Origin of the sequence: Pelagimonas phthalicica, assembly GCF_004364805.1 — a bacterium.
In the GTDB taxonomy this organism is placed as follows: domain Bacteria; phylum Pseudomonadota; class Alphaproteobacteria; order Rhodobacterales; family Rhodobacteraceae; genus Pelagimonas; species Pelagimonas phthalicica.
This window is the reverse complement of the sequence record NZ_SOAP01000001.1, coordinates 563726-621396: the sequence shown is the minus strand read 5'-3', so window position 1 is coordinate 621396 and position 57671 is coordinate 563726. Positions and strand designations below refer to the sequence as shown.

Here is a 57671-nt window from a genome sequence, read left to right as displayed (position 1 = left end):
TTCAGACATCAGGCGCAACGCCGTTAAACAGGGTGGAATTGCCTCATCACGCATATTGGGCAGGTCATCGCATAGGTAAATCACGCGCGAAAAGGCCTGTTGCATCACCGGTTTGATCGCCAAGCCGTTAGGCAAGGACAGCGGCCCGCGCGAGGCTTCGATGCTATGCAAGTCGATCATAGCACGGGCCGTGCCGGGAAAATCGGCAGAGCGATTGATGGCGCTGGCAATTTCGGCCAGAAAACTGTCCAACTCGTCACTGAGCCCGGCCAAGAGGCCCTTTTTGAACAGGGCGATCAGGCTGGGCAGATCGTCAGCCCGGCCATTTTCGGCCAGGGCGGCACGCTCGGCTTGCAATTTGCCCAAACAGGCGCTGGGCAGGGAGTCGCCGTGAATGGCAGCCTCGATCAACTGCCCTTCGACATGCGGGGACCACGCGTACTCCCAATGCTCAAAAAGCAAACCGGTCTGAAGGCCGTTCACAAAATCCGGCCCGCCATTGCGGGTGGCAAAGCCGGTGTCTAGCAGGGCCAAGGCATGGGCAAAGCGAGAGGCGGCCAGATGGGTCGGCTTGCGGCGCAGGTCGAGACTGCGCTCGCGCCTTTGGCCATCGGTGACCGTGAACCGAAGACGTGCGGCCCGCGCCCGCGCATCGGCGACAATGGGCGGTTGCCCGGCACCGTCACTGACATCCCCCAGCGCCGTGCCACGCAGAAACTGGACAAAGCGATCGCGCCAGACATCGGACCCGCTGGACTCCCCCTTGAGCAGGGATGAGGTCAGCCCGTCAAACAGATCATGGCGCAAGGCGCCGGGGCGGCCGCGCAACTGCGCCAAAGTCTCGGCGCTGCGCAGCAATTCGACTTGCGCTGGGACAGGAATAGCATGGCCGTTTCTGCGCATTTCGGCGGCAAATCCTGCCACCAGATCCTGTGCCAGTTCTGGCCAGCTTGGCGCGGTCTCGCGCGCCTCGACATGGTCCCACAGCGCTTGGTAATAGGCGGGCTGCGGCAGGCCCGCGCCATATCCCATCAGCGCGTCCATGTCCTTGTATCCATAGCGGATCAGGTAGGAGGACGCCTCTGAGCGGCCACCAGCCTGAACATCCCCGGCAGTTGCCTCTGGCGTCAATAGGGGCCAGGCGTGAAAGCCGCCGATCACGCAAATCACCGGACCTTCCGAGGTGCCCTGGGCCAGCGCATCACGTATGCAGGCCGCCATATGCGCTTCGCGTTTCGGGTCGTCGCCCTGTTGGATCTGATCCTCGGGTGTCGAGGCGCGCAGGGCAGCGCAATAGGTTCCGACATCGCCCAGAAACCGGCGCCAATCGCCATCACCAATCCGGGTTTCAAACAGGTGATCCCAAAGCTCAAACCCGTCGCGGCATCCCAGCCTCTCGCACAGGGCGCGCACGTAGTCGCCGCTGTCAAACCCATGCTCGCGCACCAGTGCTTGTGGTCCGGTTTCCTTAGGGTCGCTGGCTTTCATCTTGGCGTCCGAGCCCAGATCGACAAAGCGCAGTTCCGCGCCAATAGCCGCCCCTTCGCGCAGCGCCACCCATTCCGGCGAATGGCTGCAAAACGGGTAATAGGCCGCCAGGCGCGGGCCGGATTTCTGGTCAAGCAAGCTGGCCATTGCCACGGGCGGCACGGTGTCAGGGGCCAGCAAATGCGGGATCAAATGCGACAGGTCATGCGGGGCCTCAATGAGAATACGCGCGGGTTTCAAGTCACGGATCATGGCCTGCACCGCCCAGGCGCAGGCGGGCGAATGGTGGCGGATCGGCGCGAGATAAAACCCGGCCTCGGGCTGGAACAGCCGCCCGCGGACATCGTGGATCACAGCTTCGCCTTGCATGATCAGCCTATTTCTTTCCTGATCCTAGCATTCGTCCTTGGCCGTCTTGTGGAAAATGGCCCAGGTGCGGCTGGTTCTGCCGCGGGCGCGGGCAATCGTGTCCACATAGGCGCGCAATTTGCGGGCATCATCGGCATCATCCTTAAAGACCACCCCGCGCAATTGCCGCGCAATATGGGCCCCGGTCGGAGCTTCTCCGGACAGAAAGCTCGCATCCAGCAAGGCCCCATGCGCCACATTCACCGCCTCGGCGGTGGACATCACGGATTTGGGTTGCGCCACGACGGCACCATCTTGGGCGCGCCCGGTGCGCAGGTCGCGAAACACCGACACCACAACGTCCAGTACATCCTCGGGCAATTCGGTTGCGATGTCATATTCCGCCATCCGTTCGCCGACCTGGCGGGCGATCAACTCCTTTTCAAACGCCGCATCGGCGATTGGGGCGACGGTTTCGAAATTGAACCGCCGTTTCAGAGCGCTGGACATTTCATTGACGCCAAGGTCGCGCAAGTTGGCGGTGGCAATCACGTTGAACCCCCGTTCCGCCCGCACCTCGCGACCCGCGCCAAGCTCTGGCATGGCCACGGTTTTTTCCGAGAGGAGCGAGATCATCGCATCCTGAACTTCGGGGGCGCAGCGGGTCAGCTCTTCGATGCGGGCGATTTTGCCCTCCTGCATCGCGGTCAGAACCGGCGACGGAACCAGCGCGCGTTCGCTTGGGCCTTCGGCAAGCAACAGGGCGTAGTTCCAGCCATAGCGCAGGTGATCTTCGATCACCCCGGCGCAGCCTTGCACCACCAGACGCGAATTGCCGCTAACCGCGGCGGATAGCAGCTCGGAAAGCAAAGATTTCGCCGTACCCGGCTCGCCCACCAGCATCAGGCCCTGATGCCCCATCAGCGCGACGATGCAGCGATCCACCAGCGGGTCATCGCCATAGAATTTGCGGCTGACCTGCACCGCTTTGTCCCCCAGAATAAACCGGCGCACAGCGCGTGGCGACAAGGCCCATCCGGCAGGCTTGGGATCTTGATCCGCTGCGCGCAGCCGGTCCAATTCATCCTGATAGCGCTGCTCGGCAGGCAGTTTCTGGGCGGTTTCCGGCCTTACATCCATGGCATTTTCTTTTCCCAATCGGGATCGAACGCGCCTTTGGCGACCATGTCCCGGTAATCGTTCCAGCATTCCGACAACAGCACGGGTGGCACATCTGACAGTGGCATGGCGCGTCCGCGTCGGTTGTTGCCAAGCAGTTTGACAAATTCCAGGCTGATCTGGGCGGCGGCGACGTTTTCCTCGGGCAGGCAATTGCCCGAGAATTCGATCACTGCGCACAGCCCTGCGCTGCGGAAGGTTTTGACATATTCGTTGAAATAGCCGCCATCCAACGCCTCGCCGCGCTCATATCCCAGTTTCGAGCTGGCTCCGCGGAAACTGAACGTGTCGGTTACCCAGCCCTTGCGGTCCTCGATCTGCGTGGCCTTGCCCATCTCGCCCTCAAGCGCCAGGAGCGGGCGACCGAATTGCGCAAAGAGCGGTTTGACCTCGTAATCGGCCAAATGGCTTTCCCAGGCCTGCGCCTCGGTCTCTGACAGCAAGGCCCCATGCGCCAGTCGGATTGCGCTGAATTGCAGCGGATCGACCTCGTTATCATCCGCATCGACATAATCGCCCTCTGCCGTCGGGCGGAAGGCTGAAACGACCTGCCCCTGCGCGTCTTCACCCAGCCAGATCACCCGCTCGGTCAAGCGGCCCATCAGCGGATGTTGGCGAAAATCGCGTATCCAGTCATCGATCTGCCAGCGCCGTTCGGCACAGAGCGCTTCGTAGAGGCGTTCACCCTGCAGAGTGATGACCTGTTTCAATTCACGCTTGGCCGCCGATAGCTGTTTCTTGCTGGCCTTTGTGTTGTCGTCGTCACCGGCGGGCAGGGCTTTGATCGCCTTGCCATCGGGGTTCAACACCACAAGCTTAAAGGCGTCATCCATGCGCGCGGAATAGGGTTTCGCCTCTTCCCCAATGGGCAATTCCAGAATACCGTCATCATTCAGCCCGGCGGTGGGGATGGTCCGGTCGGTCAATTCATCCATGGACCAGCCACGGGTCTCGGCCACCGCTTCGACCAGCTTGCCCGCATGGGCCTGAACACCTTTCTGTTTCAGCCGCGTGGCCGCCGAAATCACGATCTGCAACGAGACCGGATCACCCTTGGCGGCCAGCAGGTCCAAAAGCGCTGACGCCTGCGACGTGCGCGAGCCGTGCTGTTTGAGATAGGTGCGAATGGTGGCCGCCGCGTGGGCCGGGTCCACCTGTTTGGTCAGGGCCAATATACCTTTGCTTGCGGCACCGGAATTCAAATATTGGCTTTTGAACTCGTTATGCAGGTCTCGGAAGGCCTGTTCGCGGGTGTAATCCTTGATCCAGCGCTTCATGCTTTGCCAATTGCGATCGGCATGTTGTTCCGCATGGGCATTGGCCTCGTCGTCGCTGGGGCGCACCGTGTCATAGTTGATCCAGGCATCAAAGATCCAGGTGGACAGGGTGCGCGCGCTTTCCGGGGCCAGTTGCGCCAGATAGATGTCAAACAGCGCATTGCCGCCGGGTTGTTTCAGCTTGTTGGCAAGGAAAACCCAGGCCTTGATCACCTCGGGTGGCACCTTTTGCCCACCCTTGTATTTCAATGCCGGAAGATGATCGCCAACCAGCCAATCGAGCTTGTCAAACTTGGCTTTTTTCAACAGCTTTTCAGCCTCAAGTAACAGCGCCTTGGGGCCGACATAGTCAGAGAGATCAACGTCCAACCGTGACAAGGCTGTTAGAATAGCCGCCTTGGCGAGATCGGATTTTTCCTTTTTCAGGCGGGCTTTAAGTGGTTTGACCGCCTCTTTGGCTCCGAGATCAGCCAACCATTCAGCCGCCCCGGCACGGGCGTCCTGGCGGGTGTCGTCAAGCAAGGCCACGGCGCGATCAACCAGGCCGGGCGCACCTTGCAGCATGGCCCTTGCCTCGGCCCGTCCGGTTTTGGTGGCCCCCGTCGCGATCTCTAACAAAGGACCATAATAGCGTTGTGGGGTTTTGGGGAGCAGGCGCAAGAACGCGATAGCCCGGATTTTGCGCGGCACGGGCTCACCCGCAGGGCGTAAACCAAAGGCCTCGTCGAACACGTCAAAGCTTTCGGCCAGGAAGGGCCATATCGCCTCGCGGTTCAGGTCCATCACATCATAATCGGCCCATTCCCGGCCAATTTCGGCACGCAACAGATCACCGGGTTCGGCCTTGCGCGTTTTTCGATTGCTCCAAGGCCCAATGTCGATTTCACCCATCTCTACATTGAGGGCTTCGAGGTTGCGATAATCCGCATCACTGCCGGTCACATAGCGAACGAGATAGCTTTGCATGGCCCCCCATTCATGCAGGTGAAACGCCACATCGAAATCGCGTCTGGCGGAGGCGGCAAATCTCAGCGCGCGATCCTGAGACATGCGCGTCAGTGCATCCACGGTCCATGTGTCGCGCGCGGTGTAATTCAGGAAGCGCCACAGGCTGGTGTGGTCTCCCTTTGCAATATCCTCGACCGGCCCGTTCAGAACCTTTAGCACCTGTTTAGCAAACGAGGTTTTCAGCCGGGGCACGACATTTCTCATCTTGGCTTTTCGCACTGCATTGCGCTGGTCAATCTCTTGGTTTTCCTTGGCAATGATCTGTTCAAGTATCTTTTGGTCCTCGGCTCCAAACTGGACATTCGGCTCTTTGGACAGGGGGCGTCGCGGTGGAATGTCGACCCGGCTGCCATCCAAGGCCAGATAGCTGGTGCCGTCAAAATCCACGGTGTCATCGGCCTCTGTGACCTCTTTGACGCTCAGCGCGCTTTCAATGGCGGCCTTGATACGGGCGGTTTTTTCCGTTTTCAGATGGTCCCGCAAAAGGGCAAACCCCGTGTCCGATCTAAGCCCGGTCAACAACTCGACAATGGCCCCGCGAAGGCTGACATTCCCTGTTGCGAGCTTGTCTTTGGCAATGGCGAGCGTCTGATCCTCGGGCAATGTCATCATTGCTTGGATGGCTTCCTGCCGTACGGATTTGGCCCCATCCGCCAGCATATCGACAAGATAGGCGTTCACTTCGGGAAGGGTAAGCATGTTCCAGTCGCGCAACTGTTTGATCAGCGCCACCCGCCCGCTGGCCCCCATGCGGCGACCGGCAATCAACAGGTCGCTGACATGGCTGCGCGCGGTGGGCGCGAAATCAAATATGTCTGTCAGCCCCCTGATATCTTCGCTTATGCCCCAGCGCCCCTCATCATTGTAAAGAATGTCAAACAGATCCGCCGCGCTGCCACCGCAGGCATTACATATGGTGAGGCAAAACTCGGGCGCCAGGACGCATGATTTCGCATCAATAAATTTGCGCGGCCATGTTCGCGTCGATGCGACCAGACCCATTCCAGCCTTGGTGAACAAAACCCGCAGGCTCAGCGGCACATGTTTTGACCCGACCAGATAGTCCTTTTCACCGCCCATTGCAGCGGCCAGCACCTCGCCATAGCGCGCCAGCAGGCTTGCATCTTTGGCCTCTCGGGCAAGGTAGAGACGTCGCGCCCTGTCTCCCGGCTCATCCGAGTAGTTGTTTTCAAGGCCCAGGGCACTGGCCGCGTCCACATTTGCAAGCGTCGAAAGAACCGATCCTTCGGTGCCTTTGCAGACATAGGTCAGGGCTTTGTTGGCCAGCCCTTTCTGTATGGAATCAAGGCGTTGAAGGTCTTTGACCAAGGGGGAGGGAAAAGCGTTCAGGTTCAAAAAATTGGAGATAATATTGCGCACCGTGCTGTCCTTCAAATCACTACCGGGTCAGAATTGATAATTACCTGCGCAGGTGCAAGCCAAATAGGGGCAAGGCCTGATCGCAGTGTTGCGAATTTGGCCGAGACTTGCGACAAAACTTGCGGACAAACGCAACACAGTGGGGCGCGATGGACGGCAAGCTGACCAAGACCTTTATGCAGGTCTGCAATGAAGGCTCCATTCGCGCGGTCGCCATCGCTTTGGGGCAGGAGCCGTCGACCATCAGCCGTCGGTTGACCGCGCTTGAGACCGAACTGGGCATCCAATTGCTGGAGCGGCGCAAAAAGGGTGTTACGCCGACCGAAGCGGGCATGCTGCTTCTCAAGCATCTGCGCGGGCAAGAAGCGGAGTTTGAGGCCCTGACCGCCGAATTTGACGCCCTGCGCGGGCTGCAACGGGGGACGGTGTCGTTGGCAGTCGGCGAAGGATTTATCAGTGATCTGATGAAAAACGCGCTGCCCGGATTCAAGGCCGCCTTTCCCGGGATCACCTTTGCCATGCGCAGCGGGTCTACCGAAACAGTGATGCAAGACATCCAGAATGACACGGCGCATCTGGGGTTTGTCTTTAACGCGCAGCCCAATCGGGATTGCAAAATTCTGGCCAGCACGATCCAACCCCTGGAATTGCTGGCCAGCCCGCGTTCCGAATGGGCAGACCACAAAACCCCGGTCTCGATCAACGCGCTGGCGGCGATGCCGGCAGCTTTGTTGATGCCGGGCACCGGGATCGGGGCCATGGTGCATAAGGTCGAAACGATTTACGGCGTTCACATGACCGCTGCCTTGCGCGCGAATTCCCTGGCTTCCATCCGCAATTTCGTCCGCGAGGGGCTGGGTGTCAGCGTGCTGCCAAGCTTTGTGGTGGCCCGGGAAATCGCCGATGGCACCATTGTGACCCTGCCGCTGGATGTGCCGGAATTTGCCCGGGGCGAAGTGGCCTTGATCGCGCGTAACGGGCGCAGGCTGCCCGAGGCCGCCATGCGTCTGGCCAACCATGTGATGCGGTCCATGCAGGCGTTCAAGACGTTGGCCTAGTTCTAATTGTTGCGCCTAACGCAACGAATTTCCTCACTCGGCGCAATTCCCGCACGCATCGTCCCCGTCTACGCTGCCTCCAAACTTGGAGGTTCACATGATCGGACTTATTGGACTGGGCGCGATGGGCGGCGGGTATGCAACGCGCCTGATGGAGCAGAATTGCGAGGTCTTGTGTTTTGACACCATGCCCGAAGCGCGCGCGCGGGTGCAGGGCAAGGGGGCATCGGTTGCGGCCTCATTGGAGGTCCTCGGCCTTACCTGCAAAACCATCATTCTGTCCCTGCCCAAAGCCGCCATCGTCGAAGCGGTTATGGCCGAGCTTGGGCCACATTTGCGCCCGGGCACCATCGTGATCGACACCTCGACCTCCGAGCCGGACACGACCAAGCGCCTGTCGGCCATTGCAAGCGATAACGACTACCACTTCCTTGACGGCCCAGTCAGCGGCGGGCCTTTGGGCGCGCGCACGGGCACGATGACTATGGTGGTGGGCGGCGACGAAGATGCCTTTGCCAAGGTGCGCCCGCTGCTAGAAAAAATGACCGGCAAACTGCTTCATATCGGCCCATCCGGGGCCGGGCATACGGTCAAGATCGCCAATAACCTGCTCTGCGCGGCCAACCTGGTTTTGATGGGCGAAATGGCGCAAATGGCCGAACGGGCGGGCATTTCCCTGGCCGAGCTTCTGGCCGGTGTGAATGCCGGATCGGGCCGGTCCGGTGTCAGCGAGGTGAATTTCCCGAAATGGATCACCAACGAGGCCTATGACTCGGGCTTTACCATGGGGTTGATGCGCAAGGATGTCGGCCTTGCCACCGGTTTGGCGGATCGGCTGGGCATTTCCCTGCCCGCAACCGAAGTCATCGCGGCGATCTGGGAACAAAGCCGTGACATGCTGGATGACAGCGCTGATTTCAACGAAATTTACAAATACCGGAAACGCTCCAATGCTTGATCGCTTTTCTCATTACAAAACGCTTTGTGCCGATCTAGGCCTGCCCGAAACGCCCCATAGCTATGTCGACGGGGCCTTTGTTACCGGGGCAGGGGAGGTGATTTCGCTCGAAGATCCCTATGCGCGCGTGGTCCTGGCGCAATATCCCGATTGCGGGGCCGAAATTGCCAACCAAGCCTGCAAAGCCACCGATGTGGCGCAACGGGTGTGGATGACCGGCTTTACCGCTGCGGGTCGCGGAATTGTCATGCAAAAGATCGCGGCGCTGGTCGATGACCGGCTGGAAAGGCTGGCCCAGGTCGAGGCGGTGGTCGCGGGCAAGCCCATCCGCGATTGCCGGGTCGAAATTGCCAAAGTGTCGGAAATGTTTCGTTATTATGCGGGCTATACGGACAAGCTGCACGGCCAGGTTATTCCGGTGCCATCCGGCCATTTGAACTATACGATCCGCGAACCCTTGGGTGTGATCTTTCAGATCACCCCGTGGAATGCACCCATGTTTACAGCGGGTTGGCAGATTGCTCCGGCCATGGCCTGCGGCAATGGCGTGGTGTTGAAACCCAGCGAATTGACGCCAGTAACCTCGATTGCGCTGGCGGCGATCTGCGAAGAGGCAGGCGCGCCCAAAGGGTTGATCAACGTGCTGGCCGGACTGGGCCCCACAGCCGCAGAGGCAGCCATCGCCCATGATGCGGTGCGCAAGGTGGTCTTTGTCGGCTCGCCCGCCACGGGCCGGATCGTGGCAACATCTGCGGGTCGGGCGCTCAAGCCCGTGGTGCTGGAACTGGGCGGGAAATCCGCCAATATCGTCTTTGACGATGCCGATCTTGAAGCCGCGTGCAAAGGCGCGCAGGCGGCGATTTTTGCCACGGCAGGGCAAAGCTGTGTCGCTGGGTCTCGGCTCTTGGTGCAGGCCTCAATTCGCGAGAGATTTGTTCAGATGGTTGCCGATGGCATGGCGCAGCTCAAGCTGGGGGACCCCTTGGACGAAAGCACGGAAATCGGCCCGATCAGCAACCGCCGCCAGTTTGACCATGTCAGCGCCATGGTCAGCCAGGCCGCCAAGGATGGCGCACAGGTCATGGCTGCGCCGGGCCATGAGGGCGACAGTCTGATCGTTCCTCCAACGATCCTGGCTGATCTTCCGCCCACTGCCGATGCTGCCCAGAGCGAGATCTTTGGCCCGGTCGTAACCGCGCTCAGCTTTGAGGATGAAGAAGACGCCGTGCGCATCGCCAATAGCACCGATTTCGGCCTGGCCGGGGCAGTCTGGACCAGGGATGTGGGGCGGTCCCATCGCATGGCGGCCAATGTGCGCGCCGGGACCTTTTGGGTAAACGCATATAAGGCCATCCATGTCTCCACCCCCTTTGGTGGGTCCCGCTCCTCGGGCTTTGGGCGTTCATCTGGGACCGATGTGTTGATGGAATATACCGCGCCCAAAAGCGTCTGGGTCGAAACCGCCGAGGTGCCGCGCGTGGCCTTTGGCTATGCGCCGAGCGAGTGAGTTTTGCAGCGCTGAACGCCGCGCAGGCAGGAGGATAAGAATGGCTTTTCTGGGCATTGACCACCCCTTGATCGCGGTGCGTGATCTTGAGCAGACCATCGCCACCTATCGCGCTTTGGGGTTCTTTATCGCGCCGCCGGGGCAGCATCCTTGGGGGACCTCTACGGCGTTGGCCCTGTTCCGCCACCAAATCCTTGAGATCGTCAGCATTGGCGATCCCTCGCTCTTGGACGGGTATGAAACCGGCGGGTTCCGCTTTGGCCGCCATGTGGAACGGTTTTTGAACCTGTCCGAGGGCGTGGCCCTGACCGCGCTATTCACCGAAAATGCTGCGCAGGCTGAGGCCGAGCTGGCTGCGCGCAACATCCCCTGCACCGGAACCGTGAATTTTGGCCGTGACGTGCGCCGCGCCGATGGGCAGCCGGATCGGACCAAAACCACGCTCAAGATCTTTCACAACGTCGAAATGCCGCGGCTCTCGGTTTTTGCCTGCCAGCAACATCGCCGCGACCTGCTGGAGTTTCCTGACCGGATGACACATCCCAATGGCGCGCACGGGTTCGAAGCAGTGACCATTGTGGCCGAGGATGCGGCACCGGTGCTGGATTGGCTTTGCGCCCTTCACGGTGAAAATCCGGGCAAGGACGCTCTGGGCTTTGACAGGGTGGCGACCACAAACGGATATTGGCGCATCGGCACCCCGGCGCAGGTCACTGCGCTATTGGGCGTGGAGCTGCCCGATGATTTCCTCGCCAGCGGTCCGCGCATCGCGGGGCTGGATGTGCGGGTTAAAGACCTGGCGCAAGTTCAGCAAGCCGCCTCGGGTGTCATGCTGCACCAGCGCGACGGCGCTCTTGTGGTATCCGATATGGCCAAACTCGGCGGCATCGCGCAGCGTTTTGTTCAACGATAAAAAGGCGATACGCCTGTCATAGTTTCTTGCGTGCCGCCATGGCGGCCGAGATTGTGCCATCGTCGAGGTAATCCAGCTCACCCCCAATGGGCACGCCCTGCGCGAGTGAGGTCATCTCGACCCGGCCCTCAAGCTGGTCGGCGATGTAATGCACCGTGGTTTGGCCGTCGATTGTAGCGTTCAGGGCCAGGATCACTTCGCTGATCTGTTCCGCCTGAATACGGTTGACAAGCTGCGGGATACGCAGCTCGTCCGGGCCGACACCATCCAGCGCCGACAGTGTCCCGCCCAGCACGTGATAGCGGCCCTTGAACACGCCTGCGCGCTCCATCGCCCAGAGATCAGCGACATCTTCGACCACGCAGAGCTCGCCATTGGCGCGGCGCTCATCCTCGCAAATCTCGCAAATATCCGAGGTGCCGACATTGCCGCAATTCAGGCATTCCCGCGCGGTTTCGGCGACCTCTTTCATGCTGTCCGCCAGTGGCGTCAGCAGCAGCCCGCGCTTGCGGATCAGATGCAGCACCGCCCGGCGGGCCGAGCGCGGGCCAAGCCCGGGCAGCCGCGCCATCAGCGCAATCAATTCTTCGATCTTGTCGGTGGAGCGGGTCATTCGGTGGTTTCGTCAGGCAAGGGAACTCGATCCACTTGGTAGCCTTTTGTTCGCAAAAGTTCCACCACCCCCTGATGCCCCGGTAGGTGATACGCCCCGACCCCCATGAACAATCCACCCTCTTGCAGCGCCGCCTCGGCGGCCGTGATAAAATCATGGTTGCGCTGATCAAGCAGGTAATTGTTCAGCCGCTCATGTAGCGCAGGCCCTTCATTGCCCAAGGCATTCAGGGTCCATTCCTGATCCATCACCATTGAGGTGGCAATTTTTCCCTGAACATACAGGGTGATATGCGCAGCGAACCCGTCAGAATTTTCCATCGGCGCAAGGTAAGACCCGTAAACCGCCACCATGGCCCGGGCCAGCGCGTGGTTGTCTGGGTGGTTCAGGTGGCGGATCAACCGGTTTGGTGGTTCCAGCCCCAGAACCGGGATGTTCTCGATCCGCGCCAAGGTTTGGATATAGCTGTCCTGGTTGGGAATGACGCCGGCGTCAAAATCATCACAAGGCGACCAAAGCAGGATTTCCGACAAACCGCCCAAGGACAGGTAATGGATCGAAGAGCTGCCCCAGCCAACGGCCTGCAACCGCGCTGAAATCCAGGTCTCGACCGTATCCGGCAGGCCCAGATCGCCAAAATCAAAGCCGCTGCCAGCCGGGCGGAAATATCCGGGCTGCCCCAGAGCACGCTCATAAGCGGCGCGGCTTTTATAGACCGGGTCAATCTCAAGCGCGACGCGGCGGGCGGATTTGATCTCGGCCAAAACCGGGTCGGGCAGATCGAGAATAAAGCGGTTGGAACTGTGAAAGGTGCCCCAAAGATGCGACACGGCCCCATTCGGCGCGGTGATGCGCCAGAATTTGCCCTGCCCATTGGGGATCTCCGCAGCAGCGCTTTGCAACTGCTCAAGCGGCAGATCGCTTTGGGCTTCGGGAAATTCTGACAGGATCGACACGTCGCAAACCTCGGGCGTCGCCCAATCCTGCGCGGTCAGAGGGGCAGGGGCGATCACGCCCGCCGCCCAAATCGCCGCGAGGGCCAGTTTGCCAACAAGCCCTCGCGCGGTCATCAGAAAGGCAGCTTCATATCTGCGGGCAGGCCAAGCTCTTCGGTGATCTTGGACATTTCCTGCTGCTCGCGCTCTTTGGCTTTGACCTGCGCGTCCTTGATCGCGGCCAGGATCAGATCCTCGGCCACTTCTTTTTCCGAGGGCACAAAGATCGACGGATCGATCTCAAGGCCGGTCAGCTCGCCCTTGGCGGTGGCACGCGCCTTGACCAGACCAGCACCGGATTCGCCAATGACGACGGTGTTGTTCAGGTCTTCTTGCATCTGCACGACCTTGGCCTGCATTTCCTGTGCGGATTTCATCATCTTGGCCATGTCGCCAAGCTGGCCCAAACCTTTGAGCATTGCGTCTCTCCTTGCGGCGTCTCGTTGAAGTGACACATAGGCCGGACGGCCCGTTTTCACAAGGCCGCGCAACGGCCCCGGAGCAAAACCGGGGCCGTGAATAGGTGCTCGGATTGGCGATTTATTTAGAGGGGCGATCACCCGATGGGTCGATTTGCGCGCCCTGAACCTGAGCGCGATCCTTGATCATGTCGGTCAGCCCTTTGGATGTGGCATCGATGCATTCTTTGGTACCGGTTGTGGCATTGTAAGAGCAACGTTTGCCCTTGCCACAGCTGCCCGGTTTGCAATCGGCCAAGGCAGGGGCGGCGGTCAGGGCAAGGCAGGTCAAAGTATAGGTAAGTAGGCGCATAGGAATATCCCGAGGGTTTGAATAGAAGGCAGCCCGTAAAATTTTAGGCAAAATTGGCCTAGCATGTTCTGTTTGATCAGACAGGTCAGGAAATACCGACTGTTCACAGCCCTCACGCCGCGTCTTGCCCCAAATTTCATGGATGAAATTTGCAAATTCCGTCGACGGAATTTGGAGGCGCGTACCTCCAGGTCTTAATCTTCCTCAAACGGATCCCATTCATCCTCGACTTCGGGCAGCGCCTCTTCCTGCGCCTCGGCCGCGATTTGTTCGGGGGTGCGCACCTCTAGGATCTCGGCTTTGGGAAAGGCCGCGACAACCGCCTGTACCAGCGGGTGTTCTTCGGCCTTGGCGTGCAGCGCCAGCCGCGCCGCGTCGCGCCGTTCCACGATGGTGGGTGTGTTGCACTCATTGACGACGGTCACAACCCAGCGCTGCCCTGTCCAGCGCTGCAAGGCTCCTCCAAGACGCGCGGCAAGGTCGGGCGCGGCGGTCTCGGTCGGGGCAAATTCAATCCGTCCGGGTTGGTAGGCCGCAAGGCGCAGATTGCCCTCAATCTCAACCAGCATCTTCACATCACGATTGACCCGGATCAGCTCCAGCACATGCTCAAACGTGGCGTATTTCGCCAGCCCCTGATCGGTGGCCAAGGCGGTAACCGCACCACCGGCAAAGGCCACCGGCCCGCCATTGCCCGGTGCGGCGGGGCCGGGATGGGTTGGGTTGGGCATACCTGTCGCCTGCGCGCCCGCGCCGCCGCCCTGATGCATCATGCCGCCACCTTGCGGACCGGGGCCCGGAGGCGGCGCAGTTTCCTGCAACTTGCGGATCAGCTCTTCGGGGGCGGGCAGGTCGGCCACATGGGTCAAACGGATCACCGCCATCTCTGCCGCCATCATCGAAGACGGCGCATTTGACACTTCTTCGATCGCCTTCAGCAGCATCTGCCAGCTTCGGCTCAGGCTGCGCATACCCAGCCCGTCCGCAAAGGCCAGCCCACGCGCCCGTTCATCGGGCGAGATCGTCGGGTCTTCGGCGGCATCCGGGGTGATTTTCACCACTGAAATCCAATGGGTCAGCTCGGCCAAATCCTTCAAAATCGCCAGCGGGTCGGCCCCATCGGCATATTGCGACGCCAATTCCTGCAAGGCCCCGGCCGCATCGCCGCGCATGATGCGTTCGAACAGATCCATCACCCGGCCACGATCCGCCAGCCCCAGCATGGCGCGCACCTGATCCGCCGTGGTCTCTCCCGCCCCATGCGAAATGGCCTGATCCAGCAACGATGTTGCATCCCGAGCCGAGCCTTCCGCCGCGCGGGTGATCAGCGCCAAGGCCTCGTCCGTGATCTCACCACCCTCAGCGGTGGCGATCTTGCGCAGCAGGGCGATTTGGTCTTCGGGTTCGATCCGGCGCAGATCAAAGCGCTGGCAACGCGACAGAACCGTCACCGGAACCTTGCGGATTTCCGTGGTGGCAAAGATGAATTTCACATGGGCGGGCGGTTCCTCGAGCGTCTTCAACAGCGCGTTGAACGCGCTGGTCGACAACATGTGAACTTCGTCGATGATATAGATCTTGTAGCGCGCGCTGGCCGCCCGGTAATGCACGCTGTCGATGATCTCGCGGATGTCGTTCACCCCTGTGCGCGAGGCGGCGTCCATCTCCATCACATCCACATGGCGACCTTCCATGATCGCCTGACAATGTTCGCATTTCCCACAAGGATCGGTGGTTGGCCCGCCCTGGCCATCCTCGCCGATACAGTTCATCCCCTTGGCGATAATCCGCGCGGTGGTGGTTTTGCCGGTGCCGCGAATCCCTGTCATCACAAAGGCCTGCGCGATGCGATCCGCCTCAAACGCGTTGCGCAGCGTGCGCACCATGGCGTCCTGCCCGACCAGATCGGCAAAGGTTTCAGGGCGGTATTTACGGGCCAATACCTGATATTCGGGCGTGTCTGACATCGGGGTCCCAGTGCATTAAGTCAGGCTGCAAGTTACGCTTTGCGCTGCCTGCCGTCCACCGCTTGATTTCTGTTTCGATCCGAGGCAGTGTGCAGCCGGGCCGTTTGCAGGCGGCCACCTGATCCGCGGAAAGCGTTTGCACCTGCTCCAACCCTGCGCCGGTTTCTGACCAGCAACGGGATGGGCTGAATTTTCACCGAAAATTCGGTTTCTCTGCCCGATTTAGCGGATCATTGGGCAAGACGGAGGAACCCGATCATGTCCCCATTCCCCCCCGCGCTGTCGCTTGACCAATTGCGCCTAGAGGCCAAGCAATTGCACCGCGCCTATATGGCGGGTGAGCCACGCGCGATTGAACGCCTGCGCCAACGTCCGCCCCGGCGCGATGATGCTACCCTGAAACGGGCGGATTTCCTGCATGTGGTGGCACGCGAAAACGGCTTTGAAAGCTGGCCGCGCCTGAAACATGCGGCTGAAACGCTGGGCCTGGACCGCGCGGCCAAGATACAACGCCTGAAAATCGCGCTCTATCACGGGCAAAACACCGTGGTCTCAACCCTGCTCGAAGACACGCCTGACCTGGCCGAGGGGCATTTCGCCCTTCAGGTTGCGCTCTACGAGCTTGAGGCGGTGCAATCGGCCTTGGCAGACAACCCAAGCCTTGCCACGCAGAGCTTTGGCCCGCGCCGCCCGATTCTGCATCTGGCCTTTTCCAAATGGATCCATGCCTGGCCGGATCAGCGGGACAATATGTTGGGCATTGCCGAGCTATTGCTCGCCAATGGGGCCGATGTGAATGACGGCTTTCCGCATGAACCGGGCTCTGATCACAGGCTCTCGGCGCTTTATGGTGCGATTGGCCATGCCAATAACATGGCGCTGGGCCAATGGCTTTTGGATCACGGGGCCAATCCCAATGACAATGAAAGCCTCTATCACGCCACCGAGCTGGGCCATCATCAAGGACTTGAAATGTTGCTCAAGGCCGGGGCCGATCCGTCTGGCACCAATGCCTTGCTGCGGGCGATGGATTTCCACGATCACAAGGCGGTTGAGATGTTGCTGGCCCATGGGGCCAAGGCGGATGATTTCAACGATGCCGAGATTGGGGGAGAATCCCCCTGGGTCGTCCCCGCTCTGCATCAGGCCGCGCGGCGTGGCAGTGACGCCCGCATGATTGATCTGCTCCTGAGTGCTGGCGCTGACCCGGCACGCATCTATCAAGGGGCCAATGCCTATGCTTATGCCCGTGTGCATGGCAACATGGATTTGGTTCAGGCGATTGAGGCGCGTGATGCTGCCATGCCCTTGACCCGAGAAGAGACTCTGATGGCCCGCGCCGCCCAAGGGCTGGCCAGCCCGGGAGAGTATATCGACACCGCCCAACTCGCCCCGGCCTATGCCAATCTGATCCGCGAGATCCTGCACCTGCCGGGGCGATTGGATCAGGTCAAACAGCTCATCGCGTTGGGCCTGCCCTGGGACAAGCCCGACAGCGAAGGCCTGACCCCGGTGCAGCTTGCCGGGTGGGAGGGGTTGCCCGAGGTCATGGAATACTTCCTGAAACTCGGGCCGGATCTGTCACATGTGAATGGGTATGGTGGCACTTTGCTGTCCACCATCATCCATGGCTCGGAAAACAACCCGGATCGCGATGGGCGCGATTATCAGGCCTGTCTCGAATTGGCGCTGACCGAAGGTGTCGCGCTGCCCGCCCGAGACATCCCGCTGGTCGGGCGCGAAGACCTGCGCGCCTTTCTCGAAGATTGGGCCGAAGCCCGGCCAGGGCAGGTGGTTTGACCACAAAACAGGCGCGCCGGACGGGTCTGGCGCGCCGCTCCCCCCTCTCCCCAACCCGCTTGTGAACGAATCGCTAGGCCAAATCGGATGAATGTGTATCATCGCTTCGGTAAATTTTTTGCCGGTTCGATTGACTGGTGTGTTTTGCTTTGGGGGGATTGGAGATGGGATTGCGGGGCTTGCCTGGGAAAGGGCCTGGCAACCAAACGGATGGGGGGCATGACATGTCTGGTCCGGGGGGAACCTCGTGACCACACCGCCCTCTTCGTCTCAACACACCGAAACCCCGCGTGAAACCGTGCCTATCGTCATTCAGGCCTTGCCGGTTGGCGGCGGTATTCTGGCGCTCTCGACCCTGCCGGGGGCAGGGGGGGATTACGCTGGTGATCTCGAACATCTTTCCAGTTGGATGCCCGCCATGGTGATCACCCTGGCCACTGCCGAAGAGATGGCCGAGGCACGGGCAGAAAAACTTGGCGCGCAGATGCAGGATCGCGGTACGCGCTGGGTGCATTTCAAGATCGCCACCGATGAGGTCCCGCAAGAGGCGGGCGGTGAAAGCTGGGATCAGATCAGCGACCGCGCGCGCCGCGCACTCAAGGGCGGCGGGCGTGTGGTGGTGCTTTGTGGCGATGGCGGCGCGCGCTCGGCCATGGTGGCCCTGCGCCTGATGATCGAAACAGGGGCGGCGCCGGGCGATACCAAAGACCGTCTTGCCAGCGCACAAGAGGCCGGGATCGGCAATGCCACCCAGATCAACTGGGCCAAAGGTGCCCAACCCAATATGCCGCTCTTTATGCGGCATAGTGAGTAGGCCGTAGATCGCGACAGAGGTTCGCTCCCGGCACCGAGGGTGGGTGCCTTTGGACTTGGTGGCAGAGTTTGGGGTATCAAACAGGCACAGTTTCACGACACGCTGATTGGATTTCGCACCCGCCCTGGGAGGCGGGGTCATGCTGTAAGCATGCCTCTGGCATGAGTGCGAACCGGATCGCAAGCGATCCGGAGGCGGACTGCCTCGCGCATTCACTTGCTAAGTTTGCACGGAAAACCAAAGGTGAGAGATTGCATCGACCCAAACGGGACTCGTTGTGGCTGCTTCCTTCCGGACCTGACCAGGTTGGCGAGGCGTCTGCCCGCGCAACCTCTCAGGGCCTCATGTAATGGCGCGGATCGGGATTCGCAATGCTCTGTTTCAAATTCATGACAGCCGCCTCGCGCATGTTTCCCCTCGCACCTGCGATCAACAGGCTCTAAACGGGGGCATGAGCACCGAATTCGACATTTTCCTCGCTGGTCAGCCGGGCCTTGAACCCTTGCTGGCGCAAGAGGCCCGCGATCACGGCTTTGCCGATCCGCAACCCACCGCTGGCGGCGTCACCACCCGTGGCCCCTGGTCCGAGGTCTGGCGCGCCAATCTGACCTTGCGCGGGGCGGGGCGCGTTCTGGTGCGTATCGGGTCTTTTCGCGCCTTCCATCTGGCGCAGCTCGACAAACGGGCGCGTAAATTCGACTGGGCGGCTTTCTTGCGCCCTGACATCCCCGTCCGGGTCGAAGCCACCTGCCGCAATTCCAAGATCTACCATGACCGCGCCGCCCGCCAGCGGGTGGAACGCGCGATCACCGAGACTTTGGGGGCCCCGATCCAGCCCGAGGCCGCAATCCGCGTGTTGGTCCGCATCGAAGATGACCTTGTCACCCTCAGCCTCGACACCTCTGGCGAACCCTTGCACCGGCGCGGCCACAAAGAAGCGGTGGGCAAAGCGCCCATGCGCGAGACCCTCGCCGCGCTGTTTTTGCGTGAGTGCGGATATGACGGGCAGGAACCGGTGCTCGATCCGATGTGCGGCTCGGGCACTTTCCTGCTTGAGGCGGCGGAAATCGCGGCGGGCCTGCATCCCGGGCGCAGCCGTGAATTTGCCTTTGAACACTTCGCCGGGTTTGACACGGCCGCCTGGGGCGCGATGACGCAAAGCGCGCCTGAAATTGCACCAGAAACCGCACCCCAAATCCGCTTTTACGGATCAGACCGCGATGACGGCGCGATCCGCGGGGCAAGCGCCAATGCCAAACGGGCCGGGGTGGCGGACTGGTGCCAGTTCAGCCGCGCTCCGGTTGGTGAGGTGCAACGCCCCGACGGCCCGCCGGGCCTGGTGATCGTCAATCCACCTTACGGGGCGCGCATCGGCAACCGCAAATTGCTGTTCTCGCTCTATGGCAGCTTTGGGCAGATCATGCGCGAGCGCTTTGCTGGCTGGCGTGTCGGGCTGATCACCTCCGACGGCGGCCTTGCCAAGGCCTGCGATCTGCCCTTTACCTCCGGCCCGCCGGTGTCCTTTGGCGGGCTCAAGGTCAAGCTTTATAAGACCGGGGCGCTTTAGCGCTCAGGCTCCTGTGAGGGGGCTCTTCGTTAACAATGAGTAACGAAACCGAATAAGATTGATTGAAATCCCAGCAAACTGCCCGTATTGCGCGGCAGATTAATGGGTTTGCGCGGCAATTATCCTGGCCCGTGAATTCGGTTCTGGACCTTGGTGAAATTAAACCATAAGGTGAGTAAAATTTTGTTTCGCAACTTGTGCTGAGATTGTTTTCCGAAATTCCTGAAAGATCTTTCATGTTTAAAAACTTTTATTTCAAAAGAAATTTTCAGTCAGAGGCCCTCTGCACCGATTTCCTTTCCAAAGACGAACCGCATGACCTGAATTGCCTTTTCCTGTCCTCTCCAAAGGGGGTTGGGAAAACATCATTCATAATCAATGACTTGATGCCGAAGCTGCGACAGGATGGCGCAAATGTAGCCTATTGCGATCTTTGGTCGCAGGAAAGTGGCGGGGCAAGGGGCGAATTGCTGGTGGCTTTGAACGGTGTATTGGTTTCGGCCGGGTTGCACAGCCTTTCCAATCAACATGCCCCGCTTATTGCGGCATATCTTTCGAACGGAGGTGAAAAGCAAAAACCAAATGTGGCCTCTGTTACCGCGGGTTTTGTGCTTGGGTTGCTGCGTGATATTCTAGAATATACAAAGCGCGATCTGGTCCTGATATTGGACGAAGCCCAGGACATATTGGATGACGCCGACGGGATGGCGCTTTTGATCGGAATGCGTGCGCTGATGTCACCGGCGACACTGGCGGATGGGGCCGGGCGTTTGCGCCTGATCTGCACCGGGTCCTATCGTGACAAGCTCAACGCGCTTGTACTGCAAAAGGAAGCGCCGTTTTTCGGGGCCCATGTTCAGGAATTCCCGCGTTTGGGGCGGGAATTTGTCGAGGCCCTGACCGAGGCTTTGAACGCCCGTTTTTCCGACAGCAACCAATTGGATGTCGAGGATGTGGACACGGCCTTTTCCCTACTGGGCAATCAGCCCGCAACCCTGATCCATGTGCTTGTAGATCACGCGCTTGGGGCGCAGGGCAGCGCCGGGCTGCGTCAGACCATCACGCAAAATCCAGACAGTTTGCGCTTGCTGGCCTGGCAAACGCAAAATAGCGGGTTTGAGGGCCTGACCGCGTTGCAACGCCGGGTGCTCGAGGTGCTGTTGGAGGATGGCAGTGGGTTTTCCCCCTTTGCGGCCCGGACCCTGGCGCGGATCGGGGAGGCCATGGGCGAAAAACCATCAGCGCCCAAGGTGCAAAAGGCGCTGGACGGGCTGCGTGAACGCGGGATTGTCTGGCGTCCGGGGCGCGGCCGCTATGCGCTGCAGGATCAGGACATGCGCGAATGGTTGGGGCGATTGTTGGCAGCCTGAAGCGCCGGTTAGAGCGGGGTTACAGCGTGTTCAGTTTGATCAGATTCAAGTATTCTCTCGGCAGGTCGAGGCAGCGTTTGCAGGGCACAACGCGTTCGACCTGCCGAGTGAATTCAATTGAACTGAACGCGCTCTAAATCAAGCCGGCTTTGCCAGCGCCAGCCAGCAGGTCAGCGGCCATATGGTGGGCATATTGGCCGCTGACCGGGGCGGTGTCGGGGATCAGAACCACGCACATCCCGGCGGCAAAAGCGGATTGCGCGCCTGTCTCGCTATCCTCAAAGGCCAGGCAGGCGGTTGGGGCTATGCCAAGGCGCTCTGCCGCCAAAAGATATGGATCAGGGGCCGGTTTGGCCCGGCTTACGCAATCCACCGAAATCACGATGTCAAATCGATCCGCCAGCCCGGCGGCCTGCAATTTGTGTTGGGCCGAGTCCCGAAAGGAGGAGGTTGCGATGGCCTTGGGGAGGTTCAGCCGGTCGATATGATCCAGGATCTGCGCAACGCCGGGCTTTTGCGGGATGCCCTGGTGGTGCAATTCGCGCGATTTTTGCCCCCAAAGCTGGTTGAGGCGGTCCGTATCCAAATCGGGCCAGCGGGCAATGATCTGAGCCATGCCCGTGTCAAAGTCCACCCCGACCAGGCTGTCAAAGAACCCATCGGGCACGTCTAACCCGAGCGTTTGAAACGCGTGTTCCCCGGCGCGGCGCGCCATGGCTTCGGTGTCCAAAAGCGTTCCATCGAGATCAAAGATCACGCCCTGATACGTCATTGTTTTTGCAAGCCACCCGGGCAGTAGAACTTGGTATAGAGACCGTAACAGCTGGCTTGGCGCTCAAACCCGTCCAGGTCGAGCTTGGCATAGAGGTAGCGGTCTTCGTAAGTGAGATCGATGCCGCTGCGCAGCAGGTCGTAACAGCTGTTGGGATCCAGGCGGCAGGCCAGAAGGGCGGCGGCGTTAAGCCCGTCTTGTTCGCCCAGTTTTTGCGTGCTGATTGCGGTCATGAGTTGGCTTTTCAACTCTGCCTCGGCGGCATCGGGGCCGGGCTTGGTGACAAACGCGGCCAGAGCGGCCATAAAGATCATACCGGCGAGGAACTTGTACATGAGGTGGTCCTGAACTGCTGCTTTGCCCTTGGCATAGGCGAGGGCGCGGCAAAAGTCACGCGGGGGATGGGGGCGGACGCTGGTCAGCAAGCTGACCTCGCCCCACCCACCATCCCGCAGGCACTCCGCACGCATAGAAAACAGGCGCGTTTGTTATGCCGCGCCTGTTTGTGGTTTCCGTTATTGGTGCGCCTTAAAGCTTGATGCGGAAGGCGGCGAATCCATTGGCTCCATCCCCGGCATCCTCGATGCTCACACCTTTGACATCGTTGATATAGTCACGCGCCTTGGGCCCTGTTTCGAACAGCACGGTGGTGCCGTCCAGCGGGGCAAAGGACCAGTTGGCATCGGCCTTGGGGTCAATGGTGCCCTGTTCCACAATATAACGCACGATCACGTCGCGGTTGGTATCCGGGGCCTCAAAGACAATGGTGTCCTTGGTGCCCGGGAAGTTTCCGCCACCCGAGGCGCGGTAATTGTTGGTGGCGATGATGAATTCCATATCATCGGTCACCGGCTCACCATTGAATTTCAGGTCGACAATCCGGCTTGCGCCTTCATCCAGCAGCTCACCTTTGGGGGCAAAGCGCGAGGGCTGGCTGAGGTCGATCTGATATGTCACCCCGTCGATCACATCAAAGTTGTAGGACGGGAAGGACGGGTTGAGCAGGATCGCATCAGACGACCCGGCCTCGATCTGGTTGAACATCCCGGCCGAGCGTTCCAGCCAGCCCTTGACCTGCGCCCCGGTGACCCGCACCGCGCGCACGGTGTTGGGGTAGAGGTAGAGGTCAGAGACGTTCTTGATCGCCACATCACCCACGGCCACATCGGTGTAATATTCCGGGCCACCGCGGCCACCGGCCTTGAACGGCGCCGCAGCCGAGAGCACCGGCAGGCCTTCGTGTTCGGTGCCTTTGAGCATCTGCTCCACATACCACTTCTGTGCAATCGACACGATTTGGACCGAGGGATCATCGGCCACCAGCGCAAAATAGGAATGCAGCGGCGCGGATGTCTTGCCGACGGCGCGGCGCACATAGGCCAGGGTTTCCTCGTGATCTTTGGCGGTGGCCGCCAGAACCGCCTGATCATCCTCGACCAGTGCGGTGATGGAGCGATCTTCGTTGCGCTTGGAGATCGGGCGGGATTCCGAGGTGGTGGTGATCACGCGCCATTCATTGCCCTCGCGTTCCAGCAGCAAGTCGATCACACCCAGATGCGAGCCCCAGAAACCGCCCATGACGGCGGGTTTGCCGTGGATGGTGCCCTTTTCCGCGTCCACAGCGGCGTAATCCGCATAGGTGGCCGAGGGGAAGACCAAGTGTGAATGCCCGGTGACCAGCGCGTCAATCCCGTCAACAGCCGCCAGCGGAACCGAGGCGTTTTCCATGCCGTCACTGTGATCCGCCGAGCCAATGCCCGAATGGGACAGCGCGATGATGATATCCGCGCCTTGTTCTTTCATTTCGGGGATATAGGCCTTGGCGGTCTCGACAATATCGCGGGCCGAGACATTGCCCTCAAGATGGCGACGATCCCAGTTCATCACCTGCGGCGGGGTAAAACCAATCACGCCAACCTTGATCTGATGGGGCTCGCCATTGCCGTCTGTCAACTCGCGCTCAAGGATCGAATAGGGCTTGAACAGGGTCTTGTCTTCGCGCGGGCTTGCGCCCTGTTCTTTGGCGATATTGGCCAGCACAATCGGGAATTCCGCCCCGGCGGCGGATTTCATCAGAAAGTCGAGGCCATAGTTGAATTCGTGGTTGCCGATGGTGGCCGCATCATAGCCCAGCGTATTAAAGGCGGTGATGATCGGGTGCATATCACCCTCTTTCATGCCGCGCTCATAGGCGATGTAATCGCCCATCGGGTTGCCCTGCAAAAAGTCGCCATTATCGACCAGCAGGCTGTTGGTGGCCTCGGCGCGGATTTCATTGATGATCGAGGCAGCCCGGCTCAGCCCAACCGTGTCGCGTGGTTTGTCCGCGTAGTAATCATAGGGGTGCACATGCACGTGGATATCGGTGGTTTCCAGAATACGCAGATGCGCCTGATTTGAGGACGCCGCAGCAGAATAGGGGTGCAGGGCGATCATCGTGGCACCGGCGGTGGTGCTGGCTAGGAATTGGCGGCGCGACAGTTTATTGAATGTGTTGGACATGAGTAACCTCTTTGTATTTTTGGTTGGTCCTTCTGCTTATGTGGCAGCGACTCTCAACAGGATTGTGACAGGATACCATGATTCCTCGGGTTGCAAGGCATCACAGTTTTTCGCGTCGCTTGCCGTTGCGTCCCGCGCCAAAGCAGGCCACAGTCGCGCCGGAAAAAGAGGCAGGCACATGAAGCACGCAGAAACGGTTACCTTTGGTGGCTCTGACCTGGATCGGGCCGCGGATTTACGTGGCGATATCCCGGCTTTGGCGGCGGCGATGCAGGCCCCGGACACCCGTTGTGCCTTGATTTGGCGGGGAAAACCGCTGATTTCGGGCGACGGAGCGTTGGATTTGGTCCGCGTGCCGATGACCCATCCGGTGCTGGCCGAGGCACGCAGCGCGCCGATGCTTTTGGGCCGCGAAAATGGCGCGGCGCTGTTTGCTCATGACCTGTCTGCCTGGGAACCCGAGGGGCTGGATAGCGAGGCGCTGAAACAATTCATCGACCCCAGCGAACAGCGCCACCCAAGCTTTGACGGCGATGAACGCTTTGCCGAGCTGCGCGGGATCATGACCCGTCTCTCTGCCCGTGATGCCGAGCTTGCGGCGACCATGCGCTCGATCTTTGCCTGGCATGCCAGCCATGGGTTTTGCAGCAAATGCGGCGCGAAAACCGAGTGGTATCAGGCCGGATGGCAAAGCATTTGCCCCAGCTGCGGCACCCAGCATTTTCCGCGCACCGATCCGGTGGTGATCATGCTGATCACCCGTGGCAACAAGACCCTGTTGGGCCGCTCGCCGGGTTGGCCCGAGGGCATGTATTCCTGCCTCGCAGGCTTTCTGGAACCGGGCGAAACCATCGAGGCGGCGGTGCGGCGTGAAGTGATGGAAGAGGCGGGCGTGCCGGTTGGTCCTGTGCGCTATCTCGCCAGCCAGCCCTGGGCTTTTCCGTCGTCCCTGATGATCGGCTGCCATGGCGAAGCCTTGGACGGTGCGATCACGCTGGACCCCAATGAGCTTGAGGATGCGCGCTGGGTCAGCCGCGAGGATATGATCGAAGCCTATGCCGGACAGCGCAGCGACATTCTGCCCGGTCGAAAAGGGGCAATTGCTCATTTTCTCATCAGAAATTGGTTGGCAGATCGATTGGATTAACGGCAAAACTCGGCTATGAATTCGTTAACAAACACCACAAATGGGTCGAGCATATGGAACTGACAGCACGCGAAGATATCGAAGCCCCCCTGGATCGGGTCTTTGCCGAGGTGACGGATTTCGACGGGATCGAACGTCAGGTGCTGCGTCGGGGGATCGATGTGCGCCGCACCAATGATCCGGGGCAGGTGGCTGCCGGGATGGCCTGGCAGGCGGGGTTTCGCTTTCGCGGCAAGACGCGGACGGCGGATATTGAGCTGGCCGAGTACAGCGCGCCCGAACAATTGGTGTTCACCAGCATTTCCGGCGGGCTAGAGGCGCGCACAACCGTGGATCTGGTTGCCCTGTCACGCTCGCGCACTCGGATCGGGGTGGTGACGGAATTCCTGCCCAAAACCCTGTCAGCCCGGCTTTTGGTGCAATCTCTGAAACTGGCCAAAGGCGGGATCGACAAGCGTTTCCGCAACCGCATGGGCCTGCTGGCCAAAGATCTGGAAAATCGCCTGAAAGGGTAACAGGTCCAAAAGTTTTAGGAGGGTCAGCAAGCCCTGATTTGGCGGCACTGGTTTCAATGATCTTGTTTCTGACTAGGCACGTCGCTGCAGAAATACTGGGTGTATTTCAAGGCGACGTAACGCAGTTCAGAGAGAAGATCATTGAAATCCTTTGGACGCACGGAGCGCTGCAAAGCAGCGGCTTTGAGCGCTTGCAATTGACCCAGCCAGTTCCTGCGCGCTCAAAACCTCTGCTTTATTGCCCTTCGCGCGCCAGTGCCGCCAAATCAGGGCTTGCTGACCCTACACTTTTGCAAATTCCGTGGACGGAATTTGGTTGCGGGGCCCGTGATGTCACGCGCCCCGCTGATGGTGTTAATAGTGGCACACGGCATTGGCCGTCTGCAAAACCGTCCCGGGATGATCCGGCAGGCGCAGGAAGGTCACGCGGCGGTTTTCCGGGGCTTTCGGGTTATACTCGTTCTTGAGCACATATTCCCCAAACCCCACCGGGTAGAGCGGCAATTGCACATAGCTGCTCTCCAGCGCTCGGGTCACCGATGCCGCGCGGCGCAGGGACAGATCGCAGTTATAGCCTTCGGACCCAGCGGAATCCGTATGGCCGATCACCGCGTAAGGCGTGCCCGACAGGGCCGGGTCCTGTAGCGCCGCCACCAGCTGGGTCAGCTTGCCCAGTTGATCGGCGCGGATGTGGTCGCTGTTATAATCAAACTCAATCGAGATCGCGACCGAGGGCAGGGCGATTTTGCCCCCCGCATAGGGGTCATGCGCCGGAGGTGGCGTATGGCCTGCGGCATAGTTCGGATCATGGCTGGGCTTGGCGGTGTAATCCGGCGCCTTTTTGGGGTCCTTATAGGCCGGTGCGGGCGGCGCATCATAGACCGGTGGCTTGGCCGGAGGTTCGGTGCTGATCGCGACCTTGTGGTCGTTCAGGTCCAGCACCAGAGTCTCGTATTGCGGGGCCACGGCGCTTTCGAACTGCACGCCGCTGTCATCCCGGCCAATATCAGCACAATTCGCCGCCGAGGCATCGAACATGCAGCGCGCCAATGGGTTGGTGGGTTTCGCCTTGATCTCGGGCAGGGCATCCCCTGCACCTGGAATGAAAATCTCTCCGCTTTGCGCTTGGGCTGCCATGGGGGCCACCAGAGGCAGCCCCAGGCAGAGCGCGGAGGTTATCAGGGTTTTCTTCAACATCTCCGCCTCCTGTTCTTAATGTGCGGTTACAACGACCGAGATCTGGGATTTGACGATTTTCGGGTTGTGATCGCTCACGCCACGATAATCGACACCGGCCGGGCTGTGCTTGTCCTTGCCGTGATCATCCCCCAGATCCAGCGCCAGAACTTCGTTCACGACGGTTTCATACTGGTCTTTGGTCAGTGGCTTGTGATCGGCGGCACAGGACACCTTGGATGTGTCGCGGGTGTGCAGATCAATCGCATCATGACCACCATTACAGATGGCCAGAATGGTTTCCAGACCTTCATGCGTGGTGCGCAAAGTGCCCTTGGGCGGGAAGACATACTGGCTGCCACCTTTGATCACGATGTCATCGAGACCAGGGAAAGGATACAGAACGCAGCTCTGGTGACGGTCGTCAATCGAGATCAGGGTCAAGCGGCAATCATGGCGCGGCTCGATATAGACCTGCAGACCTTCGCCCACCGAATAGGTCGGCTTGTCGGTGTACACCGTCAGGTGCGACTGGCTAGGCACCGAATGGGCAACCGGGTCATAGGCTTTGTGATCAGGCTTGGCCACATCCGCATAGGTCGTGTCTGGCACGTGCTTTTTCGCAGGCGGTGGGGCATAGACCGAATGATCATCCTTGACCGGTGGCTCATACGGGGTGTCCTTGACCACCGCTGCCACGGTGTGGGTCAGGTTGGCCACAGGCTTGTGATCATTCACATAGGGACGGTAATCGGTCAGCTTCTCCAGCAGAACCGGATAGGCGGCTGTCCATTCATCCCGTGCAATCGGGCTTTGCTCCAGACGGGTCATCAGGCTGGCAAACTGGTGTCCAACAAAAGGCATCCGCTTGCGCAGCTCCTCCTCAGGCATGCCCAGCTCGTTTGCGGCTTGCTGCAGATCGACAAAGTGATCGACATAATAGACAAACAGCCCGCGCACCGGTTCAAGCCCACCGGCGGTGGTCTCCGGGTCGATCCCGGCCGAGGTCAGCGTGTCAAAAAACGCCTGCTGGTCTTTCTTGAACCAGTCCTGCACCACGTCATTGCCCGGATAGATCGCGTCGATGGTCTGACGGCTTGAAGGGGACAGGGACAGGTTGCTCATGGCCACATCACGCACGCCATCATCGTTATAGCGAATGCCCTTGGAGTGGCAGGAAATACAGCTGATGCCGTTCACCACCTCGCCGGTGCCATCGGAATAGTCATCGTCGCGCACAATGCTGGTGGGGCCAACATCCAGACGCTCGCCTTCGGCAGTATTCAGGTAATAGGCGTGGAAGCCGTTGGGCAGGGTAAAGATCGACTCGCCACCATCATGGTTAAAGGCCAGCTCTTCGCCATAGGCCTCTTTGGGACCCAGCGGATATTCGAAAAAGCTCTGACGCCCCTTCGATCCGGCAAAGTCATAGGACGTCCAGAAGAAGCCGGTGCCAAGCGCGTGACGCTCGATCAGGCGGTTGTTGGTCGACACGCCCGAATCCTGGAATCCGGCGCGGACAACCTGTTCGTTCTGGATGTTCTTGACCATGTCCAGGTTCAACAGCTGCTCCAGCCCCTGAACCGTGTCCGGCAGACCCAGCAGATCATAATAAAGCGGCGAGACCGACGCGGTGGCAGCAAACCAGTCGGCGCGCAGGATCGGCACCTCGGTCTTGGCCATATGCTTCAGCGGGCTCAGATAAGGGTCGGTTTCGCTGCCAACACCGTAGGGATAGATTGCCTCAAGCGTATGCCACTTGTGCTGGTCCCAATCGATCTCAGGCAGGTAAATGCGCATCAACACGCCATATTCATCCACCGCTTCCCACTTATAGGGCTCGGGGTTCCAGCTCAGGGCGTTGATCATTTTGACCGTCGCCTGACGATAGGCCTCGTAGTTTTCCGGGCTTACGTCCGAGTCGTTATACAGCGGGCGAAGCGAGATATAGCGGATGCGGTCGCGGCGGTTGGTGGGCTGCTTTTGCAGATCTTCATGGGCGAGGCGATGCAGCTCTTCGAGCGAGACAAATTTCTTTTCCTCGACATCGTCATCCAGCCCGTCAATCCACAGCTTGAGAACCTCAAGCTCTTCGGCCTTGGGGGTACAATCGGCGGACCAGCAATTGTCCGGCATGGGCGGCGAACCACCGGCGATCACCTGATACAGCTTGGACTTGGTGTGATCGCCCAAGGTCACAAATTTCGGATCCTGCGCCAGGCGGCGCATGTCCAGCACGTGGCCAAACCCGGATTTCGACTTGGTCAGACCGTTTTCCAGCGCGCCGTCCTGGTGGCAGCTGGCGCAATATTTATCCAGCACCTTATAGGCGGCTTCTTCGGCGGGGCTGGCATCCATTGGCAGGGGCGGGGCCCCGACCGGGTCAGCACCCGGAGCGGCGGTGGGGGCGGCAACCGGGGTCGCCGTCTCCTGCGCCATTGCGGCGGGCGCGGTCAGGATCGCCGCAGTCGCCAAAAGGCTGGCTTTGAACAGATTTACGCGTTTCATATCACTTCTCCTGCTACCTGTCGGTGGCTCTTTTAACGGGATGATTAATTACAACTGATGGAAAGGTACTTTTTCGAGGACCACCCCATGACGCCGGCACTGCCAGCAAAGGGGGAACGGCATTGCCCCGAGACACATTTGATGCGGGCCCATTTATTGGTCTGTCCGATCACCTCGACACGGTCGCCCAGGTAGACCTCAGAGATTTTGCGGCCCTTGGTTGAAGGTTTGGTGCGCACAGCCAGGAAACCGGCACCGGTGGAAGGGTTATATTGCGAGATCGAGCGCAGCCCCCGAACCGTGGCCCAGCATTGGGCAACATGGGGTTTTGAGCGCGACAGCAGCGGGGTATAGACCCAGCCCTTTTGCCCGCTGGGCAGGATCACATTGGACCACTTGCCCGAGGTTCCGATCACGGTCAGCTTGGTGCCCGGACGGATTTCGGTGAAATAAGGGTACTGGGTGCCCGGACCCGGACGCACATTCAGCCCGCCATCTTTGTTATTGGCCACATACATGGTGTAGGTGGACGGGCTTGGATTGCTGGGCGGCAATGACGCGCCGCCACCCTGCCACAGCACCTCGGCAATATAGCGACCACCGACCGAGCAATAGCTGTCAGAGGGCACGGCCCCTTGCGATTTCAGTTGGCTGATCTCCCATTCCGAGTTGGATTTGCGCACGGTTTTCAGGGTGATGCCATAATAGCCATTGGTCGATTGGAAGATGCGCACACCGCTGCGACCAGGGAACCATTGCTTGGCAAAGCTGACAGCTTCGGCAATCGAGGGGCGCGAGGCGGTCACGATATAGCACTGGCTGCTCGACAGCTGGTAAGAGCCGCGCACCACGCGGTAATCTCCTCCGGTTGATGGCGGAGGCGTCACAACGGGGGTTTCCAGATAGGTGATGCGATCCAGCACAACACGGCTGATGCAGGATGTGCTGGTGCCGCAGACATCGCGGGTATTCACCCGCCAATCGGCCTGCTGGCGCGCGGTCGCCTTGCCGGACTGGCCGTTATAGGCCTGGGTCAGACGCTCATCGAGACCGGCCAGGTAAGCATCGCCACAAATGGTGCGCTCGGTATTGTTGAGATGCGAAGCGCTGCACCAGGGGCGCAGATAGGTGACCGGGGCCGGATCAACCGGCTTGGGCTGCACGGGATCGGGCTGCACCGGGTCAGGTTTCACATCGGCGGTCTGGCACTGATGGTTGATAAAGCTCTGCGCAAAGGGCGCAAATTTGTGGCCCTGGCACTGCTCCAGATAGGCCTGATAGGCAAAGCAGACGCCATAGCCCTTGGCCTCGGAATAAAGCGCATCACACAGAACGGTGGATTCATCCTGTGGCGCTGGGTCTGGCTTGGGCGGCGTGCCCGCGCCATCTTCGCCCGGTTTTGGATCTGGCGTTGTGTCAGGTTTCGGATCAACCGGGGGCGCATCGTTTTGCGTGGTAAGCGCCGCCTCAAGGATCTCGGAGCGTTCAATAATATCAGCCATGGGAATGGCAAAGTTCACGCTGTCACGCTTGGACCCCGCATGGTGCAGGCCCACAACCATTTGCAAGGATGCGTCAATAACCGGCGAGCCGGAATTGCCCGGCAGCGTGTCACAGGTATGCAGCAAGCGGTTATTGGACAGGGCCGGATTGTTGGCCTTGCACTTTTCGCGGCTGATGCGCTGGGCCTCGCCCATCGGGTGGCCGATCACCCAATAGGGGTCGCCATCATGCGGGGTCGATGAGGCCAGTTTCAGCATGCCATATTCGGCGCTGGGGTCGCCCAGCACCTCAAGCAGCGCATAATCCAGATCTTCATGCGCCTCGACTGGGGTCGGGCTGACGATATATTTCTTGGTGCCTTCCTCGACACCCTGCTGGGTGTAGCCCGCCACGAATTGCACCGCGTCAATGCGCGTTGCCCCGGCGCGTTCATTGTCCAGAATGCCGGGCACACAGTGGTAATTGGTCAGGATGTGTTTCTTGTCGACGATAAAGGCCGTACAGGGAAAAATCCCCTTATCGGTCAGAATATCCAGCCGCCCGACGCTGTGGCCGATCTTGGCGAAAATACTGGCCGGGGAATAATTGCGGATGCTTTCATTGTTGTAATCACCAACCGAAAGCTCGAATTCGATGTCTCCTGCGCTGGCGGATTGTTTGCGGTTGAGGACGATATTGCCGAAATCGCTGCGGTCAAAACCTACAATATCCTGGGCGGACACGGGCTCGACGGCGGCCAATCCGGCGATCAAAGCGGTAAGGGCAACAAAATTGCGCACGGGTCTGTCCTCTCAAAAAATCCTTGTCGGGCAAGTGATTTGATGATCATCCAGCCGCGCCGATTGAGTCAACGACGGAAAACCTGACCCTAAGGCATTCCTTTGCTTGAAATGCCGCGATCAGGGTCGGGTATTCATGGCTTTTCGCGCGGTTTCAGGTTTTTCCGGGAAATTCGACCGGGCCGCCCTGCGCCTCCCAGGTGGAAAATCCTTCGCGCAGATGGGCGACTTCGAATCCCATGTCGCACAGCGTCGCCGCCGAAATGGCCGAGCGCCAGCCCGAGGCGCAATGCAGCACAAATTGCTTCTCCTCGCCAAAGATCTCTTTGAAATAGGGGCTGTCCGGATCAACCCAAAATTCCAGCATCCCGCGCGGCGCATGAAAGGACCCGGGAATAAAGCCCGAGCGCTGGCGTTCCCGGATGTCGCGAATATCCACGATGACCGTATTGGGATCATCAACCAAGGCGATCAGGTTAGGCGTTTCAATCTCACGAATACGGGCGCGGGATTGGGCGACCATCTCGGCGGAAGAGAGTTTGAGTTTGGGCATATCTGGGTCCTTTGGGGCAGGTTGCGCAGGGGGGAGACGGAATGCATCCCACAGGCGGTAACAAGGCGCGTTATTGGTCGAGAAAGTAAGGCAACCGCGCCAGTGTCCGGTCAGCGTCGAGCAAGGTGTCATGCACGCTTGAAACCAACTCGGTGAACCTCTCTGCGCTGAGCGATTGAAAAAGACTGTCATTCACAGCGCGCAGAATGGGCGCAAGCTCGGCGATGGCATGATCGCTTTTCTTCGTGCTTTGCAAAAGACTGCTGCGCCCATCGGCGGGGTTGGGGCGTTTTTGCAGCAACCCCATCTCAACCAAGGCTTTTGATTCCTTGGTCACATGTGGGCCGCTGACATGCAGCGCCTCGGCGATGGCCGTCAAGGTCAGACCGTCCCGGCCCTGGTTTTGCGCCACGTAAAGCAGGATACTGTATTGCGGGGACGAAATCCCAAGCCGTTTGGAAAACTGGGCGCGCATGGCCTCGATCCGCGCGGACAAGGCTGTCACTTCATAAAGCAGCTGCCGCAGCTCGTGATCTTCGCCGTCTTTCAGCAAGGCCGACCGTGATGCCGTCAAAGGAAAGGGCCGGGGGAGGTCAGTTGGCTGCGTCATGGGCTCCTCAGCTGAACAGACAGTGCGTGACAGCCGACTCTAGCTTGATTGCAGCACACGTAAAGTAAAAACTGCTTCAAGTAATGTTATTTAATTACTTAAGTTGGTTAAGTTAAATCAGGTGTCACACCGGGTCACGCGACCCATTCCACAAAGACTTTCAGGAGACCGAGAATGAAACATTTCCTCACTGCGACCGCCCTCATTCTAACCACCGCAACCTCCAGCCTCGCGCATGAGGCCCCGACGGAACACAAAGGAGTCAGTGTGTTTGGTCGTGATGCGCTGGAACTTGGTGCGCAGATCCCGGCGATGGAAGGGTTTCAACTGCGCATTCGCCAGGTCAAACTGGCCCCCGGTGGCGTCGTGGCCCGCCATGATCACAGCACGCGCCCGGGGGCTTATTTTGTTATCAAAGGCGAGGGCGTGATCGACGTGCAGGGCGAGGTTGAAACCCCTGTTCCGGTCGGGACCGCAATCATGGAAAGCCAAGGGGTGGATCACTGGGTGAAGAACACCGGCAAAGAGGCGCATTTCTTTGTGCTCGACATCGTTCCGGTCGATCAGTGAGTACTGTGGATGGCAGGGTTATCCCCTGCCATTCTTCACAAAACCCGAGACAAAAACGCCCGCGTCCGCTCTTCTTTTGGCGTGTCAAAGATCTGTTCCGGTGGCCCTTCTTCAAGGATGCGGCCCTGGTCCAGGAAACAGACCTTGTCCGCCAATTCCCGGGCAAACCCCATCTCGTGGGTGGCCAGAACCATGGTCATGCCTTGCGCGCGCAGATCACGCAGCACGTCCAGCACTTCGCCGACCAATTCCGGATCCAGCGCCGAGGTGATCTCGTCAAACAGCATGATTTCCGGCTGCATCGCCAGCGCCCGGATGATCGCCACACGCTGCTGCTGCCCGCCCGACAGTTGGTCGGGATAGTGGTTCATCCGGTCCCCCAGCCCAAAGCGTTCAAACATCTGCGCCAACGGCTCACGCAGCTCGGTCTTGGACTTGCCCAGATTGCGACGCGGAGCCAGCATGGCGTTTTCCAGCGCGGTCATATGGGGAAACAGGTTGTAGCTTTGAAACACCATGCCAATGCGCTGACGCACCGGTTGCGGATCGCGCCCAGGTTCCGAGATATCCTCGCCATCCAGCAAAATACGCCCATCATCAATGGGTTCCAGCAGGTTCATACAGCGCAACAGCGTGGATTTCCCCGAGCCAGACGCGCCGATCAGACAGATCATCTCACCGCGCGCCACGTTCAGATCAATGCCGCGAATAACCGGGTTGTCACCAAAGGCTTTCTGCACGTTTTCAAGAACAAGATCACCCATCAGCTGCGCGCGCTCGCTTGTTTGTTCATCAGATAATCCGCGTATCTTGTGGCCGGGATGGTCAGCGCCAGAAAGATCAGCGCCGCGCCTACATAAGGGGTGAAATTGGCCATGAGGGATTTGTAGACCCCGGCCTGACGAAAGATCTCGACCGGGCCGATAAAGCTCAGCAGGGCCACGTCTTTTTGCAAGGCCACAAAGAGGTTCATATTGGCAGGCACGACACGGCGAATGGCCTGGGGCAGGATGACAAAACGCATGGTATCCGACCCCGATAGGCCCAGTGACAGGGCGGCGTTGCGCTGGCTGTCATGGATGCTCTCAATGCCCGACCGGATGACCTCGGCCACATAGGAAGCATAGACCAGGATCAGGGCGAGCGAGCCCCAGATATAAGGCGAATTCCACGGGCGCGGCAGGCCAAGCCCCGGAATGCCGAAGCCGATCAGGTAGATCACCAGAATGACCGGCAGACCGCGGAAAATATCCGTATAGGCAATCGCCAACAGCCGCAGCGGGTAAAGCGCCGGGCTGCGCAGATCCCGCGCAATCGCCACCGCCAATCCCAAAAGCGCAATCAGCGGCGCACACCACAGGAAAATCGCCACATCCATGACAAAGGCGTTCAACAGACCGGGAAAGGTTTTGGCAAACACCGCCCCATTGAAAAAGCTGCGCTGCACATTTTCCCAGCCCGGCGTCAGCGGGATCAGCACGATCACCGCCACAAACACCGCCAGGGTCGAAGCAGCAGCAATGGTATTGGCGCGACGACGCTGGCGCGCCTCGAACATTTGTCGGCGGGTTTGGGTGGGCATGGGACTCCTGCGAATGCAAATCCGGTTGCGCGCTGGATAGGGAAAAGTTGACAGGAGTCAACTTCGTTAAGATCGGGTAATATCTCTCCAGCGAGATCGATGCGGTGTGAGGCGCAAAACTGCTGTCGTCAGAAAGGTTTGGCCACCAATCCGGGCGGTAAGCCCCCAGCGTACGCAGGCGGCCAAACCTGACCAAAGGGTTACTTGATCAGCGGAACACCGGTGGTGGCCTGCATCCATTCGGCCTCGATCTCGGCCAGCTTGCCGCTGTCCTTGAGCGATGCCAAAGCCGCGTTGACGCATTCCTTGAGCGCCGACCCTTTCTCCATCAACATGCCGAACTGATCGGGGTTTTCGCTGCGATCCGCCGGAAATTGCCCCAGCAATGCGCCGTCATTCAGCACCACAGCCGAAAGGTACAGCGCGGTGGGCAAATCAAACAGCGCCGCATCAATCTGGCCCGCCTGCATGGCGGCGGTGACATCGGCATTGTCATCATACAAAAGCGGCGCTTTTTCCGGCGCGATCAGATCGGTGAGCATGGGCACAGCAGTGGTATTGGCATCCGCCCCCCAGACCAGCGATTTCAACGAGGCAACATCGGCGCTCGCCCCGGCCTCGACCACCGATTTGGTGGTTAGAACCGCCATGGCCGAAGTGTAATAGGGGTCGGAAAAATCAACCATTTCCTCACGCTCGGGCGTGATGGAATATTGCTGAAGGTTGATGTCGAACTCCTTTGCGCCCGGCTGAATCGCCTGATCAAAGCTGGTGCGGGTCCATTCCACCTGATCAGCGCCAAAGCCCATTTCCGCTGCCAAAGCATATGCGACAGCGGCCTCAAAACCCTGGCCGCTTTCGGGGGCGTCATCGATCACCCAAGGGAAATAGGCCGGGTTACCGGTGGCGACGGTCAGTACGCCCTCCTTGAGGGTTTTGCCGGTGGCGCAGGTTTCGGCGCTGGCGGTGGTGGCCAGCAAAAGCGCGGCCAATGTGGTCAAGACTCGCATGAATTATCCTCGCTGTTGAATTTTGCGGTGATTGAACGCCTCAACGCGCCGGATGTCCAGACCGTCTTGTGCCATTGACGGCCCCATTGACTTGGGGGGCGATTGCGCTAACACCTGCGTCTGAAACGACAGAGCGCGCGAAAAGGGGAGTGTGATGATGAAAATAGCCTTGGTTGGCGTGGGCAAGATCGCCCGGGATCAGCATATCCCCAGCATCGCTGCCAGCCCCGATTGGAAGCTCGCCGCCACCTGTTCGCGCCAGGGCTCGGTCGAGGGTATCCCAGCCTATACGGATCTGGACGAGATGATGGCGGCCCATCCTGATATTTCGGTAATTTCCATGTGTATGCCGCCGGTGCCGCGCTTTGACTTTGCCCGCCGCGCCATTGCGGCGGGGCGTCATGTCATGTTGGAAAAGCCCCCCGGCGCGACCCTGTCGGAATGCCACGCGCTGGAAGACATGGCGCGCAAGGCTGGGGTGAGCCTGTTTGCAACCTGGCATTCGCGCGAGGCCAACCGCGTCGCGGCGGCGCGGGATTGGCTGGCGGACAAGACCATAACCCGCTGCCACATCACCTGGCGCGAGGATGTGCGCAAATGGCATCCCGGTCAGGATTGGGTCTTTGACCCCGGCGGGATGGGCGTCTTTGATCCGGGCATCAATGCGCTGTCGGTGATGACCAAGATCCTGCCCGCGCCGGTGCATCTGCTGGGGGCAGAGTTGAGCTTTCCTGCCAATCGCCAGACTCCCATCGCCGCGCAATTGCAGTTCACCGACAATGTGAGCGCCGATTTCGATTGGCGCCAAGAAGGGCCGCAAACCTGGGATGTCGAGGTCTGGACTGAGGCGGGCAAGCTGCATCTGACCCATGGCGGCGAGCATATGACCATCGACGGTGTCGAGGCCGGGGCTGATCCGGTGGTGCCCGGGGAATATCCGGGCCTTTATGCACAGATGGCTCAGCTGGTGCGGGCAAAAGAGATCGACATGGACCTCTCGCCCCTGCGCCATGTGGCCGATGCCCTGATGCTGGGCAAACGGATCGAAACCGACGCTTTTGATTGGTAACAAGCGCCCCTGGTTTCTTTGGGCCAAAAATATCCCGGGGAATCGCGGGCTTGCCCGCGATGGGGCAGCGCCCCCAACCCCCTCTCATCCTCAAATCCCTTTATTGTGTCGCAAAGCTGTTAGAGCCGGTCGCTAGAACGGACCTAATTTGAGGCATGGATTTGGGGTTGGCATGAAGATCATTCATCTTTCAGATATTCACCTCTGCGCGCCGGGTGGGCTGGTCGAAGGTATCGATCCACATGAAAGGCTGGCGCGCGCCTTTGGTCATATGACCGAGCATCACGCCGATGCGACGCGTCTGGTGATCAGCGGGGACCTGACCCATCACGCCAATCCCGACGCCTACAAAGCCTTGAAACAAGCGCTTCGATTGCCGCCGATGCCGGTGCGCTTAATGATTGGCAATCACGATGATCGCGCGGTGTTTCTGGAGCATTTTCCGGATCAAAGCATTGATCTGAATGGTTTTGTCAATCATTGCGATCAGGTCGGGGACCTGCGGCTGATCTATTGCGACACGGTGCGCCCCAAGGTGCATTGGGGAGAATTCTGCGAAAAACGCCGCGCCTGGCTGCGCGATCAACTGGACTTGCCCGGACCGGTGCTTTTGTTTTTTCACCACAATATTCTGGATCTGGGCGATCCCTGCAGTGACGAGCTGTCTCTGAACAGGGCGGATCAGGCGGAGCTGCGCAGCCTGTTGAAGCTGTTCCAACACAAGATCCGCCACATCTTTTTCGGCCATGTGCATGAGTCGCTATGTGGAACGATGGCGGGAATTGCGTTTTCCGGCGTGACCTCGACCGTGCATCAGACCATCCCCAATCTCGCCCCGTCGGACAAATCCCCCTCCGGGCCGCTGGAGCCGTCTTATCGGGTGATTTTGCTACGTGGTGAGGATGTGGTCATCCATCAGATCCCCTTTGCCTGGGAGGGCGAGGTGGTGTGGCATGGCAATGATTGGGAAGATTGGGCGTGAGGGCGGAGGGGGCGCTGCCCCGTCCCAAGCAGGCTTGGGACTCCCCGGGATATTTTTGGCCCAAAGAAACCCTGATGTCGGGAATGGCATGACGGTGGGTTTGCCAGAAATTGATACACCTCAACAGGCGGTGTGATCGCGCGGGGCGGGGCGGTGGTTTGCGTTCATTCGCCAAAGTGATTCGGATGTCCAAACCGCGTTTTCCTGAATTTTCGATGATGTTCGCGCCATATTCGGAACGGGTGCCTGATCAACAGGCCCTTAATGTGTAGCAATAATAGATCAATTTTCGCCATGAGCCGCGTGTCAGCAGTTGACCCAGCCCGTTTGCTTTCACACTATCGAGCTATCACCTGCCTTTAAGGCGGGACGAGACACATGGGAGGAAATGTGAAATGATGCATCTCAAAGGGATGAAATTGGCGGGGTCGGTATCGGCTTTGGCCATGCTGGTCGCAGGGGCCGCGCAAGCGGTGGAGATCGACCTGATGATCTCGGATGTGGATGGCAAGGCGGGCCTGGTCAAGGAATTGGCCGAGCGTTATCAGGCCGCTAATCCGGACGTGACCATCACTCTGAACGCGGTGGGTTACAATGTGATCCGCGAGCAATTGCCGATCCAGCTTGAGGCGGGAAGCGGGCCGGATCTGGCCTTTGTCACCAATCTGGGGGGGCTGAACCCGCACTATGTTGACCTGACGCCTTTTGTGGACGCCGCCACTTGGGAAGCGAATTATGGCGCGGTTCTGCCGTGGTATCGTGCAGGCGCGCCGGATGGCATCTTTGGCTTCCACACTGAAATGACCGTCACGGGGCCTTATGTGAACCTGACCATGTTCGAAGAGGCCGAGGTTGACGTGCCAGCACCGGGCGCAACCTGGGAAGACTGGGCGGCGGCGACTGCCGAGGTCATGGATAAGACCGGGTCTTATGCCGGGATGGTCATGGATCGCTCGGGCCACCGTATGGCGGGCCCGGCCATGTCTTATGGTGCAGCCTATTTCAGCGATGATGGCAAGCTGATCGCCGATGACGGGTTCAAGGCGTTTTCACAGCTGATGATCGATTGGCACAAATCTGGCCTGATGCCGCCGGATGTCTGGCCTGCCGTGTCCGGTGCGAAATATGCCAATGGCAACGAGATGTTCTTTAACCAGGATGTGGCGTTTTACATGTCTGGGTCCTGGAACACCGGCAATGTGCAGAACAATGTTGGCGACAAGTTCGACTGGACAGTGGCGCCAGTGCCGTGTGGCCCGGCGGGCTGTGGCGTGATGCCGGGCGGTGCTGGTCTGGTGGCGTTCAAATCCGGTGATGCCGCTCAGGAAGAAGCAGCCGCCAAATTCGTGGCCTGGATGGGCAGCGATGAGATCGCCAAGGAGTGGTATACCAAGACCTATGCGATCCCGGCCCATTCCGGTTTGCAGGCCGAAGGGCTGGATTACACCGGTGCCGGCGCAACAGAAGCTGTGGCCAATGGTCTGGCGGCCTTTACCGCTATGGCAGCGGCAGCGGCCGAGCAGACACCGCAGGCCTACCAGCTGCAGGGCAGCCCAAAGGGGTTCGTGATGTATAACGCCACGGTCAAATATATCGGCGGTGCTCTGAATGGTGAGCTGTCGCTGGACGAAGCCATGGTCAAAATCCAGGAAGAGCTGGACACCAACGCCAACCAGTAAGGCGTGACCAAACCGGGGCGGGGGCCGCGTGTGCCCGCCCTTTGCTCTTGGGCTTTCGCTGACTGGGCGGATGTCTTTGGGCCTCACCCAGGCGAACGGGACAATTCATGACACCTGCAGGCTTTGTCGTAGCCTTTGCCGCCCTCTTTTGGGGGCTTGGCGGGGCGATCTGGCTCTTGAAGCGGCGCAGCTATACGCTCCGCCAAGTGCCACAATTCTTTATGGATCTGCTGGGGTTCCCGGTGGAACTGGCCCAGAGCGTTTGGGGGCGGGGCGGCGTGCCCTATGCGCTGTTGCTGCCCAATATGCTGATCTTTGGCTTTTTCACCTTTTTGCCTGTGATCCTGAATTTCTACGTCTCCTTCACCGGCGGCGCGTCGATTTCGCTGTTTGATCGGCCCTGGGTGGGCTGGGAAAAATATGGCGAGATCTTCAATTGCGAGAGCATTTTTACGCCCAAGACCTGCACCAATCCGGGCTATAATTTCTGGACCGGCATGTTCAACACGCTGTGGTTTGCCGCCATTCAGGTGCCGATCCTCTGCGTTGTTGCGCTGATCACGGCGTTGGTGGTTAACCAGAATATCAAGGGGCGCGGATTTTGGCGGGCGATGTTCTTTTACCCGGTGATGCTGTCGCCGGTTGTCATTGCCAATATCTGGAACTGGGTGCTGCACCGCAAAGGCGCGCTGAATGCCAGCATCGGCGAGGCGCGCGAGGCCATGACCGGGCTGGCAGGGTTAAGCGGCTTTGATATGGTGGCCACGGTGCTGTTCGCGGTGATCCTGTTGATCGTGTCCGAGCGCACCTTGCGCGGCAATGATGGGCCATCGGCCAGTTGGGCAGGGGTCTTTGGCGCGCTTTTGGCGTTGCTGGTCTATTGGGCGCAACCGTTGAGCCTGATTGGCATGGGCGGTTTTGGCTGGCTGGGGCTGGCCTTGGGCGCGGGCCTTTATTGGGTTGTCTCGTCGGGCCAAAGTGCGGCACGCCTCGTGGTGATCGGCGCGGGTATTTTATGTGTCGCGCTGCTGCTGGCGATCCAGTTTGATAGCGTGTTCAGCTTTGGCCGTTACCGTCCGATCAACTGGCTGGTGACACCCAATACCGGCTGGCCGTTCTTTTGGTTGGTCTTTGTTTTCTGCTGGAGCCATATGGGATTCTATATGCTGATCCTGCTGGCGGGCCTGCAGGCCATCCCGCGCGATCTTTATGAGGCCGCCAAGATGGACGCGACCAAGCCGTTCCGGGCCTTTTATCGCATCACCCTGCCGCTGGTCATGCCGACCTTGACGGTGGTGCTGGTGCTCTCGCTCATCCGCAGCTTCCAGATCTTTGACGAGGTCTATCTGCTCACGGGTGGTGGCCCGGGCCGCGAGACATTTATGGTGGTGCAAAACATTTACGAAGTGGCGTTTTCCAACGATCACCCGGATTACGGCCAAGCTGCGGCTGGGTCGATCCTGATGGCGGTGGTGATTGCGGTCTTTACCTTCTTCCAACTCTGGATCACGCGGAGGCAGTCGGACCTGTAATGCAGACCTACGTTTCTAAATCCGTGGCGCTAGCCGTGCCAGCGCCGACCCGCGGGGGGGCGCATCTGCCGGTCATGTTTGCCACTTTATCCACACTAAGTCTGAGCGAGCTAACGTCGGTAGTGCTTACCTCACCTAAGCGCCGCCCCGTGGGGGCGGGTCGGCGCTGGCACGGCGGCCCAAGGGCCTTGATTCCGTGCCGGTTCTCCAAACAAGGGGGAGGAAACTAAATGAGCGTAGCGACCTTCCTGACCCGCACCAAGGGCAACAAGGACACCGCCGAGACATTTTCGATCCAGGATTTCCTGGCCTATGCCTATCTGTTGGTCGGTGTGCTGGTGATCCTTGTACCAGTGCTCTGGACCTTTTTCAGCTCGATCAAATCGGACACGGCGGTGGAAAGCTTTGACACCCGTCTTGCCCCGATGAGCCAGATCAGCCAAGAGATCACGGGCGTCGGCCCCAAGGATATCTGGGTCTATACGGCTGAGGATGGCAGCACGCAGCTGGTCTATAAGGCGGGGCCGACCCGCAAGCTGACCGATGTGGCGCTGGTGGATCAGCCCGATGAGGTGTTCAAAGTTCCACGCAAAAGCCTGTCTCCGCATGAAGAGATGCGCGTGGCGACAGAAAACTATCTGGACCCGATCCTGAAACGGAACGGGCAGGATAATTTCCAATTCTTCACCTATCTCTACAACTCGGTCTTTGTGACCGTGGTGGCGACGCTGATCACGCTGCTGATCAACGCCATGGCGGCCTTTGCGCTGTCAAAATACCGTTTCAAGGGCCGGTTGACCTTTACCATTCTGATCGTGGCGACGCTGCTGATCCCGAGCTCGATCATTCTGGTCTCGCTGTTCTTTGTGGTCTGGAGCTTTGGCATTTTTGGTTCGCTCTGGGGAGTGATCATCCCGGCGGCGGCAACGCCCACCGGTGTGTTCCTACTGCGCCAATATATGCTGACCATCCCGGATGAACTGCTTGAGGCGGCGCGCATGGATGCGGCCTCGGAGTGGCGGATTTTCTGGCGTATCATCATCCCGCTCTCGCTGCCTGCGCTGTCGGTATTGGCAATCCTGAGCGTGATCTGGCGCTGGAATGATTTCCTGTGGCCGCTGATCGTGCTGATCTCTGATCCTGCCACCCATACGCTGCAATTGGGCCTGACCCAGTTTGCGGGCGAATTCGACACCAATTTCCACTATATCCTCGCCATGACCGTGGTGACGCTGATCCCGATCACACTTGTGTTCGTCTGGTTGCAGCGCTTCATCACCACCGGCATTGCCACGACAGGTCTGAAATGAACGACACAGCAACCTCAGCAAAACCCCACGCGCTGCAGCTCAAGGATATTCGCAAGAGCTTTGGCAATGTGGACGTGATCCATGGCATTGATCTTGAGATCGAAGAGGGCGAATTCATCGTCTTTGTTGGCCCCTCGGGCTGTGGCAAATCTACTTTGCTGCGCCTGATTGCGGGGCTGGATGATCCGACCTCGGGGGATATCAATCTCGAAGGGCGGCGGGTGAACACGGTGCCAGCCTCGGAACGGGGGCTGTCCATGGTGTTTCAAAGCTATGCTTTGTACCCGCATATGACCATCGCGCAGAACCTGAGCTTTGGCCTGGAAAACCTGCGCATGGACAAGGCTGAGATCCAAAAGCGCATCGATGATGCGGCCAAACTGCTGCAAATCGACCATCTGATGAGCCGCCGCCCCGGCCAGCTGTCGGGCGGTCAGCGCCAGCGGGTGGCCATCGGGCGCGCCATTGTGCGCGAACCGATCATCTTCCTGTTTGACGAACCTTTGTCGAACCTCGATGCGGAATTGCGCCTGCAAATGCGGGTCGAGATTTCGGATCTGCATGCAAAGCTTGGCAATACGATGATCTATGTGACCCATGATCAGATCGAAGCTATGACCATGGCCGATCGCATTGTGGTGCTGCGCGGTGGCTATATCGAACAGGTGGGCCGCCCCCTGGATCTTTATAACAACCCGGCGAACAAGTTTGTCGCCGGGTTCCTCGGCGCGCCGCAGATGAATTTCCTCGAAGGATCGCTGGACGGCAATGTCATGACGCTGGACTGCGGGATGGTCCGCGACGTTCCGGTGGCGGAGCCTCGGAACGGCAAGGTGACCCTGGGCATTCGCCCGGAAAACATCCATGTCGATCTGGAGGGCAAGGGTGATGAAACCGTGACCGTGCAAAACTTTGAGCAGCTCGGCGCGGTGACCTATATCTATGCTGAGTTCGCCAATGGGGACAAACTGACGGTGCAGCACGCCCATCAGATCCCGCTGCAAAAGGGGCAGGAGATTGGGGTCAGCTTTCCGACGGAATCCTTTCATCTATTTGACGCGGATGAAAAAGCCATGGGGTTGACCCGATGAAGGTGGCTTTGATCGGATTGGGCATGGTGTCGCGCACCTTTGGCGATGCCATCCGAAACTCCGATATGGTTGATCTGGCCTATGTTTATGCGCGCTCGGCAGAGTCCCGGGCGCGTTTTTTATCGGATTGGCCGGATCTGGGCGCGGCCGCGGCAGGGGCTGTCGCTGAAATTGCCGCGTCGGATGTGGATTTTGTGCTGCTGACCACGCCACCCAATGCCCGAAGGCACATCGTGCAAGAGCTGGTTTCGGCGGGCAAACCGATCCTGATGGAAAAACCGGTTGAGCGGACTTTGGCAGCAGCGACGGAGCTGGTTGAGCTATGTGAGGCGGCGGAGGTGCCTTTGGGCATCATGCTGCAACATCGCGCCCGTCCGGTGGTGGCGGATCTGCGCAAATTGCTGCCTGAACTGGGCGCATTGCGCATGGCCGAGGTCAATGTGCCCTGGTGGCGTGGGCAGGCCTATTACGATGAGCCGGGGCGCGGCAGTTATGCACGCGATGGTGGTGGGGTGATGATCAGCCAGGCGATCCATACGCTGGATCTGATGCTGTCCTTGACCGGGCCGGTGGCTGAGGTGTCCGCCATGAGCGCCACAACCGGCTTTCACCAGATGGAGGCCGAAGATTTTGTCTGTGCCGGCCTGCGCTTTGAGACCGGTGCGGTTGGGCAGGTCTTTGCCACCACGGCAAGCTTTCCGGGGCGGGGGGAGACGATCACCCTGCATTTCGCCAAGGGCTCGGTCCATCTGGAGGCAGGGCTGTTGCAGGTCAGTTGGCAAGATGGGCGCGAGGAAACCATCGGGCAAGCGGCCAGCTCGGGCGCGGGGGCGGATCCGATGGCCTTTACCAGCGATTGGCACCGTTTTGTGATCGAGGATTTTGTTGAGGCGTTGCAGACAGGGCGCGCGCCTTTGGTCTCAGGGCGGGAGGCCTTGGAGGTGCATCGGTTGATTGATGCGCTGGAAGCGTCAGCCAAGGCGAAACGCACAATCATTTTGGAGTAACAGACAGGCGGGGTGCATCCAAATTCCATTGATGGAATTTGCAAAAGTTTTGCAAAACTTTTGGAGGCGCGCGCTGCGAGGGAGGAATTTATATGTCACTGAAGCTCGGGGTTTTGGGCATCGATCACGGCCATATCTTTGGCATGCTTGCAGGTATGAAAGCACAGGGTTGTACATGCGACAGCTATTGGACAGACGGCCACGCCGTCACCGAAGACAAGTTCGCGCAGGTCTTTCCTGAGCTGACCAAGGTGGCGGATCGGCGCGCGATTCTTGAGGATGCCAGTATCGACATGGTGCTGATTTCCGCCGTACCTGCGGATCGCGCGGCTTTGGCGATTGAGGCGATGGAGGCGGGCAAGGATGTCATGGTCGACAAACCCGGCTGCACCACGCTTGACCAGCTTGCCGCGATCAAGGCCTGCCAGGCGCGTACGGGGCGCATCTGGTCGGTGAATTTCTCGGAACGGTTTCAAGTCCCCGCCGCTGCCAAAGCCAGCGAGCTGGTCGCGGCGGGGGCCATTGGGCGGGTCATTCAGGTGGTCACTTTGGCCCCGCATAAACAAAACCTCAAAACCCGCCCTGATTGGTATTTTCAGCGTGAACGCTATGGCGGCATCCTAACCGATATCGGCAGTCACCAGATCGACCAGTTCCTGCATTTCACCGGCTCGACCGAGGTCGAAATTGCCAGCGCCCATGTGGAAAACACCACCCAGCCTGATTATCCCGGTTTTCAGGATTTCGGTGACATGACCCTGCGCGGCGATAAGGGGCATGGCTATATGCGGCTGGACTGGTTCACGCCTGACGGCCTGCCGACCTGGGGCGATGGGCGGTTGTTCCTACTTGGCACCGAGGGCACGATTGAATGCCGAAAATACACCGATATCGGTCAGCCGCATCGCACCAATAACCTCTATTTGGTCAATGGCACCGAGAACGTGCATATCGACTGTCAGGATGTTGAACTCACCTACTTCCCGCGCCTTGTGGCGGATGTGTTGGACCGCAGTGAAACCGCCTGCCCGCAGGCGCATAGCTTTCTGACGATGGAGATCGCGATCAAGGCGCAGATGAAGGCGGAGGGGCAGGGCGATGCTTAGGGTTGCGATTGTCGGGGCCGGGATTGGTGCGCAGCATCTGGCTGGGTTTCTGGACCTACCTGAAGTCTTTGAGGTTGCGTGTCTTTGTGATCTCGATACCGCGCGGGCAGCCGCCGTTGTCGGGCAGACGGGCGTGGCTGTGACTGCGGAGCTAGAGGCGGTTCTGGCGGATGCGTCAATTGACATCATTGATGTCTGCCTGCCCCCGCATCTGCATTTCGACGTGGCCAAACGCGCGCTTTTGGCGGGCAAACATGTGATTTGCGAGAAACCTTTGGTCGCGTCTTTGCGCGAGGCGGATGGGTTGCTGGAAACCGTTCAGCGCACGGGCAAGAGCCTGTTTCCGGTGTTTCAATACCGATATGGCATTGGCACCGCGCAGCTGATGACCTTGCAAGAGGCGGGGCTGGCGGGCAAGCTGTTTGCTGGGTCGATCGAGACCCATTGGAACCGCGACGCCGCCTATTACGACGTGGATTGGCGGGGCACCTGGGCCGGAGAGCGCGGCGGTTGTGTGCTGGGCCATGCAATCCATATCCATGATTTCCTGCCGGCCTTTTTGTCACCCGTGGCGCAGGTCTTTGCCGATCTTGCCACGCGGGTGAACGAGATCGAGGTCGAAGATTGCGCCGCCCTTTCGATCCGGTTGGAAAGCGGCGCTTTGATCACCTCATCGGTGACCTTGGGCTGCGCCAGCGATTACAGCCATATGCGGCTGATGTTCGAAGGGTTCACGGTGGAAAGCGGCACCTCGCCCTATGCGCCTGCGGCGGATCCTTGGGTCTTCACCGCGCGTGAACCAACCAAACAGGCCGAGATTGACGCGGTTCTGGCCGGGATTGGGCCGGTCAAGACCGGCTATGCCGGTTTGTTTGATGCCTTGGCCAAGGCGCTGGAGGGACAGGGCGGGCGCGAGGTGACCGGGCTGGATGGGCGGCGGTCGCTGGAGTTTGTGACCGCGGTCTATGACTCGGCACGGCGCAATGTTCCGGTGCGCTTGCCTTTGGGGGCGGATCATCCGCTTTATGATGGTTGGTTGCCTGCCTGAGCTGTGGCTGGGATGCGCGCCGCTGCCTCGGGCAGAACGGTCGAGGACCCGCCAAGCCCTGGCCGATGCGCTATATGGTCAGGTGCCACAGGCCCCGGATTGGCTGCGATGTCAACGCCATGAGCGGCGCGAAGATGGGTTTTCACTGATCGAGATTGAGATCGGCGTGGCAAAGCGGCGGTTTGCCGTGCAGGCGGCGCTTTGGCTTCCGTCCGAGGCCAAAAGGCCGGTTCCGTTGATTATCGGGTTGGATTTTTTGGGGCCTTTCGGGATTTTGCCCCCCGGCAGCTTTGCCGCCGATCCGCAGGCGCGGGTCTATGCGTCACCAGAATGGCAGGCAGATGGCCAATTGATCCCAGCGCTTGCCGGGCAATCGCGGCGGCGTTGGCCGTTGGAGCAGATCGCAGCGCAAGGTTTTGGCCTTTTGGTGAGCTGCTATGGGTCCTGGGTGCCAGACGACCCGGATGCCTGTCGAGATCATGGGCTTTATCCGCTGCTGGGCCAGCCTGACACTGGGGCGATTTCGCTTTGGGCCTGGGCACTGATGCGGCTGGCGGATGTGGCGGTGGATTTTCCCGAGATTGATGCACAACGGCTCAGCATTTGCGGGCATTCGCGTCTGGGCAAGGCGGCATTATGGGCGGGGGCGCATGATCCTCGGATCGCTGCGGTTTGGGCCAATAATTCTGGCTGTGCCGGGGCCGCCCCTGCCAGGCACCCGGTGGGGGAGAGATTGTGCGATTTGGTCAGCCGCTTTCCCCATTGGTTGCGGCGTGATGCGATCACAGATCCCGCGAAATTGCCGGTGGATCAGCACCAGCTCTTGGCCCTTTGTGCGCCCAAAGCGCTGTATCTGAGCGAGGCCGAAGCGGATGTCTGGGCCGATCCGTTGGGGAGCTATTTTGCCCTGTCTCAGGCAGCTTTGGCCTGGGGGCAAAAAACCAATGCGCATTGGCCTGATCCAGCCAGTATTCCACCTGGCGGATGGTCGTTTCACGCGGGCGCGTTGGGTTATCACCTGAGACCTGGCGGGCATGACGTGCTGGTGCAGGATTGGACGCAGGTGCTGGCGTTTCTGTCAGACAAATTGCGCGCCGGTTGAGAGTTTCTGGGTGCTGGGCAACGGGGTTTGGCCCGCCGTGGCAAAGGGTTAGAACTCCGCCCAGGTTCCGTTGGCAACCTGCTTGGGTGGCTCTTGAATTGGGGGTTCTGGATTGTCTTGTGGGCCGGGCAAAGCGGAGGGCGGTTCCATTGTGAGGTCGACCTCACCCACGGGTTCTGGCGCGACCTTTTCCGCAACAGATGTTGCGCTTTCCTGTGCGGGCAAGTCGGCGGTATCATGCGCCTCGCTGGTTCTGAACTTGCCCACATGCCCGATCAATTTGCCCGCCTCATTGCGCAGGTCATGGGCAGCGGAGGTGTTTTCCTCGACCATGGCGGCGTTGTCCTGTGTCACACGGTCCAACTGGGTCATGCCGGTGTTGATTTCCGTCAACGAGGCGGATTGTTCGCGCGAGGATTGCGCGATTTCATGCACAAGGCCCGAGATGTCTTTGACCTGGTTCAGAATGACTGACAGTGCTTCGCCGGTGCGGCCCACCATGCGCACGCCTTTGTCGACTTGCTGGCCGCTGGCCTCGATCAGGGATTTTATCTCTTTCGCGGCATCGGCCGAGCGCTGGGCCAGCCCGCGCACCTCGGAGGCGACAACGGAAAAGCCCCGCCCGGCTTCGCCAGCGCGTTCCGCCTCGACCCCGGCATTGAGCGCCAAGAGGTTGGTTTGAAAGGCGATATCGTCGATCACTCCTGTGATACGCTCAATCTGTTTGGAGGATTGTTCAATTTCGGTCATGGCATCGATGGTTTCACTGACGATGCCACTGCTTTCTTCGGCCTTATCGCGCGCCTCGCGCACGGTTTGTTCGACATTGGCGGCGTGATCCGTGGCCAGTTTGATACTGGCGGTGACCTCATCCACGGCGGCGGCTGTCTGTTCCAGCGTGGCGGCCTGGCTTTCGGTGCGTTGTGACAGGGCATCGGCCGAGGAGGCGATTCCCTCGACCCCCATATTGATGTTTTGCGACGTGGCTTTCAAAATGCCGACGGTCGAGCCAAGCTCGGCCATGGCGTCATTGATTTCGTAACGCAGCTTCTTGTGCTCTTCGGGGAAATGCTGGGTCACTTCTGAGCGGAAATCGCCCTTGGACAAGTTGACCAACGCGGTGCTGAGCTGGGTGACAACGTATTTGTTGTTTTCCTGCGAGATCTTTTCGCGCTCCTGCGCCTCGGCCCCCTGACGCAGGTGCACCTGCATCTTGGCGATGGTTTTGGAGATAAAGCCGACCTCGTCGCCTCGGTCCTGCCCGGCGATGTCCTGGGCGTAATCGCCATCGGCGATCCCCTCCATCTCATGGGCGATCTGTTCGATGCGGCGAATGACGCTGCGCATGGCGAACCAGGCGAGCAGGCACAAAAGCAGGCCGGTGATCAGCGTCTCAAGAATGCGCGCAAAGGTGGCCTGCGTGACCAATGCCATGGCCTCGGCCCGGTCCATTTCAAAGACCAGCCCCCAATGGTCGCCTCGCGGCGTTGCAACGCTTGAGGTGCTGGCGATGACCGTCTGACCACTTAGACCCGGTGTCGCGGAAAAATGCGCCTCTTCGCCGTTCAGAGCCAGTTGGATCTGGTCGAGTTTTGGGAGTGGGTCCAAGGTTTTGTGTCCGGTTTCGTGGCGTGAAACCGTCAGGGCCAGCCCATTATTATCCACCAGGTAAACTTCGCCGGTTTGGCCAAGAAGTTCAGAGTTGGACAACAGCGAGGCCATAAAATCCAAAGGCAATTGCACCGCCACGACCCCGATGCGTTGGCCATTCTCAAAAACAGGGGAGGATAGGAACATTGCCGGGGCGTCGGCGCTGGGCGCATAGGGCGCGATATCGGTCATGTAGAATTGCCCCGGTTCCAGCCGGTTGGCCGCCTGAAACACCTCACCCAAACCGCTGGAGGCATATTTGCCGGACTGGAAGTTGAGCCCGAAATCGTCCTCTTTGAAGACGGAATAGACAAGGTCCCCGCCGGTATTGAACAGGAAAAGATCATAATATCCGCGCGCCCGCTGGAAGGTGCGCAGACCCGTGTGGTGTTTCTGATGCACCTCGGACCAGGGGCTGCCATCGGTGGCGGCGACCAGCTCATCCTTGCTGCCCAGAGGATGCGGGTTGTCGGATATATAGAGGCGACGGAAGTGATCGGGCGCATTGGAGCCAAAATCACCCCAAGCCGCGTCAAACGCCGTCAGCGCCGCCGTGATCGCATAGCTTTCCGACAGGGCTTGCACGTCTTTTTGTGCCTCGGCCAGCCAGCGTTGCACAACGTCGCGTTTTTCATGAACGTGGCTTTCAAACACGGCATGACGATCTGCCTCGATCTGTTGCGCGGTTAATCGCAATTGGATGACCCCAGAGACAATGACCAAAAGCACCGCTGGCAAGGCAATTGTCAGTGGCAGTTTCCGCGCAAGTTTCCAGTCCGGCAATTTGATCACGTCATTCCCCAATCCAAATGAATTTTAGTCAGGTGGGGAAGGTCTATACCGGGGGCAATTGAGAAAGGATTAAAACGTTTTAGCCTATGTGCGTTGCCTATTTTTGTGGCGCTAAACTGATACTTTTTTGAGCAGATCCTCGCGATTTGTGGTCTGGGCGCTGGCGTCATGGATCACCTTGCCGCGTTCCAGGGCGACAAAGTGATCGCCAAGATCGTAAGCGAAATCAAAGAACTGCTCGACCAGAAGGATCGCCATGTCGCCGCGGTCGCGCAGGTATTTGATGACTTCGCCGATTTGCTTGATGATATTGGGCTGGATGCCTTCGGTGGGTTCATCCAGCAGCAAAAGCTTGGGCTTGGCCACCAGCGCGCGGGCGATGGCGAGCTGTTGTTGCTGGCCGCCCGACAGATCGCCGCCGCGCCGGTTGAGGAAGTCTTTGAGGATCGGGAAAAGCTCGAAAATCTCGTCGGGAACAAAATGTTCTGATTTCGGCAGGCAGGCAAAGCCGGTCTCGAGGTTTTCGCGCACGGTCATCAATGGGAACACGTCGCGCCCCTGCGGGACATAGCCAACCCCCAGCTGCGCCAGGGCGTGGGCCGGAGTGGATTTTGTGACGCGTTGGCCGTTCAAAGACATCTCACCGCCCGAGCGTTTATGCGTGCCTGAAATCGCCTTCAAGAGAGAGGTTTTGCCGACACCATTGGTGCCCATGAGACAAGTGATGCGGCCCATCTCCGCCTGCATAGAGACATCATACAGGATCTGGCTATGGCCATAATGCAGGGTCAGGTCTTTGATATCCAACATGATTTAGCGCCCCAGATAGACGTCGATGACGTCGGGATTGTTCGTGACATGGTCCAAGCTGCCTTCGGCCAGGACCGAGCCCTCGTTCAGAACGGTGACCTTGCAGTTCAGGCGGCGGACAAATTCCATGTCATGTTCGACCACGACCACCGCGTGTTTTTGCGCTGCTGCGACAAGGATGTCGGTGGTTTTTTCACGTTCCGCCGGGGTCATGCCCGCTGCGGGTTCATCGACCAGCAATAGCCGCGGGTCTTGCGCCAGCAACATGCCGATTTCCAGCCATTGTTTCTGACCATGGCTGAGTTCACCGGCCATGCGAGGCAATTGATCTGAAAGGCCGACTTGTTCCGCAAGGGCTTCGATCCGGTCCGCCCCGGCGGGTGTTTTGCGGTGCAAGAGCACGTCAAAAGGTGAGCGCGGGTTTTTCAGTGCCAGGGCAAAGTTTTCCCGCACGGTTTGGGCCTCAAAAACCGTGGGTTTCTGGAACTTGCGGCCCACCCCGGCTCGGGCGATCTGGCTTTCACTCATGCCGAGCAGGGACATGGATTTTTCGCCAAAGATCACCCGGCCTTCATCGGGGCGGGTTTTGCCGGTGATAATGTCCATAAAGGTGGTCTTGCCCGCGCCATTGGGGCCGATAATGGCGCGCATTTCCGGCTCACCGATCTGAAAGGACAGGTTGTTGATCGCTTTGAACCCGTCAAAGGAGACGGAGACGCCGGACATTTCGAGAAGCGTGCTCATTGTTTCCTCGCGAGTTTGTCAAAGAGGGAGGCAATGCCGCCGGGGAAGAGCAGGGTGACTGCCACAAAGGACAGGCCAAGCAGGACGAGCCACCAATCGGTCCATTTGATCACGTAGAAGCCGAGATTGATGTCGGGCGCGCTGCCGCCGGTGAAATAAGACGAGAGCAGCGAGACAAAGACCGCGCCGATGATCGCGCCGTAAAGCTTGCCACGCCCGCCAATGGCGACCCAGACGGCAAGGTAGATCGAGGCGATGGGGGCGATTTCGGCCGGGTTGATGATGCCCGCCTGCGGGTAATAGAGCGCGCCTGCAATGCCAGAGACCACGGCGGTGAGGGTAAAGACGAAGAGTTTGTAGCTTTCGACCTGATAGCCGAGGAAGCGCACGCGGGCTTCGTCATCACGGATGGCGCGGATCACGCTGCCCATCTTGCCCGCGGTGACCCAGGCGAAGAGCAGGTAGCCAAGCGCCAGAGCAAGTGCAGAGGCCCAGAAGAAGGCGAGCGAGATCACGGCTTGGGAGGTGGCCTCGAAACCGGGGATGTTTTGCAGGCCGGACAGGCCGTTATTGCCGCGCAAGCCGCTGTCGTTCTGAAAGAGATAGAGGGCGAGGGCCAGGGTCATGGCCTGGGTCAGGATCGAAAGGTAAACGCCGGTGACGCGGGAGCGGAAGGCGAGCCAGCCAAAGACCAGCGCCAGCAGGCCGGGGACCAGCAGGACCATCAGAAGTTGCAGCGTTAGGGAATGGGAAAAGGCCCAGATTGCCGGAAATTCCGAGGCCCCGACCACGCCAAAGATCTGCGTGGCGATGGCGTCGGATATTTCGCTATCGGTGGGCGGGATCAGGTTGGCGGAGAGGTTTTGCGCCACGATGGCTTCGGTGCGGGCATACATCAGCCACATGCCGATGGCATAGCCGCCAATGCCGAAAAAGGCGAAATGGCCCAGTGAGAGGATACCGCAATAGCCCCAGACCACATCCATGGCGATGGCGATCAGGCAGAGACACAGGGTCTTGCCCAGGGTTTTGACAAAGGAGGTGGAGATGAGCCCGGTGCCCGCCGCCTCGGAGAGGACCGAGACGATCAGGGTGAAAAGGCCAAGCGATGCCAGCACCCAGAGGGTGGAGGGATGGCGGATCAGGAAGGTTTTTGACAGGGCTTTTGTCATCGGGTGACCCTTTGATTGCGGGCAAGTCCTTGGGGATGGGCGGGGAGGGGGCGCTGCCCCCGCGCCAAAGGCGCTCCCCCGGGATATTTTTGGCCAAGAAGAAACATGGGGTTAGTCTCCTGCGGCGCGGCCCTTGAGGGCGACGATGCCTTTGGGGCGGAACTGGATGAACAGGATGATGAAAAGGATCATATAGGTCTGGGCCGCCAGGGTGTTGGACGGGTTCAGCCATTCGATGCCCTTTTGCAGCGTGCCGATCATCGAAGCCCCGGCCAGGGTGCCCCAGATATTGCCGACGCCGCCGACGACCACGGTCATGAAGCTTTGGACGATATAGTCAGAGCCCATTTCCGAGGTGACTTTGGCATAGAGACCGATGGCGACGCCCGCGATGCCAGCAATGCCGGAGCCGAGGCCAAAGGTGAGCATTTTGATACGGTCAGGGTTGATGCCCATGCTGGCCGCCATGCGTGGGTTTTGCGTCACGGCGCGGGTTTCCAGGCCAAGGCGGGTGCGTTTCAGGATGAAGAGCAGCAGCGCGAGGAAGAGCAGGGCGAGCACGAAGATCGCAATGCGGATATAGGAGATCTGGATCACATCGTTAAAGACCAGCGCGCCATCGAGCCAGCCCGGGGAGGTCAGCGGGCGGGCCTGGGTGCCGAAGATGTTCTTGGCCAGCTGTTGCAGGGCGATGGAGACACCAAAGGTGGCCAGCAGGGTTTCCAGCGGTCGGTTATAGAGCCAACGGATCACCAGCCGCTCCATGGCGACTCCGGCGGCAAAGGTCACGGCAAAGGCCAGCGGCAGGGCCACGATCAGCGACACGGTGTAGTTCGGGATAAAGAGCTGCACCACATAGCCGGTATAGGCCCCCATCATGATGAATTCGCCATGCGCCATGTTGATCACCCCCATGACGCCAAAGGTGATGGCAAGGCCAATGGCGGCGAGGAAGTAAATGGAGGTCAGGGATAGCGCGTCCAGGGCGAGGTCGGCGGTCTGGCTGACGGCGACCTTGGTGTTCACCGCGTCTTGGGCGGCCTTGGCGGCGGCGGTGACGGCGGGGTCGGGATCTTCGTAGACCTCGTAGATGGTCCAGGTGGCGAGGGCTTGGGTTATGTCGGACTCGCTGACGCGGGCCGGGGCTTTGCCGCTGGCCGCCAGCGCGTCATAGGCGGTGTTGCGCGCCGCGATGGTGTTCAGGCTGGCGGCGGAGACACCGGCGACTTTGCCGCCCTCGATATTGGCCTCAAGCGCTTTGCGGATGACATCATTTGTCAGCGGCGCGGGCAGGTCTTGGGTCTCGACCAGCAGGGCATAGGCCTCTTCGCGGGGCAGCGATAGGGTGCCAGCGACATTGGCGTCGGGCTGGGATTGGGTGGAGAGGGTCTTGGTGGTCAGGATTTGCGAGAGCACGGCGCGGGTTTCGACTCTGATGTCGCCCGAGAGGGTGTTGATTGCAGCGATGCGGGTCTCGGGCGTGTCGCCAAAGCGGGCGGTCAGATAGGTGACCAATTGCTCTTTGCGGGCCTTCAGCGCGGCATCGGTTTCGCCGGAAATCGAGGCCTCAAGCGCGCCGAGTTGAGCGGGGTCGAGATTGCGGGCCAGGGCGGTGACGGCCTCTTGGCGGCGGGTGAGATCGGGGGAGGAGAGTTGGAACTGCACCAGCGCTTCGCCAATGGCTTTGCGTACGCCACCATTGGGTTTGATCTGTTTCATCGCCTTGGCGTCGATGGTCGCGGTCTCGCCGCTGTCGATATCGGTCAGGACCAGCCCGCCATCGCCTTTGACCGCATAAAAGAACAGCCCATCCTCTTGTCGCTGATAGACTTCTTTGCCTTGCCATTTCTCAAGGAATTCCTGCGCTTGTGGCAGGCCTGAGCCGACCAAAGCATCCAGAACCGGGCCGACCTTTTTACGTGAAGGTTTGGCGATTTGCGCCTGGTTTTCCTGTAAGAGCGGTTGGAGATCTTGGGCCAGAACCGCAGCCGGAAGGCATAGCAGGGTCAAGACCGTGAGGAGGGCACGGAGCATGAGAATTTACCTGTTCGGGGAAAGTCGGTCTAGAGATGGATGCGCGAGGCGAGCCCCCGCACATCCCTGTCAGGTTAGGTCAAATCAGTAGTTGGATTTGATCTGAACACAGGAGCTGGTTTCGGTGTTGTACATACCGCATTCCAGATCTTTCCAGTCGGATTTCAGAACCGCGGATTCCGGCAGGAAGTCGGTCCAGGCATCGCCCGGCACTTCGGCGGTCTGGCTGATGATGTCGAACTGACCATCCGCCTTGATTTCGCCGATCAGAACCGGCTTGGCCAGGTGGTGGTTTGGCAGCATCACGGCGGTGCCGCCGGTCAGGTTCGGGAATTCCTGACCGTACATGGCGCTGCGCACGGCGTCCACATCGGTGGTGCCAGCGGCGGTGGCTGCGTTCACCCACATGTTGAAGCCGATGTAGTGCGCTTCCATTGGGTCATTGGTTACGCGCTCTTCACCCATTTTGGCTTTCCATGCGTCTACCCAGGCCGCGTTGGCCTCACCTTCGGCGGACTGGAAGTAGTTCCAGGCGGCCAGGTGACCGGTCAGGTTGGCTGTGTCGAGGCCAGAGAGTTCTTCTTCGCCCACGGAGAAGGCAACAACCGGAATGTCGTCAGCCGAAATGCCCGCCGCGGCCAGCTCTTTGTAGAAACCGATATTGGCGTCGCCATTGATGGTGGAAATCACACCAACCTGCTTGCCGTCTTCGCCCAGTTTCACAACGTCAGCAACGATGGTCGCCCAGTCGGAATGACCGAACGGGGTGTAGTTTACAAAGATGTCCTCTTCGGCGATGCCTTTGGACTTCAGGTAGCTTTCCAAGATGTTGTTGGTGGTGCGTGGGTAGACATAGTCGGTGCCCAGCAGTGCGAATTTCTCAACACCCAGCTCGTCCAGAAAGTAATCGGTGGCAGGGATGGCCTGCTGGTTCGGGGCGGCACCGGTGTAGAACACGTTTTTGGAGCTTTCTTCGCCCTCATACTGAACCGGGTAGAACAGCAGGCCGTTCAGCTCTTCGATCACCGGCAGAACCGATTTGCGCGACACGGAGGTCCAGTTGCCAAAGATCACGTCAACCTCGTGGTTGGTCAGCAGCTCGCGCGCCTTTTCAGCAAAGAGCGGCCAGTCGGAGGCCGGGTCAACGACAACCGCTTCGATCTCACAGCCCAGAACACCGCCTTTTTTGTTCTGCTCTTCGATCAGCAGCAGCATGGTGTCTTTGAGGGTGGTTTCGGAAATGGCCATGGTGCCGGAGAGCGAGTGCAAAACGCCAACTTTGACCGGATCGGCGCATTCGGCAAAGGCCGGAGCCGAAAGAGCGGCAAGGGTGGCGGTGCTGGTGAGCAGTTTGGTGAAGCAGTTCATCACTTTCTCCCTGCGGGGAAGAGGCTGGCATTGCACTATGATGTGCAAATGCGTTACGCGGTCCCCGCAACTTTTGTTGCGTCTCGTGTGGCGGCCCGTTGTTGAGGTCCAATTCACGTGGGTCGTCACACACCCGTTTCCGAAATTGCGTTCATCACTGTCCCGGCGGGTGCCTTAGTCATTGGTTGTGCGGGTGCAGCGGTCAATTCTGCGGATGCAGAATGCGCGGGCTTCACCGAAATTGTCTAAAATTTCAGCAGTCACAGGCGCGACTGTTTAAAAATTAGACACGCCAACCCGGCGTTCATTCTCTTTTTGCCAGAATCGTTGCCGCAAACCGGGCTGCGTGCTGAACAAAGAGGCGAAAACGCGTGAAACGGGGACAGGGTCATCAACTTTGCATTGCGAAATACGGCGGGCGAACAGCTTGTGGCACAGCCAAGAGCCATTGGCCGCTTGGATGTGCACAGCAAAGCCCGTGAAAACGGCAGTGCCATCGCACATCTGCGCAGTCAGGGCTGTATGAAGGCCTTGTTCCCGCGCCGCTCTGATTGGGTTGATGCGATTGTGATCAACACAGCCGGTGGTCTGACCGGCGGTGACAAACTGGATATAGACGCGTGTGTGGGCGCGGGGTCGCGGATGAGCCTGACCACGCAGGCGGCGGAGCGCGCCTATAAGGCCAGCGCCGATGTTGCGCGCGTCAGCACCAAGCTCTGCGTTGAGGACAGCGCGCGGATGCATTGGCTGCCCCAAGAGCTGATCCTGTTTGAAGGCGCGGCGCTGAAGCGGCGTTTGCAGATTGCGTTACAGGGCAAGGCCGAGCTGCTGATGGTCGAACCGGTTGTCTTTGGCCGCGTCGCCATGGGCGAAGAACTGACCAATGTGCAGTTTCAGGACCGGATCGAGATCAGGCGCGATGGCGTACCTCTTTA

General features: G+C 59.6%; 47 protein-coding genes and 1 other RNA gene (2 of these 48 running past the window's edge). 22 read left to right on the top strand and 26 right to left on the bottom strand.

The window, feature by feature from the left end; all coding sequences use genetic code 11:
• The 3 genes in view from CLV87_RS03040 to CLV87_RS03030 are tightly spaced (at most 24 nt apart) and all read right to left on the bottom strand, a layout consistent with a single transcriptional unit that may run on beyond the window.
• Positions 1–1857: the 5' portion of a DUF5682 family protein gene (locus CLV87_RS03040; protein WP_099243503.1), read on the bottom strand. It extends 549 nt beyond the left edge of the window; 1857 of the gene's 2406 nt are visible here — the first part of the coding sequence; it begins with the start codon at positions 1855–1857; the stop codon falls past the left edge of the window.
• Between the two features lie 24 nt (positions 1858–1881).
• Complete coding sequence (locus CLV87_RS03035; RefSeq protein ID WP_099243504.1) at positions 1882–2976, bottom strand: ATP-binding protein; 1095 nt, start codon at positions 2974–2976, stop codon at positions 1882–1884.
• Positions 2967–6680 carry a DUF4132 domain-containing protein gene (locus CLV87_RS03030; protein WP_133840675.1) on the bottom strand — a complete coding sequence of 1238 codons (3714 nt, stop codon included), beginning with the start codon at positions 6678–6680 and terminating at the stop codon, positions 2967–2969. The genes CLV87_RS03035 and CLV87_RS03030 overlap by 10 nt, the downstream gene beginning before the upstream one ends.
• 149 nt (positions 6681–6829) lie before the next feature.
• Here CLV87_RS03030 and CLV87_RS03025 point away from each other — a divergent pair, with 149 nt between their 5' ends.
• From CLV87_RS03025 to CLV87_RS03010, 4 genes are all read left to right on the top strand, one after another.
• Entirely contained in the window at positions 6830–7738 is a 909-nt protein-coding gene (locus tag CLV87_RS03025; protein ID WP_099243506.1) for a LysR family transcriptional regulator, read from the top strand.
• A gap of 97 nt (positions 7739–7835) precedes the next feature.
• The gene (locus CLV87_RS03020; protein ID WP_099243507.1) at positions 7836–8696 is read left to right on the top strand and encodes an NAD(P)-dependent oxidoreductase; all 861 of its coding nucleotides are present in this window, start codon (positions 7836–7838) and stop codon (positions 8694–8696) included.
• Complete coding sequence (locus CLV87_RS03015; protein ID WP_099243508.1) at positions 8689–10203, top strand: aldehyde dehydrogenase family protein; 1515 nt, start codon at positions 8689–8691, stop codon at positions 10201–10203. Before CLV87_RS03020 ends, CLV87_RS03015 begins: the two co-directional genes overlap by 8 nt.
• Positions 10204–10243: 40 nt before the next feature.
• Entirely contained in the window at positions 10244–11116 is an 873-nt protein-coding gene (locus CLV87_RS03010) for a VOC family protein (protein WP_099243509.1), read from the top strand.
• 16 nt (positions 11117–11132) lie between these two features.
• On the opposite strand, the gene recR is transcribed toward CLV87_RS03010, so the two are convergent.
• The 5 genes from recR to CLV87_RS02985 form a co-directional block, all read right to left on the bottom strand.
• The gene (gene recR, locus CLV87_RS03005) at positions 11133–11729 is read right to left on the bottom strand and encodes a recombination mediator RecR (RefSeq protein WP_099243510.1); all 597 of its coding nucleotides are present in this window, start codon (positions 11727–11729) and stop codon (positions 11133–11135) included.
• Complete coding sequence (locus tag CLV87_RS03000; RefSeq protein ID WP_099243511.1) at positions 11726–12799, bottom strand: TraB/GumN family protein; 1074 nt, start codon at positions 12797–12799, stop codon at positions 11726–11728. The genes recR and CLV87_RS03000 overlap by 4 nt, the downstream gene beginning before the upstream one ends.
• Positions 12799–13143: a YbaB/EbfC family nucleoid-associated protein gene (locus CLV87_RS02995; RefSeq protein ID WP_099243512.1), complete on the bottom strand. Its 345-nt coding sequence runs from the start codon at positions 13141–13143 to the stop codon at positions 12799–12801. The genes CLV87_RS03000 and CLV87_RS02995 overlap by 1 nt, the downstream gene beginning before the upstream one ends.
• A gap of 121 nt (positions 13144–13264) precedes the next feature.
• On the bottom strand, positions 13265–13495 hold the full coding sequence (locus tag CLV87_RS02990; protein WP_099243513.1) for a hypothetical protein: 231 nt from the start codon (positions 13493–13495) through the stop codon (positions 13265–13267).
• 194 nt (positions 13496–13689) lie between these two features.
• Positions 13690–15462 (bottom strand): DNA polymerase III subunit gamma/tau, encoded by a 1773-nt coding sequence (locus tag CLV87_RS02985; RefSeq protein WP_099243514.1) that lies wholly within the window; start codon positions 15460–15462, stop codon positions 13690–13692.
• A 258-nt stretch (positions 15463–15720) separates the two neighbouring features.
• Between CLV87_RS02985 and CLV87_RS02980 the strand changes: the two genes are divergently transcribed.
• Positions 15721–17262, top strand: coding sequence for an ankyrin repeat domain-containing protein (locus CLV87_RS02980; protein WP_099243515.1), 1542 nt, complete (start codon positions 15721–15723; stop codon positions 17260–17262).
• Between the two features lie 247 nt (positions 17263–17509).
• Positions 17510–18076, top strand: a complete 567-nt coding sequence (locus tag CLV87_RS02975) for a protein-tyrosine phosphatase family protein (protein WP_099243516.1) — start codon at positions 17510–17512, stop codon at positions 18074–18076.
• A gap of 239 nt (positions 18077–18315) precedes the next feature.
• Here CLV87_RS02975 and ffs read toward each other — a convergent pair.
• Positions 18316–18413: signal recognition particle sRNA small type (ffs, locus tag CLV87_RS02970), an RNA gene on the bottom strand.
• Positions 18414–18527: 114 nt separating this feature from the next.
• Here ffs and CLV87_RS02965 point away from each other — a divergent pair.
• Entirely contained in the window at positions 18528–19643 is a 1116-nt protein-coding gene (locus tag CLV87_RS02965; RefSeq protein WP_099244835.1) for a THUMP domain-containing class I SAM-dependent RNA methyltransferase, read from the top strand.
• A 386-nt stretch (positions 19644–20029) separates the two neighbouring features.
• A complete protein-coding gene (locus CLV87_RS02960; RefSeq protein WP_133840674.1) occupies positions 20030–21013 on the top strand; it encodes an ATP-binding protein in 984 nt (327 codons plus the stop codon).
• 133 nt (positions 21014–21146) lie between these two features.
• Here the strand turns inward: CLV87_RS02960 and CLV87_RS02955 are convergent, their stop codons facing one another.
• The 3 genes from CLV87_RS02955 to CLV87_RS02945 form a co-directional block, all read right to left on the bottom strand.
• Positions 21147–21785, bottom strand: coding sequence for an HAD family hydrolase (locus tag CLV87_RS02955; protein WP_099243518.1), 639 nt, complete (start codon positions 21783–21785; stop codon positions 21147–21149).
• On the bottom strand, positions 21782–22210 hold the full coding sequence (locus CLV87_RS02950) for a hypothetical protein (protein ID WP_133840673.1): 429 nt from the start codon (positions 22208–22210) through the stop codon (positions 21782–21784). Before CLV87_RS02950 ends, CLV87_RS02955 begins: the two co-directional genes overlap by 4 nt.
• Positions 22211–22313: 103 nt before the next feature.
• On the bottom strand, positions 22314–24287 hold the full coding sequence (locus CLV87_RS02945; RefSeq protein ID WP_099243520.1) for a bifunctional 2',3'-cyclic-nucleotide 2'-phosphodiesterase/3'-nucleotidase: 1974 nt from the start codon (positions 24285–24287) through the stop codon (positions 22314–22316).
• A 178-nt stretch (positions 24288–24465) separates the two neighbouring features.
• Between CLV87_RS02945 and nudC the strand changes: the two genes are divergently transcribed.
• Positions 24466–25434: an NAD(+) diphosphatase gene (gene nudC / locus CLV87_RS02940; protein WP_099243521.1), complete on the top strand. Its 969-nt coding sequence runs from the start codon at positions 24466–24468 to the stop codon at positions 25432–25434.
• 53 nt (positions 25435–25487) lie between these two features.
• On the top strand, positions 25488–25949 hold the full coding sequence (locus CLV87_RS02935; protein WP_099243522.1) for an SRPBCC family protein: 462 nt from the start codon (positions 25488–25490) through the stop codon (positions 25947–25949).
• Positions 25950–26303: 354 nt separating this feature from the next.
• Here CLV87_RS02935 and CLV87_RS02930 read toward each other — a convergent pair whose 3' ends face one another.
• From CLV87_RS02930 to CLV87_RS02910, 5 genes are all read right to left on the bottom strand, one after another.
• Positions 26304–27146: an OmpA family protein gene (locus CLV87_RS02930; RefSeq protein ID WP_099243523.1), complete on the bottom strand. Its 843-nt coding sequence runs from the start codon at positions 27144–27146 to the stop codon at positions 26304–26306.
• 15 nt (positions 27147–27161) lie between these two features.
• Positions 27162–29633 (bottom strand): DUF4384 domain-containing protein, encoded by a 2472-nt coding sequence (locus CLV87_RS02925; RefSeq protein WP_099243524.1) that lies wholly within the window; start codon positions 29631–29633, stop codon positions 27162–27164.
• Between the two features lie 44 nt (positions 29634–29677).
• Positions 29678–31915, bottom strand: coding sequence for an SH3 domain-containing protein (locus tag CLV87_RS02920; protein WP_099243525.1), 2238 nt, complete (start codon positions 31913–31915; stop codon positions 29678–29680).
• A gap of 154 nt (positions 31916–32069) precedes the next feature.
• Positions 32070–32468: a rhodanese-like domain-containing protein gene (locus tag CLV87_RS02915; RefSeq protein WP_099243526.1), complete on the bottom strand. Its 399-nt coding sequence runs from the start codon at positions 32466–32468 to the stop codon at positions 32070–32072.
• A gap of 70 nt (positions 32469–32538) precedes the next feature.
• Positions 32539–33078, bottom strand: coding sequence for a MarR family winged helix-turn-helix transcriptional regulator (locus CLV87_RS02910; RefSeq protein WP_099243527.1), 540 nt, complete (start codon positions 33076–33078; stop codon positions 32539–32541).
• 174 nt (positions 33079–33252) lie between these two features.
• Here CLV87_RS02910 and CLV87_RS02905 point away from each other — a divergent pair, with 174 nt between their 5' ends.
• Positions 33253–33648: a cupin domain-containing protein gene (locus tag CLV87_RS02905; protein ID WP_099243528.1), complete on the top strand. Its 396-nt coding sequence runs from the start codon at positions 33253–33255 to the stop codon at positions 33646–33648.
• Between the two features lie 35 nt (positions 33649–33683).
• On the opposite strand, the gene CLV87_RS02900 is transcribed toward CLV87_RS02905, so the two are convergent.
• The 3 genes from CLV87_RS02900 to CLV87_RS02890 form a co-directional block, all read right to left on the bottom strand.
• The gene (locus CLV87_RS02900; protein WP_099243529.1) at positions 33684–34412 is read right to left on the bottom strand and encodes an amino acid ABC transporter ATP-binding protein; all 729 of its coding nucleotides are present in this window, start codon (positions 34410–34412) and stop codon (positions 33684–33686) included.
• Complete coding sequence (locus tag CLV87_RS02895; RefSeq protein WP_099243530.1) at positions 34412–35230, bottom strand: amino acid ABC transporter permease; 819 nt, start codon at positions 35228–35230, stop codon at positions 34412–34414. Before CLV87_RS02895 ends, CLV87_RS02900 begins: the two co-directional genes overlap by 1 nt.
• 200 nt (positions 35231–35430) lie before the next feature.
• The gene (locus CLV87_RS02890) at positions 35431–36240 is read right to left on the bottom strand and encodes an ABC transporter substrate-binding protein (protein WP_099243531.1); all 810 of its coding nucleotides are present in this window, start codon (positions 36238–36240) and stop codon (positions 35431–35433) included.
• A gap of 157 nt (positions 36241–36397) precedes the next feature.
• Between CLV87_RS02890 and CLV87_RS02885 the strand changes: the two genes are divergently transcribed.
• The 10 genes from CLV87_RS02885 (at position 36398) to CLV87_RS02840 (ending at position 48166) form a co-directional block, all read left to right on the top strand.
• Complete coding sequence (locus tag CLV87_RS02885; protein WP_099244837.1) at positions 36398–37309, top strand: Gfo/Idh/MocA family protein; 912 nt, start codon at positions 36398–36400, stop codon at positions 37307–37309.
• 172 nt (positions 37310–37481) lie between these two features.
• Entirely contained in the window at positions 37482–38291 is an 810-nt protein-coding gene (locus CLV87_RS02880) for a metallophosphoesterase (protein ID WP_099243532.1), read from the top strand.
• A 395-nt stretch (positions 38292–38686) separates the two neighbouring features.
• Entirely contained in the window at positions 38687–39970 is a 1284-nt protein-coding gene (locus tag CLV87_RS02875) for an ABC transporter substrate-binding protein (RefSeq protein ID WP_099243533.1), read from the top strand.
• Between the two features lie 107 nt (positions 39971–40077).
• Positions 40078–41502: a carbohydrate ABC transporter permease gene (locus tag CLV87_RS02870; protein ID WP_133840672.1), complete on the top strand. Its 1425-nt coding sequence runs from the start codon at positions 40078–40080 to the stop codon at positions 41500–41502.
• A gap of 230 nt (positions 41503–41732) precedes the next feature.
• Entirely contained in the window at positions 41733–42812 is a 1080-nt protein-coding gene (locus CLV87_RS02865) for a carbohydrate ABC transporter permease (RefSeq protein WP_099243534.1), read from the top strand.
• Positions 42809–43903: an ABC transporter ATP-binding protein gene (locus CLV87_RS02860; RefSeq protein WP_099243535.1), complete on the top strand. Its 1095-nt coding sequence runs from the start codon at positions 42809–42811 to the stop codon at positions 43901–43903. The genes CLV87_RS02865 and CLV87_RS02860 overlap by 4 nt, the downstream gene beginning before the upstream one ends.
• Positions 43900–44910 (top strand): Gfo/Idh/MocA family protein, encoded by a 1011-nt coding sequence (locus tag CLV87_RS02855; RefSeq protein WP_099243536.1) that lies wholly within the window; start codon positions 43900–43902, stop codon positions 44908–44910. The genes CLV87_RS02860 and CLV87_RS02855 overlap by 4 nt, the downstream gene beginning before the upstream one ends.
• Before the next feature lie 92 nt (positions 44911–45002).
• Positions 45003–46016 (top strand): Gfo/Idh/MocA family protein, encoded by a 1014-nt coding sequence (locus CLV87_RS02850; RefSeq protein ID WP_099243537.1) that lies wholly within the window; start codon positions 45003–45005, stop codon positions 46014–46016.
• Positions 46009–47064: a Gfo/Idh/MocA family protein gene (locus tag CLV87_RS02845; protein ID WP_099243538.1), complete on the top strand. Its 1056-nt coding sequence runs from the start codon at positions 46009–46011 to the stop codon at positions 47062–47064. The genes CLV87_RS02850 and CLV87_RS02845 overlap by 8 nt, the downstream gene beginning before the upstream one ends.
• Complete coding sequence (locus CLV87_RS02840) at positions 47000–48166, top strand: glucuronyl esterase domain-containing protein (protein WP_208293322.1); 1167 nt, start codon at positions 47000–47002, stop codon at positions 48164–48166. The genes CLV87_RS02845 and CLV87_RS02840 overlap by 65 nt, the downstream gene beginning before the upstream one ends.
• 48 nt (positions 48167–48214) lie before the next feature.
• On the opposite strand, the gene CLV87_RS02835 is transcribed toward CLV87_RS02840, so the two are convergent.
• From CLV87_RS02835 to urtA, 6 genes are all read right to left on the bottom strand, one after another.
• Positions 48215–50608 carry a methyl-accepting chemotaxis protein gene (locus CLV87_RS02835; RefSeq protein WP_099244841.1) on the bottom strand — a complete coding sequence of 798 codons (2394 nt, stop codon included), beginning with the start codon at positions 50606–50608 and terminating at the stop codon, positions 48215–48217.
• Positions 50609–50719: 111 nt separating this feature from the next.
• Entirely contained in the window at positions 50720–51418 is a 699-nt protein-coding gene (gene urtE / locus CLV87_RS02830; protein ID WP_099243540.1) for an urea ABC transporter ATP-binding subunit UrtE, read from the bottom strand.
• A 3-nt stretch (positions 51419–51421) separates the two neighbouring features.
• Positions 51422–52162: an urea ABC transporter ATP-binding protein UrtD gene (urtD, locus tag CLV87_RS02825; protein ID WP_099243541.1), complete on the bottom strand. Its 741-nt coding sequence runs from the start codon at positions 52160–52162 to the stop codon at positions 51422–51424.
• The gene (gene urtC / locus CLV87_RS02820) at positions 52159–53334 is read right to left on the bottom strand and encodes an urea ABC transporter permease subunit UrtC (RefSeq protein WP_099243542.1); all 1176 of its coding nucleotides are present in this window, start codon (positions 53332–53334) and stop codon (positions 52159–52161) included. Before urtC ends, urtD begins: the two co-directional genes overlap by 4 nt.
• Before the next feature lie 111 nt (positions 53335–53445).
• Positions 53446–55368: an urea ABC transporter permease subunit UrtB gene (urtB, locus tag CLV87_RS02815; protein ID WP_099243543.1), complete on the bottom strand. Its 1923-nt coding sequence runs from the start codon at positions 55366–55368 to the stop codon at positions 53446–53448.
• A gap of 84 nt (positions 55369–55452) precedes the next feature.
• The gene (urtA, locus tag CLV87_RS02810; protein ID WP_099243544.1) at positions 55453–56736 is read right to left on the bottom strand and encodes an urea ABC transporter substrate-binding protein; all 1284 of its coding nucleotides are present in this window, start codon (positions 56734–56736) and stop codon (positions 55453–55455) included.
• A 429-nt stretch (positions 56737–57165) separates the two neighbouring features.
• On the opposite strand from urtA, the gene CLV87_RS02805 reads away from it, so the two are divergent.
• Positions 57166–57671 carry the 5' portion of an urease accessory protein UreD gene (locus CLV87_RS02805; protein WP_235871815.1) on the top strand. It continues 283 nt past the right edge of the window, so the window shows 506 of its 789 coding nt (coding positions 1–506); the start codon lies at positions 57166–57168; the stop codon falls past the right edge of the window.

What these genes read in the sequence shown, in the direction of transcription:
- CLV87_RS03000 (WP_099243511.1), bottom strand. Translation starts at nt 12,799, where the DNA reads ATGACCGCGCGAGGGCTTGTTGGCAAACTGGCCCTCGCGGCGATTTGG.
- CLV87_RS03035 (WP_099243504.1), bottom strand. Translation starts at nt 2,976, where the DNA reads ATGGATGTAAGGCCGGAAACCGCCCAGAAACTGCCTGCCGAGCAGCGC.
- CLV87_RS02945 (WP_099243520.1), bottom strand. Translation starts at nt 24,287, where the DNA reads ATGTCCAACACATTCAATAAACTGTCGCGCCGCCAATTCCTAGCCAGC.
- urtB (WP_099243543.1), bottom strand. Translation starts at nt 55,368, where the DNA reads ATGCTCCGTGCCCTCCTCACGGTCTTGACCCTGCTATGCCTTCCGGCT.
- urtD (WP_099243541.1), bottom strand. Translation starts at nt 52,162, where the DNA reads ATGAGCACGCTTCTCGAAATGTCCGGCGTCTCCGTCTCCTTTGACGGG.
- CLV87_RS02875 (WP_099243533.1), top strand. Translation starts at nt 38,687, where the DNA reads ATGATGCATCTCAAAGGGATGAAATTGGCGGGGTCGGTATCGGCTTTG.
- CLV87_RS03025 (WP_099243506.1), top strand. Translation starts at nt 6,830, where the DNA reads ATGGACGGCAAGCTGACCAAGACCTTTATGCAGGTCTGCAATGAAGGC.
- CLV87_RS02895 (WP_099243530.1), bottom strand. Translation starts at nt 35,230, where the DNA reads ATGCCCACCCAAACCCGCCGACAAATGTTCGAGGCGCGCCAGCGTCGT.
- CLV87_RS03010 (WP_099243509.1), top strand. Translation starts at nt 10,244, where the DNA reads ATGGCTTTTCTGGGCATTGACCACCCCTTGATCGCGGTGCGTGATCTT.
- CLV87_RS02850 (WP_099243537.1), top strand. Translation starts at nt 45,003, where the DNA reads ATGTCACTGAAGCTCGGGGTTTTGGGCATCGATCACGGCCATATCTTT.
- CLV87_RS02865 (WP_099243534.1), top strand. Translation starts at nt 41,733, where the DNA reads ATGAGCGTAGCGACCTTCCTGACCCGCACCAAGGGCAACAAGGACACC.
- CLV87_RS02900 (WP_099243529.1), bottom strand. Translation starts at nt 34,412, where the DNA reads ATGGGTGATCTTGTTCTTGAAAACGTGCAGAAAGCCTTTGGTGACAAC.
- urtC (WP_099243542.1), bottom strand. Translation starts at nt 53,334, where the DNA reads ATGACAAAAGCCCTGTCAAAAACCTTCCTGATCCGCCATCCCTCCACC.
- CLV87_RS02890 (WP_099243531.1), bottom strand. Translation starts at nt 36,240, where the DNA reads ATGCGAGTCTTGACCACATTGGCCGCGCTTTTGCTGGCCACCACCGCC.
- CLV87_RS02990 (WP_099243513.1), bottom strand. Translation starts at nt 13,495, where the DNA reads ATGCGCCTACTTACCTATACTTTGACCTGCCTTGCCCTGACCGCCGCC.
- CLV87_RS02995 (WP_099243512.1), bottom strand. Translation starts at nt 13,143, where the DNA reads ATGCTCAAAGGTTTGGGCCAGCTTGGCGACATGGCCAAGATGATGAAA.
- CLV87_RS02935 (WP_099243522.1), top strand. Translation starts at nt 25,488, where the DNA reads ATGGAACTGACAGCACGCGAAGATATCGAAGCCCCCCTGGATCGGGTC.
- CLV87_RS02860 (WP_099243535.1), top strand. Translation starts at nt 42,809, where the DNA reads ATGAACGACACAGCAACCTCAGCAAAACCCCACGCGCTGCAGCTCAAG.
- CLV87_RS02980 (WP_099243515.1), top strand. Translation starts at nt 15,721, where the DNA reads ATGTCCCCATTCCCCCCCGCGCTGTCGCTTGACCAATTGCGCCTAGAG.
- CLV87_RS02840 (WP_208293322.1), top strand. Translation starts at nt 47,000, where the DNA reads ATGTTCCGGTGCGCTTGCCTTTGGGGGCGGATCATCCGCTTTATGATG.
- CLV87_RS02915 (WP_099243526.1), bottom strand. Translation starts at nt 32,468, where the DNA reads ATGCCCAAACTCAAACTCTCTTCCGCCGAGATGGTCGCCCAATCCCGC.
- CLV87_RS02870 (WP_133840672.1), top strand. Translation starts at nt 40,078, where the DNA reads ATGACACCTGCAGGCTTTGTCGTAGCCTTTGCCGCCCTCTTTTGGGGG.
- CLV87_RS02845 (WP_099243538.1), top strand. Translation starts at nt 46,009, where the DNA reads ATGCTTAGGGTTGCGATTGTCGGGGCCGGGATTGGTGCGCAGCATCTG.
- CLV87_RS03015 (WP_099243508.1), top strand. Translation starts at nt 8,689, where the DNA reads ATGCTTGATCGCTTTTCTCATTACAAAACGCTTTGTGCCGATCTAGGC.
- CLV87_RS02965 (WP_099244835.1), top strand. Translation starts at nt 18,528, where the DNA reads ATGAGCACCGAATTCGACATTTTCCTCGCTGGTCAGCCGGGCCTTGAA.
- CLV87_RS02910 (WP_099243527.1), bottom strand. Translation starts at nt 33,078, where the DNA reads ATGACGCAGCCAACTGACCTCCCCCGGCCCTTTCCTTTGACGGCATCA.
- urtE (WP_099243540.1), bottom strand. Translation starts at nt 51,418, where the DNA reads ATGTTGGATATCAAAGACCTGACCCTGCATTATGGCCATAGCCAGATC.
- urtA (WP_099243544.1), bottom strand. Translation starts at nt 56,736, where the DNA reads ATGAACTGCTTCACCAAACTGCTCACCAGCACCGCCACCCTTGCCGCT.
- CLV87_RS02985 (WP_099243514.1), bottom strand. Translation starts at nt 15,462, where the DNA reads ATGTCAGACACGCCCGAATATCAGGTATTGGCCCGTAAATACCGCCCT.
- recR (WP_099243510.1), bottom strand. Translation starts at nt 11,729, where the DNA reads ATGACCCGCTCCACCGACAAGATCGAAGAATTGATTGCGCTGATGGCG.
- CLV87_RS02960 (WP_133840674.1), top strand. Translation starts at nt 20,030, where the DNA reads ATGCCGAAGCTGCGACAGGATGGCGCAAATGTAGCCTATTGCGATCTT.
- CLV87_RS02880 (WP_099243532.1), top strand. Translation starts at nt 37,482, where the DNA reads ATGAAGATCATTCATCTTTCAGATATTCACCTCTGCGCGCCGGGTGGG.
- CLV87_RS02885 (WP_099244837.1), top strand. Translation starts at nt 36,398, where the DNA reads ATGAAAATAGCCTTGGTTGGCGTGGGCAAGATCGCCCGGGATCAGCAT.
- nudC (WP_099243521.1), top strand. Translation starts at nt 24,466, where the DNA reads ATGAAGCACGCAGAAACGGTTACCTTTGGTGGCTCTGACCTGGATCGG.
- CLV87_RS02955 (WP_099243518.1), bottom strand. Translation starts at nt 21,785, where the DNA reads ATGACGTATCAGGGCGTGATCTTTGATCTCGATGGAACGCTTTTGGAC.
- CLV87_RS03020 (WP_099243507.1), top strand. Translation starts at nt 7,836, where the DNA reads ATGATCGGACTTATTGGACTGGGCGCGATGGGCGGCGGGTATGCAACG.
- CLV87_RS02855 (WP_099243536.1), top strand. Translation starts at nt 43,900, where the DNA reads ATGAAGGTGGCTTTGATCGGATTGGGCATGGTGTCGCGCACCTTTGGC.
- CLV87_RS02925 (WP_099243524.1), bottom strand. Translation starts at nt 29,633, where the DNA reads ATGAAACGCGTAAATCTGTTCAAAGCCAGCCTTTTGGCGACTGCGGCG.
- CLV87_RS02905 (WP_099243528.1), top strand. Translation starts at nt 33,253, where the DNA reads ATGAAACATTTCCTCACTGCGACCGCCCTCATTCTAACCACCGCAACC.
- CLV87_RS02930 (WP_099243523.1), bottom strand. Translation starts at nt 27,146, where the DNA reads ATGTTGAAGAAAACCCTGATAACCTCCGCGCTCTGCCTGGGGCTGCCT.